50 protein-coding genes and 1 pseudogene (1 of these 51 running past the window's edge) are annotated in these 57,671 nt (G+C 44.6%); 49 read left to right on the top strand and 2 right to left on the bottom strand.

Features of this window, described 5'->3' with window-relative positions; genetic code table 11:
* The 7 genes from ACPW7N_RS09590 to ACPW7N_RS09560 all read left to right on the top strand — a co-directional run.
* A protein-coding gene (locus tag ACPW7N_RS09590; protein WP_425650841.1) for an efflux RND transporter permease subunit crosses the window boundary here: on the top strand, window positions 1–798 show its 3' portion. Its footprint begins 2,316 nt before the window's first position; the window shows 798 of its 3,114 coding nt (coding positions 2,317–3,114); its start codon lies beyond the left edge, outside the window; its stop codon occupies window positions 796–798.
* Between the two features lie 139 nt (window positions 799–937).
* Entirely contained in the window at window positions 938–2,230 is a 1,293-nt protein-coding gene (locus ACPW7N_RS09585) for an HD domain-containing protein (RefSeq protein ID WP_425650840.1), read from the top strand.
* On the top strand, window positions 2,223–2,726 hold the full coding sequence (locus ACPW7N_RS09580) for a YwgA family protein (RefSeq protein WP_425650839.1): 504 nt from the start codon (window positions 2,223–2,225) through the stop codon (window positions 2,724–2,726). The genes ACPW7N_RS09585 and ACPW7N_RS09580 overlap by 8 nt, the downstream gene beginning before the upstream one ends.
* A 205-nt stretch (window positions 2,727–2,931) precedes the next feature.
* The gene (locus ACPW7N_RS09575) at window positions 2,932–3,540 is read left to right on the top strand and encodes a hypothetical protein (protein ID WP_425650838.1); all 609 of its coding nucleotides are present in this window, start codon (window positions 2,932–2,934) and stop codon (window positions 3,538–3,540) included.
* The gene (locus tag ACPW7N_RS09570) at window positions 3,518–4,390 is read left to right on the top strand and encodes an S-layer homology domain-containing protein (RefSeq protein ID WP_425650837.1); all 873 of its coding nucleotides are present in this window, start codon (window positions 3,518–3,520) and stop codon (window positions 4,388–4,390) included. The genes ACPW7N_RS09575 and ACPW7N_RS09570 overlap by 23 nt, the downstream gene beginning before the upstream one ends.
* A 5-nt stretch (window positions 4,391–4,395) precedes the next feature.
* Window positions 4,396–8,970, top strand: coding sequence for a hypothetical protein (locus ACPW7N_RS09565; RefSeq protein WP_425650836.1), 4,575 nt, complete (start codon window positions 4,396–4,398; stop codon window positions 8,968–8,970).
* A gap of 75 nt (window positions 8,971–9,045) precedes the next feature.
* Entirely contained in the window at window positions 9,046–11,376 is a 2,331-nt protein-coding gene (locus ACPW7N_RS09560) for a lipase/acyltransferase domain-containing protein (protein ID WP_425650835.1), read from the top strand.
* Between the two features lie 66 nt (window positions 11,377–11,442).
* Here the strand turns inward: ACPW7N_RS09560 and ACPW7N_RS09555 are convergent, their stop codons facing one another.
* Window positions 11,443–11,706, bottom strand: coding sequence for a hypothetical protein (locus ACPW7N_RS09555; RefSeq protein ID WP_425650834.1), 264 nt, complete (start codon window positions 11,704–11,706; stop codon window positions 11,443–11,445).
* 143 nt (window positions 11,707–11,849) lie between these two features.
* On the opposite strand from ACPW7N_RS09555, the gene ACPW7N_RS09550 reads away from it, so the two are divergent.
* Both ACPW7N_RS09550 and ACPW7N_RS09545 read left to right on the top strand, forming a co-directional pair.
* Window positions 11,850–12,353, top strand: coding sequence for a YwhD family protein (locus tag ACPW7N_RS09550; protein ID WP_425650833.1), 504 nt, complete (start codon window positions 11,850–11,852; stop codon window positions 12,351–12,353).
* Between the two features lie 281 nt (window positions 12,354–12,634).
* Entirely contained in the window at window positions 12,635–12,859 is a 225-nt protein-coding gene (locus tag ACPW7N_RS09545) for a hypothetical protein (protein WP_425650832.1), read from the top strand.
* 60 nt (window positions 12,860–12,919) lie between these two features.
* Here ACPW7N_RS09545 and ACPW7N_RS09540 read toward each other — a convergent pair whose 3' ends face one another.
* Window positions 12,920–14,965 (bottom strand): transglycosylase domain-containing protein, encoded by a 2,046-nt coding sequence (locus ACPW7N_RS09540; RefSeq protein WP_425650831.1) that lies wholly within the window; start codon window positions 14,963–14,965, stop codon window positions 12,920–12,922.
* Between the two features lie 364 nt (window positions 14,966–15,329).
* Here ACPW7N_RS09540 and speE point away from each other — a divergent pair, with 364 nt between their 5' ends.
* The 40 genes and pseudogenes from speE to ACPW7N_RS09340 form a co-directional block, all read left to right on the top strand.
* Complete coding sequence (speE, locus tag ACPW7N_RS09535) at window positions 15,330–16,163, top strand: polyamine aminopropyltransferase (protein ID WP_425650919.1); 834 nt, start codon at window positions 15,330–15,332, stop codon at window positions 16,161–16,163.
* A 13-nt stretch (window positions 16,164–16,176) separates the two neighbouring features.
* Complete coding sequence (speB, locus tag ACPW7N_RS09530; RefSeq protein ID WP_425650830.1) at window positions 16,177–17,046, top strand: agmatinase; 870 nt, start codon at window positions 16,177–16,179, stop codon at window positions 17,044–17,046.
* Window positions 17,047–17,197: 151 nt separating this feature from the next.
* Window positions 17,198–18,436, top strand: coding sequence for an MFS transporter (locus ACPW7N_RS09525; protein WP_425650829.1), 1,239 nt, complete (start codon window positions 17,198–17,200; stop codon window positions 18,434–18,436).
* Complete coding sequence (locus tag ACPW7N_RS09520; protein ID WP_425650828.1) at window positions 18,408–18,869, top strand: YwiB family protein; 462 nt, start codon at window positions 18,408–18,410, stop codon at window positions 18,867–18,869. The genes ACPW7N_RS09525 and ACPW7N_RS09520 overlap by 29 nt, the downstream gene beginning before the upstream one ends.
* Window positions 18,870–18,912: 43 nt before the next feature.
* Window positions 18,913–19,302 carry a hypothetical protein gene (locus ACPW7N_RS09515; RefSeq protein WP_425650827.1) on the top strand — a complete coding sequence of 130 codons (390 nt, stop codon included), beginning with the start codon at window positions 18,913–18,915 and terminating at the stop codon, window positions 19,300–19,302.
* A gap of 91 nt (window positions 19,303–19,393) precedes the next feature.
* The gene (locus tag ACPW7N_RS09510; protein ID WP_425650826.1) at window positions 19,394–20,854 is read left to right on the top strand and encodes a sigma-54 interaction domain-containing protein; all 1,461 of its coding nucleotides are present in this window, start codon (window positions 19,394–19,396) and stop codon (window positions 20,852–20,854) included.
* A 142-nt stretch (window positions 20,855–20,996) separates the two neighbouring features.
* Window positions 20,997–22,373: a lysine 2,3-aminomutase gene (gene kamA, locus ACPW7N_RS09505; RefSeq protein ID WP_425650825.1), complete on the top strand. Its 1,377-nt coding sequence runs from the start codon at window positions 20,997–20,999 to the stop codon at window positions 22,371–22,373.
* A gap of 282 nt (window positions 22,374–22,655) precedes the next feature.
* A complete protein-coding gene (locus ACPW7N_RS09500) occupies window positions 22,656–24,734 on the top strand; it encodes a (Fe-S)-binding protein (RefSeq protein ID WP_425650824.1) in 2,079 nt (692 codons plus the stop codon).
* Window positions 24,735–24,909: 175 nt separating this feature from the next.
* Window positions 24,910–26,088 carry an acetyl-CoA C-acetyltransferase gene (locus ACPW7N_RS09495; RefSeq protein WP_425650823.1) on the top strand — a complete coding sequence of 393 codons (1,179 nt, stop codon included), beginning with the start codon at window positions 24,910–24,912 and terminating at the stop codon, window positions 26,086–26,088.
* A gap of 55 nt (window positions 26,089–26,143) precedes the next feature.
* Window positions 26,144–26,995, top strand: coding sequence for a 3-hydroxybutyryl-CoA dehydrogenase (locus ACPW7N_RS09490; protein WP_425650822.1), 852 nt, complete (start codon window positions 26,144–26,146; stop codon window positions 26,993–26,995).
* 54 nt (window positions 26,996–27,049) lie between these two features.
* Window positions 27,050–28,189, top strand: a complete 1,140-nt coding sequence (locus ACPW7N_RS09485; protein WP_425650821.1) for an acyl-CoA dehydrogenase — start codon at window positions 27,050–27,052, stop codon at window positions 28,187–28,189.
* 30 nt (window positions 28,190–28,219) lie between these two features.
* The gene (locus ACPW7N_RS09480; RefSeq protein WP_425650820.1) at window positions 28,220–29,362 is read left to right on the top strand and encodes an acyl-CoA dehydrogenase; all 1,143 of its coding nucleotides are present in this window, start codon (window positions 28,220–28,222) and stop codon (window positions 29,360–29,362) included.
* Between the two features lie 12 nt (window positions 29,363–29,374).
* On the top strand, window positions 29,375–30,316 hold the full coding sequence (meaB, locus tag ACPW7N_RS09475) for a methylmalonyl Co-A mutase-associated GTPase MeaB (RefSeq protein ID WP_425650819.1): 942 nt from the start codon (window positions 29,375–29,377) through the stop codon (window positions 30,314–30,316).
* Between the two features lie 178 nt (window positions 30,317–30,494).
* Complete coding sequence (locus ACPW7N_RS09470; protein WP_425650818.1) at window positions 30,495–31,124, top strand: TetR/AcrR family transcriptional regulator; 630 nt, start codon at window positions 30,495–30,497, stop codon at window positions 31,122–31,124.
* Window positions 31,125–31,157: 33 nt separating this feature from the next.
* Complete coding sequence (icmF, locus tag ACPW7N_RS09465; protein ID WP_425650817.1) at window positions 31,158–34,409, top strand: fused isobutyryl-CoA mutase/GTPase IcmF; 3,252 nt, start codon at window positions 31,158–31,160, stop codon at window positions 34,407–34,409.
* A gap of 221 nt (window positions 34,410–34,630) precedes the next feature.
* Window positions 34,631–35,164, top strand: a complete 534-nt coding sequence (gene rpoE, locus ACPW7N_RS09460; protein WP_425650816.1) for a DNA-directed RNA polymerase subunit delta — start codon at window positions 34,631–34,633, stop codon at window positions 35,162–35,164.
* Window positions 35,165–35,389: 225 nt separating this feature from the next.
* Complete coding sequence (locus ACPW7N_RS09455) at window positions 35,390–36,991, top strand: CTP synthase (RefSeq protein WP_425650815.1); 1,602 nt, start codon at window positions 35,390–35,392, stop codon at window positions 36,989–36,991.
* A 201-nt stretch (window positions 36,992–37,192) separates the two neighbouring features.
* Window positions 37,193–37,558, top strand: coding sequence for a response regulator (locus ACPW7N_RS09450; RefSeq protein ID WP_425650814.1), 366 nt, complete (start codon window positions 37,193–37,195; stop codon window positions 37,556–37,558).
* Window positions 37,559–37,639: 81 nt separating this feature from the next.
* Entirely contained in the window at window positions 37,640–38,494 is an 855-nt protein-coding gene (gene fba / locus ACPW7N_RS09445) for a class II fructose-1,6-bisphosphate aldolase (protein ID WP_425650813.1), read from the top strand.
* Between the two features lie 14 nt (window positions 38,495–38,508).
* Window positions 38,509–39,153, top strand: coding sequence for a fructose-6-phosphate aldolase (gene fsa / locus ACPW7N_RS09440; RefSeq protein ID WP_425650812.1), 645 nt, complete (start codon window positions 38,509–38,511; stop codon window positions 39,151–39,153).
* A gap of 108 nt (window positions 39,154–39,261) precedes the next feature.
* Complete coding sequence (locus ACPW7N_RS09435) at window positions 39,262–40,539, top strand: UDP-N-acetylglucosamine 1-carboxyvinyltransferase (RefSeq protein WP_425650811.1); 1,278 nt, start codon at window positions 39,262–39,264, stop codon at window positions 40,537–40,539.
* 30 nt (window positions 40,540–40,569) lie between these two features.
* Window positions 40,570–41,532: a class II fructose-bisphosphatase gene (glpX, locus tag ACPW7N_RS09430; RefSeq protein ID WP_425650810.1), complete on the top strand. Its 963-nt coding sequence runs from the start codon at window positions 40,570–40,572 to the stop codon at window positions 41,530–41,532.
* Window positions 41,533–41,584: 52 nt separating this feature from the next.
* On the top strand, window positions 41,585–42,937 hold the full coding sequence (rho, locus tag ACPW7N_RS09425; RefSeq protein WP_425650809.1) for a transcription termination factor Rho: 1,353 nt from the start codon (window positions 41,585–41,587) through the stop codon (window positions 42,935–42,937).
* A gap of 69 nt (window positions 42,938–43,006) precedes the next feature.
* Window positions 43,007–43,906 (top strand): LysM peptidoglycan-binding domain-containing M23 family metallopeptidase, encoded by a 900-nt coding sequence (locus tag ACPW7N_RS09420; protein ID WP_425650808.1) that lies wholly within the window; start codon window positions 43,007–43,009, stop codon window positions 43,904–43,906.
* 98 nt (window positions 43,907–44,004) lie between these two features.
* Window positions 44,005–45,270: a radical SAM family protein gene (locus ACPW7N_RS09415; protein WP_425650807.1), complete on the top strand. Its 1,266-nt coding sequence runs from the start codon at window positions 44,005–44,007 to the stop codon at window positions 45,268–45,270.
* Between the two features lie 120 nt (window positions 45,271–45,390).
* Window positions 45,391–45,591 (top strand): 50S ribosomal protein L31, encoded by a 201-nt coding sequence (gene rpmE / locus ACPW7N_RS09410; RefSeq protein WP_425650806.1) that lies wholly within the window; start codon window positions 45,391–45,393, stop codon window positions 45,589–45,591.
* A gap of 227 nt (window positions 45,592–45,818) precedes the next feature.
* Window positions 45,819–46,439 (top strand): thymidine kinase, encoded by a 621-nt coding sequence (locus ACPW7N_RS09405; protein ID WP_425650805.1) that lies wholly within the window; start codon window positions 45,819–45,821, stop codon window positions 46,437–46,439.
* A gap of 87 nt (window positions 46,440–46,526) precedes the next feature.
* Complete coding sequence (locus ACPW7N_RS09400; RefSeq protein WP_425650804.1) at window positions 46,527–47,030, top strand: sporulation protein; 504 nt, start codon at window positions 46,527–46,529, stop codon at window positions 47,028–47,030.
* Between the two features lie 107 nt (window positions 47,031–47,137).
* The gene (prfA, locus tag ACPW7N_RS09395) at window positions 47,138–48,211 is read left to right on the top strand and encodes a peptide chain release factor 1 (protein WP_425650803.1); all 1,074 of its coding nucleotides are present in this window, start codon (window positions 47,138–47,140) and stop codon (window positions 48,209–48,211) included.
* Window positions 48,212–48,215: 4 nt separating this feature from the next.
* Window positions 48,216–49,091 (top strand): peptide chain release factor N(5)-glutamine methyltransferase, encoded by an 876-nt coding sequence (gene prmC, locus ACPW7N_RS09390; protein ID WP_425650918.1) that lies wholly within the window; start codon window positions 48,216–48,218, stop codon window positions 49,089–49,091.
* A gap of 131 nt (window positions 49,092–49,222) precedes the next feature.
* Entirely contained in the window at window positions 49,223–49,966 is a 744-nt protein-coding gene (gene spoIIR / locus ACPW7N_RS09385) for a stage II sporulation protein R (protein WP_425650802.1), read from the top strand.
* A gap of 205 nt (window positions 49,967–50,171) precedes the next feature.
* Window positions 50,172–51,239 (top strand): L-threonylcarbamoyladenylate synthase, encoded by a 1,068-nt coding sequence (locus tag ACPW7N_RS09380; RefSeq protein WP_425650801.1) that lies wholly within the window; start codon window positions 50,172–50,174, stop codon window positions 51,237–51,239.
* Between the two features lie 57 nt (window positions 51,240–51,296).
* Window positions 51,297–51,857, top strand: coding sequence for a manganese efflux pump MntP (locus ACPW7N_RS09375; RefSeq protein WP_425650800.1), 561 nt, complete (start codon window positions 51,297–51,299; stop codon window positions 51,855–51,857).
* A 40-nt stretch (window positions 51,858–51,897) separates the two neighbouring features.
* Complete coding sequence (locus tag ACPW7N_RS09370) at window positions 51,898–52,362, top strand: low molecular weight protein arginine phosphatase (RefSeq protein ID WP_425650799.1); 465 nt, start codon at window positions 51,898–51,900, stop codon at window positions 52,360–52,362.
* Between the two features lie 177 nt (window positions 52,363–52,539).
* A complete protein-coding gene (gene rpiB / locus ACPW7N_RS09365; RefSeq protein WP_425650798.1) occupies window positions 52,540–52,995 on the top strand; it encodes a ribose 5-phosphate isomerase B in 456 nt (151 codons plus the stop codon).
* Between the two features lies 1 nt (window position 52,996).
* A complete protein-coding gene (locus ACPW7N_RS09360; protein ID WP_425650797.1) occupies window positions 52,997–53,566 on the top strand; it encodes a TIGR01440 family protein in 570 nt (189 codons plus the stop codon).
* A 29-nt stretch (window positions 53,567–53,595) separates the two neighbouring features.
* Window positions 53,596–54,846 carry a serine hydroxymethyltransferase gene (locus tag ACPW7N_RS09355; protein WP_425650796.1) on the top strand — a complete coding sequence of 417 codons (1,251 nt, stop codon included), beginning with the start codon at window positions 53,596–53,598 and terminating at the stop codon, window positions 54,844–54,846.
* A 209-nt stretch (window positions 54,847–55,055) separates the two neighbouring features.
* Entirely contained in the window at window positions 55,056–55,685 is a 630-nt protein-coding gene (upp, locus tag ACPW7N_RS09350) for a uracil phosphoribosyltransferase (RefSeq protein ID WP_425650795.1), read from the top strand.
* A gap of 8 nt (window positions 55,686–55,693) precedes the next feature.
* Window positions 55,694–56,848: a non-hydrolyzing UDP-N-acetylglucosamine 2-epimerase gene (wecB, locus tag ACPW7N_RS09345; RefSeq protein WP_425650794.1), complete on the top strand. Its 1,155-nt coding sequence runs from the start codon at window positions 55,694–55,696 to the stop codon at window positions 56,846–56,848.
* Window positions 56,849–57,015: 167 nt separating this feature from the next.
* Window positions 57,016–57,671 (top strand): annotated as a pseudogene (locus ACPW7N_RS09340) (phosphodiester glycosidase family protein); the annotation flags it as partial.

The raw sequence follows: 57,671 nt of genomic DNA, 5'->3' as shown, positions 1-57,671 counted from the left end.
CTGACGGTGCCGAATCTCCGTGGGGAACAAATTCCGCTGTCCCAGATTGCGGAGTTGAAGCCAACGTTTAGTATTCAACGAATTCCGCATCGTGATTTGTCCCGTGTCGTAACCGTTTCGTCCGATGTAGAGGGAAGAACGGCAACAGAAGTAATGAACGACGTGAAGCCGCTTGTTCAAGGCATCGAGTTCCCTGATGGCTATCGTTGGGAGGTAGCGGGTGAAACGTCCAAACAAACGGATATCTTCATCGATATGGGGAAATTGTCCATCATCGTAGTATTCCTGATTGTTATTTTGATCGCCATGCAGTTCTATTCACTGACAATACCAGTGCTGGTGATGAGTACGGTTTACCTTGCCTTTGCAGGCAGTTTGATTGGTTTGTTTATCACACAAACGCCACTAGGTTTTATGACGATGATGGGTGTCATTTCACTCTCGGGTATCGTTGTGCGTAACGGTATCGTGTTGATCGAGTTTATCGAGGAAGCACGTCATGCCGGAGTAGAACTGAAACAGGCGGTTATTCAAGCAGGGGAAGCTCGTCTTCGTCCGATTTTGTTAACCACAATGACTGCCGTTGCAGGGTTATCTCCACTCGCTATTACCGGAGATGTTCTGTTCAAACCGCTCGCCGTAACGATTATCTTTGGTCTGATTTTCTCGACGATGCTTACATTGATTGTTGTTCCGTCCTTCTATACGGTGCTGGCAATTCGTAAAGACAAGAAGCTAGCGAAAAAAGCAGCCAAACGTCCTGATCTCTACGGGCCTGGTGCGGATTTGTACTCATAGAAGGACAACCGAAAAATAGTAAAGAGGCTCCGGTGTTCGGAGTCTCTTTTTCATTAAGTTTGCCTTAATCTTTTGGTATAATGGTAGATAATGGTTTGTGAGATGCGCATCCTCCGTTGGAGAAGGGAGAGTCCAAGGTATGCAAGAGCCGCAGCTTTTACAAGAAGAAAAGGTGTTCAAGGACCCCGTTCATCGCTATGTACATGTAAGAGAAAAGCTTATTTGGGATTTGATTAATTCTCGAGAATTTCAGCGATTGCGCCGGATCAAGCAACTGGGAACCAGCTTTCTCACGTTTCACGGCGGAGAGCACAGCCGATTTAACCATTCTTTGGGCGTCTATGAAATCATGCGCCGTATCCTCGAAACCTTTGAAGGAAGGGCTAATCTTACCCGAGAAGAACGATTATTGTGCATGTGTTCGGCGCTGCTTCACGACGTGGGACACGGTCCGTTTTCTCACTCTTTTGAAAAGGTATTCCGTTTTCATCATGAAGACTGGACCAAAAAAATTCTGCTTGGCGATACAGAAATCAATCGGATTTTACGCACGATGGGTGACCATTTTCCCCAAAGCGTGGCAGAAGTAATTGATAAAACCTATGAAAACAAACTGATCATCAGCCTGATCTCGAGTCAAATCGATGCTGACCGGATGGACTATTTGTTGCGGGATGCCTACTATACAGGCGTAAACTACGGAAATTTTGATATTGAGCGAATTCTTCGCGTGATGCGCCCTCATGAAGATGGTGCGGTGATCAAATACAGCGGGATGCATGCAGTCGAGGACTATATCATGTCTCGCTACCAAATGTACTGGCAGGTATATTTCCATCCGGTTACACGCAGTGCAGAGGTGGTACTTTGCAAGATTTTCCTGAGGGCAAAACACCTCTATCAGCAGGGATATTTGTTTACCGTGGAGCCTAAGCATTTTTTGCCGTTTTTCCAGGATCGAATCACAATCAAGGATTACCTTGCATTGGATGAAGCGATCGCCTTCTACTATCTGCATCAATGGGGCGAAGAGGAAGATCCAATATTATCCGATTTATGTAATCGCTTTATTGACAGGAATTTGTTTAAATACGTCGAATTTAATCCGAGGCATTATCGCGAGCTGGAAGAAATCAAACAACTGATGCGGGAAGCAGGTATTGACCCTGCCTATTATGTGGAGGTAGACTCTACTTCTGACCTGCCTTACGATTTTTACCGTCCGGGAGAAGAGGAACGCATCCCGATTATGTTGTTAATGCCATCTGGTCAACTGCAGGAGCTTTCCACCAAATCAGAGATTGTAGAATCAATCAGCGGGAAGCGTAGATTTGATCATAAACTGTATATTCCTCTCGATAGAATCATGGCTTTGCCACAGAATCTATCATTGAAAATTCGAGAACGCCTGGGAGTGATGGAGGATGTTTAAGGGGCACGCCAAAATCATGAGCCTCGTGGAAGTGGTTGGCGAAGTAACAGGACGAAAGAAATTACACAAGATGGTTTATATCGCCAAGAAACTCCGTGTTGATTTTGATGAGCATTTTAGTTTCCACATGTACGGGCCGTACTCGGAAGAATTGACGGTGCGAGTGGACGAGCTATGTAATTTGGGTCTGTTGGATGAACAGAAAGAGACAAAAGGTGCAATTGACACCTATCGTTATACAGTGAATGAAGCGGGACGAGAGTTTTTACGGTATCAAAATGTTGAATTGGGACATGGTACATACCTGATTAAACGAATGAATGAAGAGAATTCGCGCTTTTTGGAACTCGTATCGACGGTATTATATTTTGATCAGCTTTCTTTCGAAGAGATGAAAAACAAAGTCTTTACGTTAAAGAGCAAACAGCGATATACCGATGAAGAGATCGATAAGGCGATTGAGTTTATTGCGGAGTTGCGCGAATTAACGAACTAGAAGAAGTAGATATGAATGAAATTTGGAGACAATCCCACAATGGGGTTGTCTTTTTTTGTCCTAATTTGATAAGGGATACTAGATAGGGCTCAAAACAAAATTTGGAAATAATACCTTGTACAGTAGTCGTTGCAACATACTATAATTTGGTAATATTACTAAAAATTATTTGTCGGCTTTTGGGTCAGAAAGGGAGGGGTACCTTTTGAGTGAACGGAAGAAGCATCAACTGACAACATGGATCGGGACGAAAATTTTCATTTTTGCATGTATCGGAATGGTTCTTTCCTTTGCCGGGGGAATTGTGGTTGCTAATGGGAGTTTCTCTACAACTCTCTCGCAAAAGATGCAGGGTAATGAAGAGTGGGCGAAATCAGCAGGTCTTATCTCAGCAAATACGACGGTTGAGCAGAAGCTAACGCAGGCGGAATTCCTCAAAATACTCATGACCATCTACAAGCCAAAGAAACAGGGAGTCATTGTTCCTAAAGGAGCGGAAAATCACTGGGCAGCTCCCCATTATGCCACGGCAAAGCAGGAAGGATTAATCGATTGTTCCTGCCAAATCGCACCTGACAAGGAGATTTCTTTTCAAGACACAACCAAATTCGTGATGAAAGCGATCAACAAGAAGACAGAAAAGGACACGGTTGCGCTTGAAGAGGTGCAAGCCTGGGTTAAACACACTGGGGGTGCGAATACACCTGTGAGTGTTGGAGAGGCCTTGGTGTTGTTGCGGAAGATGGATGAGTTGATGGTGGGAAATATCGGACAAGCGGGGGGAAAGGGTAATGATGAGAAGGATCGTAAGTAGTGTGTTGATTTCTACTATGTTGCTGGGAGGGATCGCCCCACAGGTCAATGCACAGACGTCAAAAGCGGTTTCTGTGCAGTCCGATTATGCAAACCACTGGGCAAAAGCTCAAATAGATTGGGCCATTCAAAATAAGCTGATGTGGAAGAATGCAGACGGTTCTTTTAAGCCAGACGTCCCCATTACACAGTCTCAATTTCTAGCTAGTCTAGTTGCCCAATTTCGAGTGACTGGTCAAACGCCGATTCCTGAGTTAAATGCTCATTGGGCGAAAGCGATCTATGAGAAAGCGAAATATGCAGGATTTTTGGATGGAATCACGATTGACCCGAATCATCCACTGACTAGGGGGGAAATGGCTAAAATCTTTTTGAATGCTTGGAAGCCTTTTTACAATGTAAAAAAAGAACCTAAAGGCTATACTCCTGGGATAAGTTTGATGGTAAGGAAGCTTATGTTTAAATACCCGGATGGGAAGTTGCATGAAGAATATCCTGCGAAAAGAGGGTATGTGGCGACATTTTTAAAGCTGGTGGATAGCGATTTGAAAATGTTCCAAGAAGGGGATCGGATCGCTCAGCAGTTCCATAACTCGTTGAAAATTTCCAATGGTATTCTATCAGGTAAAGTGCCGTCTTTCGGGAAGGACAAGAGAATCATAGTATCAGTATTTTTTAAAGATCCGAATAAAGAGTCTGTGTATATTGAAGAAGCAAAAGCGTTCTCCTTCAAAAGTAATGAAGTAAAAACAATCGAATTTGCTGCAATAAGCTTTACTTATAAAAAAGTAATGACAAGATACATATATCCTACTTTTCCTAACCTTAAAAGAGAGAGACGGTTGTTATAGGAGTGATGGGTAAAACTTTTTCTAAATTCTTAAAAATCTCCGTAGTCATTTCATTGATCGCATCTATGTTTGTGTATCGTCCTTCTCCCACAACTGCTGGCATTAACTATCCAAATACTCATGGTCTTAGGGTTGGGACAATTAACGAAAATAAAGATGTAATTGGCGGAACAAGCGGCATTTTTATAACTGGGAATGGAATGCCTAATGTTATGTATGGTTTATCTATTTCTGGCGTTAATATTAATGGTGGTTATGTAGGGAATGTTTCATCCTTTAGTGATTTGAGCGAAAAAGCAGATAGAGGATGGGGTTATGTAGATCCATCAGATGCCGCCTTATGGGTTGAAAAATTCGGTGGTAATCCGGGCTATGTGTTAGGTGGAAATGCAATCTACAGTGCCGAAATCTATCATGGTGACATTACAGACTCTGGCAATTCATATCGTGCATACAATATCGCCGAAATTGCAGCAGCTTCGGGTGGTCGTGGTAATACAAATGGTACATGGGAGAGGTTGGCTAACGGAGATTACTTCATGACGATGGATTACCAATCCAGCCCTCAACCCGAAGGATGGCTTTCCACGGATAAATCTATTTACAACGTCAAAGAAAAGGTGAAAATTACTGCTGGAGGGAAAGACTATTCCTTTTATGATAAGGGGTTTATTGTTAATACGATTCAAGTAATTAACAAAACAACCGGTACACAATGGCAAAAGCTTATTACGGATAATACCATCATAAACGGAACTGGAACCCCAGTAGACTTGCCGTATTTGTGGAGCCAAACCTTTGAATACACAGATACAACGATTCCCGGACATTATGAGGTTTCACTGGTGCTTCAAGATAAACACAGACGGGCTGTACAAGGATCAGCAAGTATTAGTAACTCCAAGACGATCATAGCTGAATTTGAAGTAGCCCCAAACGAAACCTGTGATAAGGATACGAGTTTCATCGTATCTGTTGCAGGAGAGTCGAATGTAACCTTACAGCATAATGGCAGCGGGACATATAATCTTCCAACAAACATAAATACAATAGATTCTCTTCAAGTGGTTGACTCCAATACGAACGAACTGATAGGAGGTACGTTAACTGTTGGGGGGCAAAAACTCACAAGTAATAATGGTAAGTTCACCAATATTTTGGTTACAGGTCCATCTACAACCATAAGCTTTGAGTCAACGGACAAGCATTACTGTATTTCCTACGAATTCAAATTGAGCACTTCTACAGGTGGTGGAGATGCTGAGTGTGATTCTTGGGATGTTGTGATGGATGTCCAAATCGACAAAGATACTGGTATTTCTACTATACAACTTGCTAGTGGTGGATCTCGGGACATCGACAAAAGTAAATTTAATGGAGCTGATGTTTTTTCACCAATAAAAGGAGATTTTTTCTATAAAATTGGTGGAGTTCCTTCTGAAAATGGAAGGTATGTAGGGTATACACCAGGAGAAAATGCATCCAACACAGACAAGTACCTTAATATTCCGTTCAGTGATTTTACTCCTGTTCACATTTTATTTGTTAGTCCTGACGGAAAGTGTTGGGTCTACACGTTTAGATTGGTTGATAGCAGTATTAAAATAGAACCTTGTCCAAAAGTATATCAAACCGTTGACTATGGAGATTATGACTACGTTGAAGTAGAAGACGGGGATATAATCGAGGTTGATCGAAATGGATCAATAGAAATGTTTGCTAATTATAATTCAACAAGTGGAGGCAAAAAACCAGCAGCAGTTTGGTGGGAACTAGAATATCCCGACGGAACGAAGAAATTTGTAGGTGGGGAATTTAATGAGAATAACAATTTCCATAACAAACCAATAGAAAAAATAAACATTCCTTATGGGTACGATGCTGGTACACAGTACAATGTATTCTTCGATCAGGTAGGGCAATATAAACTACGCCATATCTATACGGACACCATATGGGACGATCATGAACCGCCATGTAAATGGGAGATCACGATTACAGTCAAAAATGTAGATTGTGATGACCTAATACTCGAAGCTGAAAGTCAAACAGGATTTTTCCATTTTACAGGCAGTGGTACTTTGGAAGACCCGTACACTGGCTCATTAGCTGCTGGTGATCGAGTATGGGCCGGAGTAAGAGCGCGTTTCCAAGGAAATCTCATTGAAACAACACAGTATACGATAACTGGAGGACATCTGACCGAGCCAGAAACCCGAGGTGGGGGTGCTTTCGCAGACTACTTCTATAGCTTTGATCCGCCAAGAATGTACACCATTCATGCCAAGATCAACTATAAAGGTCAGATTTGCGAAAAGACGATCTACATACGATTAGCCCCTTACAATTGTGATCAAGCTTCTGTATCAGTAAAAGTGAACGAATCTTCGGAAGAATTGGATAATGGTACATTGCGGTTAGTGATGGGTCAGCAGCCATCCTATACAGTAGATTTCCAAGCCTTGTATAGCGGAAGTTCAAGTGGAGTAACGGGGGATTGGGTACTCAAGAAAAACGGTTCGACAAGTAGTTATACATCGAACGGCAGTAACCCGTTTAGTCACACATTCTCAGATATTTCACCGGGAACCTATACGCTAACGATCAAGGTGAAAAAGGATTCGCTGATATGTGAAAAGACGATTACCATAGAACTGGAAGGTATCCAATGTTCTGACTTGCGTATCCATCTATACGATTCAGAAAATAAAACGTGGAAAACACAAACAAATGGTTCGGTGATCAGAGAATCTATAAACAGTTCAAATCCTGTTGATTGGAAGCTTGTAGTAACAAATAGCGAAAAAAACCCGAGTGAGGGTGGAATTGCAGTCAAGGTAACATGGACAGCAGATTTACCTAACCAATCGTCTACTAAACCTACCGAGTATGCTAGAAATGGAACGGGTAGGGGAATCTATAAAGTCAAGGCAGTAGTAACCGACTCGGCTTATCCTCAACTTGCTAATTGTGAGTTTACTGTAGAGGTGGAAATACTTGACGAAGTAACGTGTGGAACAATGTATATTTGGGTGCATGATGAGACAAATCCGAATGGTAAGCTCTACCCGAATAACAGTGAAATCAAGTATATTGTTCCCGCCGGAGGAAAAGTTCCGATGGTTGGTCTAATTATCGGCACATCCCCAACAGATCCTGGTGCTGCTGCTGTTCGAAGTGATTGGACCGGAACAAGACCCAATGAATATGGAGGAGAAGAACTGTTTTATGTGACAAACAATGTAGGAAACGGAACGTACACCATTACTGCTGTGACAAACGATGTGCGTTTTCCAAAAGGCTGTCGCTACGAAATTACAGTGGTTGTTACTGAATCTGGAGGGCCTACTGATCCGGGTGGTGGAGGATGTACTACCTGTGAGCCAGGTGGAACAATAGACGGCGGCAAAATGAAAATTCTTGTGTATGATTCAGAAAATCGTTTGCTAACCGGCCAAAATGATGGTGTTTGGGAGAGAGAACCAGCCCGTATTGAAGTGGAAATTGATCAGAGTAAAATTATGGCAGCCCTTCATCAGGTTGATGCAGAAATTAATCAGGCGATTCAAAAGAAAATTGCAGAATTGGAGCAGAAATACGCTGATCTAAAATACGAAGGGGTTCTTGTCACGGCTACCCCAACAAATTGGAGTGCCCAAAACAACCCTCAGACGAAATGGCCAAGTCATGTCAGGCTAAATGTAGATGGCCCTGGAGGAAATTCAGAATTTCAGCTAAATCCAGCTACCCCACGACAGTCCAATACATTCACTTTAACAGGAATACCAACTCAAACCACGTGGAGAGCGGATCTGCATGCGCAAAACTATCATGCAAAAGTAGATGGATTTCAGATTGAGGCTGCTTATTCAGTACGATTTGATGTGACATTTCAGGAATGCGAGATGGAGAGTCCCGGAGAAGATGAAGAAGGGAACCCGTTACCGGAGGAAAAAGTCTGCAAACCCGGAAATGATTCTGATGAAATCGGGAACACGTACACCATCAATGTAGGTGGGGACGAAACTTGGTTCGAGGTGTTTGAACCAAACGCAACTAGTGTGCTTGCCCATACGTCAGAGTGGCTCGACTATCATAGCAGGGATCGATATAAACAAAGCCAGCCGGGTGACTTTTACGCTGGTGAGCGAATCTTGACAAGAGTACATCTGGAAGAACGGCATCGCCACCCGGTAAGCGGAAAATTCCCTCAAATTCAAGGAGCGAAAGCATGGATCTATGAAACGGGGAAAAATGGGGGAAATCTTCAGTCGACCCTGTCATTAACGCAGGAATCTCTCACCCTGTGGAAAGGGGCGTCACGGAATGTCCCCAAGCTAGGGTTACGGGAAGAGGGGGTAGATACCCCGCTTATGGGCGACAAGCAAAAAGGATTTGCGAAAGGCGGTCACTACGCAGTTTATTTCCAGGTAACTTTTCAATATGGAATAACCAAGGGTTTTATATTCCCGAATAAGAATACCTTAACAGGACATCAGGAATCTGACTACAAACGCCAATTTACGATCATTGCCAATGCATGGGAACGACAAGGAATTCGTAATCATACAAAGCAATAAAAGATGCGATAAAAAAAATTGCGGCCCCTTCTGTCTTTATTTACCGTTATTTGTAAAGAGATGGGAGGGGTTATTTTGTTACTCTATGTACGGCTGATTTGTTGTATTGCTCTCTTGCTTCCAGTCATCGTCCAACCTTTTTCCTCGGTTACTGCCCACAAGTCTGGTAAGGATGAAACGAAAATAACCAATGGATACGGATATGAACTGGAGCCCAATAATGTTTTTGATAAGGCAGATTGGACCTATTCGAACAAAGCTGCCTATGGAACCGTTTCGAGCAAAAGTGATATTGATTTTTGGAAGATCAAAGCTACAGGCAACGGAAAGCTACAAATCACGTTGAAAGTACCCCAAGCGGTTACGTATCGAACAACCATGTTTGATGAAACGAAGACTGAACTCGGTTCATTTGAACAAAATGATTCAGATGGAGAAGTAGTTCATTCCATATCAGTCCAAAAGGATAAATGGTTTTACCTTGCTGTTAGCAGTGGGGATGGGCGTTTTGACAAGAAGAAATATTACATGCTGAAGGCAGTATTTATTCCAGAAGGTTTGGAAATTAACCCAGATGAATACGAGCCGAATAACAGCAGTAAAGATGCAAAAGCAATCACAGGCAGTGAGAATCTGGAAGGAACCATTCACGAAAGTGCTGATGTAGATTTTTACAAGATCACCAATCCATTAAGTTCTACTGTTAAGTTAACACTTACTGGTATTCCAGAGGGTATGGATCTCGATTTATATTTACTGGATTCAGCACAAAAAGAACTGGCGAAATCGACAAAAGCAAAGAATTTGGATGAACAAATTACGTACAACGGCAATGCCGGTGTTTACTTTGTTAAAGTACAATTTAACTCTCGGTCTAAGCTTGTCCCTAGTACTTACCGATTAAGAGTGACTGTAAATACAATTCCCGTCATTCTAATACCTGGGGTAGGCGGTTCCAGACTTATCAAGCTTCAAGGTACAACGAGAGCAGAAGCATGGATTAATATGTTTGGAATGGCTGCAGATGAAGATGCTCATCTGGAAAGTCTTTCGCTTATTCCAAAGAAAACTGGTAGTGAGCAGGTTGTACCAAAAAATTCGCAAATTGCAATTGTCCCTGAAGAAGGAGACGAGGGACTTTACGCGATTGCCTATCTTACGTATGGAAAATTAAAGGAGCGGGCAGAACAGTATGATCGTATGGCCAAGCATCTTCAATCATTGGGATATAAAACGGGTGTCAGTTTATTCGGGTTTCCCTATGACTGGAGATTAAGCAATTCAGAAAACGCCAAACAATTAAAAGTCAGGATCGATGATGTGCTGAAGAAATCTGGTGCAAACCAGGTTCAATTAGTTGCCCATAGCATGGGTGGCCTCCTCACCAAAGAAACACTGCTATCAAATATCAGTTATCAGAGCAAGGTTCAAAAGATCATTTATATGGGCACCCCTTTTTTGGGCTCTCCAAGAGCATACCAAGCGCTAAAAGAAGGCTACAATTTCGGAATTCCTTTTTTTAGTGAGGGTACGTCCAAGCAAGTATGTCAATTTGCTCCAGCCGTTTTTGACTTGATGCCTTCTCGTCAATATGTCCAACGCCAGAAGTACTTATATAAGAAAAATGGGGAATCACTGACAGCCTATAACTACGATGATGTATATAAAAATCCTGTCTTAAATACGATTTATTTGCCTTTGCTGCGATTGAGCGATCGATTGCATGCCAAGTGGGATACACGGTTACTCCCCATACCGCAGTATGTCATTATTGGAGATTCACAATTAACGTTTCTTGGATACCGCATCGTAGAAGCTTTGAAATCGTTTGTTCCTTTTTATGATTCTGGAGAGGGAGATGGCACGGTACCGATTGTCAGCAGTAATTATTCCATGAAGGATACCAGGAAAAAGTATTATGTTAGTGATGAGCATGCCAAGCTTCCTACAAACCTCGCTGTCATTCATCAAGTCGCCAATCTGCTACATGGATATGAACAGGTACAAGAAGGTATAAGAGAAACACCTGCAACTGCTCCAGTAGACCAGATTGCTTACCTTATTATTTATCGCCAGGACGGTCAGTTCCCAGAAGTGACGATCGGGGTAGAAAACAAAACCTATGCCATTACAAAAGAATCGAAGCAGGCTACCAACAGCCTTGAGCAGCAGCTCAATGCTGCACAATCAAAAGCTGAACCCAAAATTGAGTACCATGGCAATGTTGTTGTCTTCATCCTGCCATCCAAAGATGCGTTGGCTTCATTACAAATAAAATCGGTTTCCAAACTGGATGCTAAAAGTTCCATCATTATCGAGCGACATGTGGTCAATCCAGCATCCAAGAATGATCAAGTAACGAATTACACGATCAAGCAAGGTCAACAACAAGTAAATCTTGAATAAAATAAAATATACCCAAACGGTTACATTATCAGCCAGATCTTCCGTTTGGGTACCCTATATTTGTAGTTAAAGTCTCCCGGGAGGACGCTTTACTTCAAAGGAGGTTAGGTGCCTCGGCTCCCCACCCAAGCTATTTTCATAGTTACTGGGAACGCCTGTTTTAAGGCCTAGGACTTCTCCAGAAGGGATTGTAGGGTCTTGCGGCTGAGGGTCAGCTTCTCCCTTTTTAGATGCTGAAATACGGTCTACCACCTCTCTCGCACCCAAGTGAGGCTCGCCGAAAATCTGCTGTATTAATGCAATATCCTGTTCATTTGGCTTGTCTACCATATATGGATCTCTCCTTTCGTGCGAGACTAGTTTTCCCAGTTGCGATGAAAATCATCAAACTGTACTGTGACAAATTGCACAATTTGGTTGTTTCAAGGTACAATACATAATAAGCTAGAATGTTTCGTAAGGAGGTGACGAGATTGGATTTATTAAACAATGGCAAAAAGAGCACAGGATTTACAATCATCTCGGGAAAAACGGACGTTCACGGCGGTTATGGACAGGGAGTACTTGATCTGGGTGCGGTCTCTTCCGTTATAATAGACGAAGATGAAGCCTATATTGATATGGGTGCATTGCATGCCAAGAGTGCAGTGGAAAAGGGAATCAAATGGACTGCTAATAAAGACGAGGTTCCAAACGGGAAACCATATTGGCTGGTTTGGGTGACTGTTGACCGTAAAGAAGAAGGACCTTATTACGCTGGAGTAACCGCTTGTTACATGGAAATTGACCGTGAAGCAAGAAGGGGATACAAAATTCTGGCGGATCATGTTAACAAAATGGATTACTCCATGAAACGCAGGATTATGGTTAGTGAGCTGGATGAGAAAAGCAAAAAAGCATTGCAAAAGCTGCTTGTGGAGAACAATCCAGCGATGTGGGAAAACTCCAGTGAAGAACTCAAGCAAGCACTTACGTAACAATTAATATAGTCACCGTATGTGTGAACATATTGTGAAAATAATTGTAGAGAAGTTTTAACTCAGGTAAACTAAATTACGTACATTTGCATACAGATGTAACACTAGGTCAACAAACAGCGAAGGATCCGTCAATCTTTCGCTGTTTGTGTTTTTTTTGGTCCGAGGAAACTTATGGACCGGGTGGGTTATTGAGGAAAAGGTGGTTTACAATAGTTGTAAATGAGAAACACTATGCTTGTACATGGAAATGAAACTTTTTTCAAAGGAGTGTAAACCAAGTGCAAGCAAACAACGAGCATTATGCACGCCACGGTGGAGTGCATTTTCGCAACAATGCCTCACCTGAAGAGATTAATAATTACGTGCGGAAATTACCAGCAGGAAAACGGGACAGTTTGTTTGAAGTTTTGGAGCAGCTAGACAATGCTGGATTGATTACAGTCTTAAACGATCATGTCTTCGCAGACGGCAATGGAGTAGTTGGAGGCGGAGATCAACAATAAGAAGTAGAAAAAACAGGACGGGCATTCCGTCCTGTTTTTAAGTTGGGGGCACGTGTTTTTTTATCCTCCTGGTTGCCACAGGCGTTGCCAGAGAGATTGTTTGTTGGGTGGCAGAATCGGTTTTGGTTTTGCTTTGGGATTCGGTAAGTGATCGGTGCAATAATCCGTTGGTTCCGTCCCAGCCATAAAATACATGAAACGCGGATTCGGGCAGTTTTCCGTAGCCAACTTGCCGTTTGCAGGGTTGATATAGGCTGACACGATTCCTTGTGGCACGTCGAACAATGTGGGGGGCTGTTGCTGTAACGAGCTTTCCATAAATTTTGCCCAGATCGGTGCAGCCAATCTTGCATCGGAAGCAGAATCTACTTTTTTTCCTTCGTCATACCCTACCCAAACCGTTGTAACCAGTTGCGGAGTGAATCCACAGAGCCAGGCATCATAATCAGTTGAACCTGTTTTACCTGCGATCGGACGATTGATGTATTGCGCCACTCGGTAGGCTGTGCCGCCTGGTTCGAAAACACTCTGCATCAAATGAGTGAGCAAAAACGTATACTTCGAATCAATGACTTGCACAGATTCAGGTTTTTCTTCTACGAGAATACTTCCTTCGCTGTCTTCGATTTTGGTAATGGCTATTGGTGTGACACGGGTTCCGTGATTGGCGATTGCCCCGTACGCAACCGTCATTTCATACGGAGAGGTAGGGGAAGTCCCGAGTGCAAGCGAGGGGACTGCTTGCAGTTGGCTTGCTATTCCCAAGTTTTGTGCCTGTGTAATTACTTTTTCAGGTGTCAGTTGCTCAATTGTTTTGACCGCATAGATGTTGTCCGATGTGGAGATGGCATGCTGCAGGTTAATGTAGTCGTAAGCATAATGATCACCGAAGTTGCTGGGAATGTATTGCTTCCCGTTGTCATAGGTAAAGACGGTAGGTTCGCTCTTCATTAATGTTAAAGGAGTGAAACCTTGCTGCAAGGCTGCCAAATACAAGAATGGCTTAAACGAAGACCCGGGTTGCCGCTTGGCGAATACCCGGTTGTACTGGCTTTTTTTATAATCACGGCCGCCAACTAGTGCCTTGATATGACCTGTAGTCGGATCCATTGCAATTAACGCAGCTTGCAAGTCAGGTTTATCTTTAGGCATCTCTTTCGCGATCACTTCTTCGGCTTTTTTTTGCATATCATAGTCAAGCGTTGTATAAATTTTGAGACCACCTTGAACAAACAACTCTTCCTCGATGCCGTACTTATCCTTGATCAGGGTTGAGATGTAATCTCGAAAATACGGTGCAAAATCAGCGGATTTCCGTTGTTCCTTGCTTTGGAAGACAAGCTTTTCCGCAAAGGCTTTATCTGCCTGCTCTTCCGAGATATATCCTACCTTTTGCATGGAATCAAGGACGATCTTTTGCCGAGCTTTCGCATTTTCATAATAATCGAAAGGATTGTAATACGTAGGACCTTTGGGGATAGAGGCGAGCAGAGTGCTTTCCGCAAGCGTAAGATCCTTGGCGCTTTTGCCAAAATACGTACGAGCGGCAGCTTCCGCTCCGTAAGCAGAATAGCCGTAATAAATTTGGTTCAGGTACATCTCCAGAATTTCTTCTTTGGAGTAGTTGAGTTCAATTTGTACGGTTAGCAATGCTTCCTTGATTTTGCGTTCCCATGTTTTGTCGTGACTCAAATACAAATTACGAGCTAATTGTTGCGTAATGGTACTTGCCCCTTGTGCTTTGTTCATATTGATCACGTCTACATAAACTGCCCTGGCAAGGCGTTTCCAGTCAAATCCCAGATGGCTCCAAAAAGACCGATCTTCAACGGCAATCGTTGCCTGAACCAGGGAAGGAGAGATCTCCTTGATGGGAATGACTGTCCGGTTAATTCCTTGATGAATCGTATCGAGTGCTTGTCCGTTACTGGCAAAGATCGTTGTCGTCTGATGAATCGATGCAGTCGGCAATGGTTGTGAGCGCAAGTACAAAATAAAGAGCAAGGTAAAGAATGCTCCTAATAAAACGGACATCATACAAAATTTAAGCAACTTTTTTACAAAACGCAGACAGCGAATAATCGATGGTTCCCGAACAACTTCCATTCCCAATTTCACATCCTTTGTTTCCCGCATCTAACTAGGTATGGCGTAAGAATTCTTTCCAATTCGGGCATAATGGAAGAGACTGATGATAGTAGTCAGTATGGGAAAATCTACTATTCCGTATACTCCAACTAGTAGAATTTACTTTGTGAGAGAAAATTTACTTGCATTTTGTATGGTAGCCACTATAATTCAATTTGGTATGTAAAAATGAATGTACCTAATTGCAGTAGTACAAAGCTTCGATTGGGAAGCTTTCTTTAATTTAGTAAGGCTCCGCTTTCACCCAAAGGCTTGCTTTGCCAAGGTCCCTAAATGACAGCAGCCTAGTTTTTAAACATAAGAGGAGGTTTTACGAATGGAAATGGAATTGTGGTACACCGAAAAACAAACCCAAAATCACGGAATTACAACAAAGGTTACAGATACTTTATATACAGAGCAGACTGATTTTCAAAAAATCGATATCTTCACTACCAAACAATTCGGACGCATGCTGGTTCTTGACGGAATGGTCATGACTACTGATGTGGATGAGTTCGTTTACCACGAAATGATTACTCACGTTGCCCTCAATACACACCCTAATCCAAAGAAAGTATTGGTAGTCGGTGGTGGCGATGGCGGAGCAATCCGTGAAATCGTGAAGCATGCTTCTGTTGAAAAAGCAGTTTTGGCTGAAATCGACGGCGGTGTAATTGAATCTTGTAAAAAATACTTCCCGGATATTGCTAGCGCATTGACAGGCAATCCTCGTGTCGATGTACAAGTAATTGACGGAATCAAACACATCCACGATCACAAAGGCGAATACGATGTCATCATGGTTGACTCTACTGAGCCTGTTGGACCAGCAGTTGGTTTGTTCGAAAAAGGCTTCTATCAAGGGATCCACGATGCACTGAAACCAGATGGCATCATGGTTGCTCAAACGGAATCTCCTTGGTTTAACCGTGACCTGATCAAACGTGTTTACAAAGATTTAAGCTCCATCTTCCCAGTAACTCGTTTGTATACTGTTAGCATTCCAACCTATCCATCTGGACTGTGGAGCTTCACCATCGCTTCCAAGCAACATGATCCATTGGAAGTGGACGCTACCAAAATCAAAGATCTTGATACCAAATACTATTCACCTGAAATTCATCACTCCGTGTTCAAACTGCCTAAATTCGTGGCTGAATTGACTCGCGACTAGGAGGATCGATACCATGCGTTTTGATGAAGCATATTCCGGTAACGTGTTTATTCGCAGTCACCAGAACTACGAAGAAAGTCAGGCAGTTATTTACGGTATGCCAATGGACTGGACAGTTAGCTTTCGTCCAGGCTCCCGTTTCGGTCCTGCCCGTATTCGTGAGGTTTCTGTTGGTTTAGAAGAGTACAGCCCATATCTTGATCGTCTATTAGAAGAAGTGAAATACTTCGATGCTGGCGACATTCCTCTCCCGTTCGGAAACGTGGAAGGAAGTATTGATGCGATCCGTTCTTTCGTAAGCAAAGTGCTTGCTGACAACAAAATGCCGATTGGCTTGGGTGGAGAGCACCTCGTTACATGGCCGGTTATTCAAGCAATGTACGAGAAGTACCAGGATCTTGTAATCTTCCACTTCGATGCACATACTGACTTGCGTGACAGCTACGAAGGATATCCTTATTCTCACTCCACTCCAATCAAAAAAGCGTGTGACTTGATGGGTGGCAAAAACGTTTACTCCTTCGGGATCCGCAGTGGTTTGAAGGAAGAGTTCGAGTGGGCGAAAGAAAACATGCACCTGTACAAATTCGATGTATTGGAGCCAGTGAAAAAAGTGCTTCCTACCATCGGAAATCGTCCGATCTACCTGACTATTGATATTGATGTGCTTGATCCATCTGCTGCTCCTGGTACGGGAACAACTGAAGCGGGCGGCATCACTTCCCGTGAACTGCTTGATACCATTCACTTCATGGCTCAAAACGGTGCAAATGTGGTAGGGTGTGACCTTGTAGAGGTTGCTCCGATTTATGACAACAGCGAGATGACCCAAATCGTTGCTTCCAAGATGGTTCGTGAATTGATCTTGGGCTTCGTTAAATAACTTACTGAAATAACAAACAAGAAGAGTGCCCCGATTCAGGAGCACTCTTTTTTGAGTACATGAGCTACAGAATATTTTAATTATTTTTGTTTGCAAAAATATTGTTTGTTGTTTACCATCTATGAACGGAAGTATTTAGGGGGTAAGTGCTATGAAAGAAGTATTCCGACAGCCTGATTTTCAAAAGTTGTTCTACTCCAATTTGTTTTCAGGATTTGGTGTAGGAATGAGTATGATTGGAATCTCATGGCATCTCGTGAAAGAATCTGGATCGGCTCAAGTGTTGGGTTCCACCATGTTCATCTCCGCCGTTCTCAGTTTTTTCATCGTTCCTTACATTGGTACGCTGATTGATCGCTACTCCCGTAAAAATATATTACTGCAAATTAATGCCGCTGGATTCATTGTGATTGGCCTGTGCGCATTATGGGGCTACACAGCAGACTACAATCAGTGGATGCTGATCGGTGTCTTTCTGGTTACCAATCTAATCATGCAAGTTCATTACCCTACTCAATCTGCGCTTGTTCAGGAGAGTTTTGCCGACCGGCATTATAACTCCATCAATAGTCTCCTTGAAATTGAATCGCAAACAGCAAGTGTTTTAGCAGGAGGGATTTCCGGGATCATCTTGGAATCCATGGGCTTGCCATTTGTCTTGTTGTTTGACGCCTTGACGTATTTGTTTGCTTTCTTTCTCTTGTCACGGATGAACTACACGTTTACGTTGAACAAACGAAATCAGGCAAACGGAAGAAAAAACTGGTTGCACCAACTGGGTGACAGTTGGATTTTTGTACGTGAGAAAAAAGGGTTTGTCCTCTTTGGAATTACTGCATTTTTGCCGTTTGTCGCTGTAATGGTTGGGAATTTGCTTGCACCTGTGTTTGTTAGTCAGACTCTCAAAGCGGATGTCATCATCTTTTCTGCCCATGAAATGACTTATGCGATTGGTGCGGTTGCTGCAGGCTTTTTGATCATTCGATTAAGCGAAAAAGTGGGTAATATGCGGGCCATGATTGCGAATATGATGCTTTTTGCACTTACGCTGGTATGTATTGTAGCGCTCCCGTATGGTTGGATGTTCGTATTCTTGACTACATTCTTAGGTTGGGGAAATGCCTCCGTCCGTTTAGTCAGGCAGAATCTGTACATGAGGATGGTTCCGAAAGAGCATATGGGACGAGTATTAAGTTTTTTTCAGTCCATTGGGATGTTGATGAGGCTTCTATTGTTAGGACTTTTTACCGTTTTGGTTGATTGGACGGGAGCGGGAACGGGGTATCTGATTTTAGCCGTTCTGGTTTTTGCCGGAGCGATCGGATGTTACTATTCGATGCGTATTCTTCTGGTGGGCGAACGTGGTACAATTAGGACAACAGAACAATGAACAAATGGAGACGAGGCATCACATGGATAAAGCGATCATTCAGTTGAAAAGCAAACAAACACTAGACGGTCAGACGGAAGAAACGGTTCATACTTATCAGGCAAAAGCAACGAAAAAACAGGAATCCTGGTACTTTGCGTTTAAAGAAAATAGCGAAGAAGATGTTTCCACCGTGCTGAAAGTGAACGCACAAGAGATTACTTTACTGCGACAAGGGTCTGTTCAAATGAAACAGGTTTTCCACAAAGGGCAGAGCCATACAACACGTTATGTGACACCTTACTTGGCGTACATCATGGAGATTCATACCAACAAGTTGAAAATTCAAGAGAATGGCAACGGCCCCACACAAATACAGATCGGGTATCAGCTATGGTTAAATGAACAATACGCAGGGGAGATACAGTTGCAATACGACATCGCATATCAATAAGCAGTTGTTTCATTAAAGCGGTTTTGCAGAAAGGGGAAGGAAGATGGCTTTTTCGTTCACAAACGGGTTGTTGGCAGGGCTATTGCTTGCTGCTTTTCTGGCATTATGTGACGGATTGTTTCAGACCACAACGTTTCAGGTCCTGATTGATGTAGGTTACGTACCAGCGCTTGCCAATCTTCCTTCCATTTTGGAACTGGGAATTCATTTGCTGCTATCCATTGTGGTAACGGCCATTTTTGCCTATTTTTATCCGGTTCGCCGCAATGTGTTGCGATACGTCACCTTATGGGTACTCTTTTTCTTTTTGATCTTTTTCCCGTTTTCATGGGCAAGCGGTCAGCCTGTTTCAATCGCTGCATGTATCATCTGGCTGCTAGGCCACCTGCTCTACACATTGTTTCTAGCGTTTCAAGTAGAGCGATATAGCTAAATGCCAGAAATTTGGCACAGTTGACAATTTTTCGGCAGCATGTCCAGCACCAGTGAATCCAGGTTTGTTACTTTTTTGTTGGGAGGGCCTGATGGATAGACTACCTATGTCTGATACAGTTGAGATGCTGAAAGCGATACTTGGCACGATTGATGAAGGAATTCACGTGGTAGATGCTAGAGGAATCTCCATTTTTTATAATCACGTAGCAGCGGAACTAGATGGCTTAACGGCTGAGGAAGTGCTGGGAAAGCCTCTGCTGGAAGTTTTTCCGTCTCTGTCCGAAGAGTCCAGTACACTTCATCAGGTGATCGTCAATGGCAAGCCCATTTACAACCAAACGCAAACATACACCAACTGGCGAGGGGTTCATGTGGAGACAGTCAATACGACGCTGCCTGTCTATGTAGAAAACCGCTTGGTGGGTGCGGTTGAAGTAGCGAAGGACATTCGCAAGCTTCGTGAGCTGTCAGACCGTGTTCTTGATTTGCAAGCACAAGTAGGCAAGTCGAAGAAAAAGAAAAAAACTGAAATGGACGGGGTAAACTACCGTTTTGAAGATATTCTCACGAGCAGCAATACCCTTAAACAGGTAATCGATAGGGCAAGAAGAGCGGCACGGACCCATTCTCCCGTGCTTATTTACGGAGAGACAGGGACGGGAAAAGAGCTGCTGGTTCAGTCTATTCATCAAGCTTCCAACCGACATGTCCACGCATTTATTGCCCAGAATTGCGCGGCACTGCCTGCTTCCCTACTGGAGGGGATCCTGTTTGGAACGACCAAAGGCAGCTTTACAGGAGCGGAAGACAGACCAGGACTATTTGAACTGGCAAATGGCGGAACACTGTTTCTCGATGAACTAAACAGCATGCCGCTTGATCTGCAGGCAAAACTGCTTCGAGTGCTGCAAGACGGACAAATCAGGCGAATCGGCAGCATGAAGTCTGTTCAGGTTGATGTACGTGTCATTGCGGCGATGAACGAAGAGCCCACTGCTGTAGTCAAACGGGGGTTGCTGCGTCCTGATTTGTACTATCGCTTGAATGTCGTTTCTTTTGAGATTCCACCCCTGCGCAAACGAAAGGAAGACATCCCGCTATTAACCAGGCATTTTATCGAAAAATACAACCAATTGTTTCACATGCAGATTATAAAAGTGGAGCAGGTGGTGGAGCAGTATTTCCGTCAATACGACTGGCCGGGAAATGTCAGGGAGTTGGAGCATACCATAGAGGCTGCGATGAATCTGGTTGAAGGAGATAGCATCAAAGCAGAGCATCTACCTTATCACTTCGTGGAGCGGATGCAAGGAAAGCACGAGACTGTTCATCTGCATCAGGAGGGGGAAACGGATCTCCCAAATCTTCGCGAAGCACTGCGAGAGACCGAAGAGAGGTTGATCAAACGGGCCCTTTACCTGACAAACGGAAATATCAAGCAAGCAGCGGAACGATTGGGAATCCCCCGACAAACACTTCAATACAAGCTGACACAGCTTCATGAAGCAATAGGAGAAGAAAGCGGTGCCGAAAATTCGGCAGAATTGTAACCGTTTCCAAATGGATACAAAATAGAAAAACCCTATTGGACAGCATATTCTGAATCTTTCGATAGGTTGGCATGAGGATTGCAACTTCCTTTTATCATAAAAGTTTCCAGAAAAACTTTACCTGATAGAAGGGGGATTTCCCATGACAATAGCGCAAACAAGAGATTGGCGACAAATTGAGTTGTGGAAAGATGTGACCGATGAACAGTGGAATGACTGGATGTGGCAGTTAACGCATACCATCCGCACGGTAGATGAGCTCAAGCAGGTAATTAATCTGACCCCGGAAGAAGAAGAGGGCGTTCGGATTTCCAATATGACAATTCCGCTGAATATTACGCCGTACTATGCGTTGTTGATGGACCCGGATGATCCAACTGACCCTGTGCGTAAGCAATCCGTTCCATTATCCAGTGAAATGGTACGAACCAAATATGACATGGAAGATCCATTGCATGAGGACCAGGATTCTCCGGTGCCAGGGCTTACCCACCGTTACCCGGACCGTGTTTTGTTCCTTGTGACCAATCAATGCTCGATGTATTGCCGTTACTGTACTCGCCGTCGCTTCTCCGGTCAGGTAGGCATGGGCGTTCCCAAAAAGCAACTGGATGCCTGTATCGAATATGTTCGCAGTCACCCAGAGGTTCGTGATGTCCTGTTGTCAGGCGGAGACGGTCTGTTAATTAACGACCGAATTCTGGAGTATATCATCAGTAGCTTGCGTGCGATTCCGCATGTAGAGATTATTCGGATTGGTACGCGTGCACCTGTTGTATTCCCACAACGTATCACTGAAAATCTTTGCAATATGCTCAAAAAGTATCATCCAATCTGGCTCAATACTCACTTTAATCACCCTCGTGAAATTACGCCAGAAGCCAAAAAAGCCTGTGAAATGCTGGCTAACGTAGGTGTACCGTTGGGGAACCAATCCGTTATCCTCTCTGGCATTAACGATTGCCCGCACACCATGAAGAAGTTAGTGCAAGACCTGGTTAAAATTCGTGTGCGTCCGTACTACATTTATCAGTGCGACCTTTCCGAGGGAATTGGCCACTTCCGGGCACCTGTCACCAAAGGGATTGAAATAATCGAACATCTCCGTGGTCATACATCCGGTTATGCGGTGCCAACCTTCGTAGTCGATGCTCCGCATGGTGGCGGTAAGATCCCGGTGATGCCGAACTACATCATCTCTCAATCTTCTGAAAAAGTAGTTCTGCGCAATTTCGAAGGTGTCATCACTGCCTATCCGGAGCCAAAGAACTACCACGCACATGATGCCGACAACTGTGAATACTGTCAGACAGCACAAGGCAAAAACGTAGGAATTGCAGCATTGATGAAGGATGAAGCAAACAACCTGGAACCAACTGGCCTTAAGCGCAACGAACGTATCAACGAAACCAAAGTAAAATCGTTAGCTGACGTTCGAAAAGAGCAAAAGGATAAGAAACCAGATAAGAAAGTGTCAGAAAAGCAAGAGTCCGAACATCTGGACGTCTCAGGTAAATAGATCCGCTTGAAGCGAAGGCCTGGCTCAAAAGCCAGGTCTTTTAGCGTTTCATTCTTCGGAATTCAGAAACTTCCATAGCGCAATTGCTCGGAGTATGTTATATTTTTGTTATCTGAGCGATCGCTCAGTCAAAGTTAGTGTAAAGCTATGAATGTTCGGATGAAAAGCAAATTTTGCAAAGATGCGAAAATTTGAATGAATAGTCATTCATTTTTTGAACTAGTTCTGTTAATATAAAAAACAAGATAATAAAGATAAATTTCCAAAGGGGAGCTGAGAGCCTTGCTGCCATTATTGAATCTAATCGCCTTTTTCCTGATCTTGGCGTATGGATTGTATTTATTTGCTCACGTTGTCTACAGCCGCTACCTTTTCATCAAATTGGGTAAAAAGGGCGATGTCAAAGACGACTTTAAAACAAGATTTAATCTTGTCCTGGAGAATGTGATTTTCCAGAAGAAACTGCTCAAGGACAAGAAGAGCGGGTTCATGCACGTCGTCATGTTCTATGGTTTTATCATTCTTCAATTCGGAGCAATCGAACTGGTTATCAAAGGATTGGTTAAAGGTTTTGAGTTGCCTTTCGGAAGCGCTCACAAGTATTTCAGTTTAATGCAGGAAATTACCACCTTGCTGATTCTTTTGGCGGTAGCCTATGCGTTTTACCGTCGCTATGTAGAGAAACTGAAACGTTTGAAGCGTGGATTTAAATCAGGTCTGGTACTGATCTTTATCTCAACATTGATGGCTTCAGTACTCTTGTCTCTAGGTTTCGAACAAATCTGGCTAGGTCATGAACAGTCTGGTTATGCACCAATCTCATCCTTGGTTGCAACCTTGTTCGCTGGGATGAGCCCGACAGTAGCGGCTGGATTGTTCTATGTTTTCTGGTGGATGCACTTGTTGATCTTGCTTACGTTCATGGTGTATGTGCCACAATCCAAGCACGCACACTTGGTATTTGCTCCATTCAATGTTTGGTTCAAAAAGCTGGACCCGCCAGGCAAGCTGTCTACAATTAACTTCGAAGATGAAACGCAAGAAGTATTCGGTGTAGGCAAAATTGAAGACTTCACACAAACACAATTGATTGACCTGTATGCCTGTGTAGAGTGTGGACGCTGTACCAACATGTGTCCGGCAGCAGGTACAGGCAAAATGTTATCTCCAATGGATTTGATCGTGAAGATGCGTGATCACTTGACGGAAAAGGGTGCAGCCGTAACGTCCCGTACACCTTGGATGCCTAGCTTTGCTTTTGCTGATACACAAGCCAACAAAATTGCTGTGCAAGCAAGCGAAGTAGCTGCGGCGGCTGAAGGATCAACTGCAACAGCTCCTGAATTCTCTGTAAATCTGATTGGCGATGTCATTACAGAGCAAGAGCTCTGGGCATGTACAACCTGCCGCAACTGTGAAGACCAATGTCCTGTAATGAACGAGCACGTTGATAAAATCATTGATATGCGCCGCTACCTGGTTATGACAGAAGGAAGCATGCCTGCGGAAGCACAAAGAGCGTTGAACAACATTGAACGCCAAGGCAATCCATGGGGGATCAACCGTAAAGACCGCATGAAATGGATAGAAGGCTTGAATGGTGAGCTTGAAGTTCCTACTGTGAAAGATACAGATGAGTTTGAATACCTCTTCTGGGTTGGTTCCATGGGATCGTACGATAACCGCAGCATGAAAATCACCCACGCATTCGTCAAATTGATGCATGAAGCTGGTGTGAAATTCGCGATCCTGGGTAATGAAGAGAAAAACTCCGGGGATACCGCTCGTCGCATCGGTAATGAATTCTTGTTCCAACAACTGGCACAAGAGAACGTGGCATTGTTCGAAGCGTATGATGTGAAGAAGATTGTTACTTGTGACCCGCATGCATTCAACACGTTCAAGAACGAATATCCTGAATTCGGTTTACAGGCTGAAGTGTATCACCATTCCGAATTGCTTTCTCAATGGGTAAAAGAAGGGCGCCTCAAACCAACGAAAGAAGTAAAAGAGCGCATCACGTACCATGATTCTTGCTATCTCGGGCGTTATAACGATATTTACGACATGCCTCGTCAAATTCTCGAAGCGATTCCTGGTGTGGAAATCGTGGAAATCAAACGCAGTGGCTGTGACAGCATGTGCTGTGGAGCCGGTGGCGGCTTGATGTGGATGGAAGAGCACGAAGGTACTCGTGTCAACGTTGCACGTACCGAACAGGCTCTGGAAGTGAATCCGACACAAATCGCAAGCGCTTGTCCATACTGCCTGACCATGATGAGCGACGGTGTCAAAATGAAAGAAAAAGATGAAGATGTGAAAACAAGAGATATTGCTGAAATTCTTGCTGACGCAATCTAATGGGAAGGGGGCCGTACTGCTTTTGAGTGGTACGGCTTCCTCTTTACTGACAAGAAAGATTTTTATTTCCCCTTCTAGTCTCCATACAGATTTGCTATGATGAAAGTATAGAAATTGAGCGACCGCTCAATCGGCAGTCGATGGATCTCCATATTAACAAAGGAGTGATTAAAGAATGGGTTCAGTTATTGTTGGCGCAGCACGTACACCGTTTGGCAAATTCGGTGGAGCTTTGAAAGATGTAGCAGCCGTTGATCTAGGTGCGATTGCGATAAAGGAAGCACTTGCTCGTGCAGGTGTAAGTGGTGATCAGGTAGATGAAGTGATCATGGGAATGGTGTTGCAAGCAGGCGCAGGTCAGGTTCCATCCAGGCAGGCTGCCCGTAAAGCAGGACTCCCTTGGGAAGTGGCGAGTGAAACGATTAACAAAGTATGTGCTTCTGGTATGCGGGCAGTAACGATGGCTGATCAAATCATTCGAACCGGAGATGCACAATTAATCGTTGCAGGTGGAATGGAGAGCATGAGCAATGTGCCATACGCTCTGCCAAAAGCTCGTTACGGTCTCAGAATGGGCGACGGAGAAATCAAGGATTTGATGATGTACGACGGGCTGACTTGTCCGTTTGATTTCGTGCCAATGGCGGTGCACGGAAGCAATGTTTCCGAAGAGTATGACATCAGCCGTGAACTTCAGGATCAATGGGCACATCGCAGTCAGATTCGAGCATCCCATGCAGTGGAGAACGGTATTTTTGATGAAGAAATTGCTCCTGTTTCCATCCCACAAAGAAAAGGCGAACCTCTTGTAATCAAACGAGATGAATCGCCTAGACCGGACACAACCCTGGAAGTGTTGGCAAAGCTTGCCCCTGTTTATAAAAAGGACGGAACCATAACAGCGGGCAACGCACCGGGAATCAATGACGGAGCGGCAGCGATGGTTGTCATGTCAGAGGGCAAGGCACAAGAGCTGGGCGTGAAACCGTTGGCCAAGATTTTGGGTCATGCCACAGTAGGAGCAGAAGCTCCTTATATTGCAACCACTCCTGGTCTTGCTATTAATAAATTGCTGCAAAAAACAGGTGTTAAATTAGAAGACATCGATTTGTTTGAAGTAAACGAGGCATTTGCTGCGGTTACGCTGACAAGCGGTAAGCTGGTTGGATGGGACGAAGAAAAAGTAAACGTGAACGGAGGAGCAATTGCTCTTGGGCATCCTATTGGTGCAAGTGGTGCACGTATTATTATGAGTCTCATCTATGAACTGCGTCGTCGTGGCGGCGGCCTTGGTATTGCAGCCATTTGCAGTGGTGCTGCACAAGGAGATGCGGTTCTTTTGCAAGTTGATTAAACTCATCACGAATATAGCATTCGTTACTCATAACTAGTTGTTGGAGGTAGGGAAGATGAACGTTCAGAAATTTATGGTCGTGGGAGCAGGTCAAATGGGCAGCGGGATTGCTCAGGTGGCTGCACAAGCTGGATTACAAGTTGTTTTGTGCGACATTAAGCAAGAATTCGTGGAAAAAGGGCTTGCTACCATCACCAAAAACCTTAGCCGTAATGTGGAAAAAGGCAAAATGACAGAGGAAGAAAAGCAGGCAATTCTCGCTCGTGTTTCGCTGTCTACTGATCTGGCAGACGGAAAAGACGTTGATTTTGTAGTAGAAGCTGTCACTGAAAATATGACGGTGAAAGCAGATATCTTCAAGAAGCTGGATGAAGTATGCCCGGCACATACGGTTTTGGCAAGCAACACATCTTCCCTGCCGATTACAGAAATTGCTGCAGTAACAAAGCGCCCTGAGAAAGTAATTGGCATGCACTTCATGAATCCGGTGCCTGTGATGAAGCTTGTGGAAGTGATCCGGGGCTTGCAGACATCTGATGAAGTGTACCAGTTGGTGGAAGACCTTTCCAAACAAATGGGCAAGGTACCTGTCAGTGTAAATGATTTCCCAGGGTTCGTTTCCAACCGTGTCCTGATGCCGATGATTAACGAGGCGATCTACTGTGTATACGAGGGAGTAGCAACTCCAGAAGCGATTGATGAAGTAATGAAGCTTGGCATGAACCACCCGATGGGCCCTCTTACTTTAGCAGACTTTATTGGTCTGGATACATGCCTTTATATCATGGAAGTTCTTTATGAAGGATTTGGAGATTCCAAATACCGTCCGTGCCCATTGCTTCGCAAGTATGTAAAGGCAGGCTGGCTCGGCAAGAAATCAGGCAGAGGCTTCTACTCTTATCAGTAAAATGCAGCACTTACCGTAAAACGGGATGAGCGATCAGAGAAAGGTTGGACTATCATGGATCTTCGTTGGACCGAAGAACAGCAAATGATGATTAAAATGGTTCGTGATTTTGCACAAAAGGAGATTGCTCCTTTTGTACCGGTGATGGAGGAGACAGAAGAATTTCCTCGTCATATTGTGAAGAAGATGGGAGAAATGGGCTTGATGGGTATTCCGATCCCGGAGGAATGGGGCGGAGTTGGAGCTGATTTCACTTCTTATATATTGGCGATTAATGAAATTTCCCGGGTAAGTGCAACGGTAGGGGTTATCCTCTCTGTGCATACCTCTGTGGGAACCAATCCGATTCTTTATTTCGGAAACGATGAGCAGAAGAACAAATACGTTCGCAAGCTGGCAGCAGGGGAATTTCTCGGTGCGTTCGCATTGACAGAGCCGAGCGCGGGTTCGGACGCCAGCAGCATTCGTACGCAAGCCGTGCGTCAGGGAGACGAGTACATTCTCAACGGCTCCAAAGTATTCATCACAAATGGTGGAGAGGCGGATGTGTATATCACATTTGCGATTACAGATCCATCCAAAGGAACAAGAGGAATCTCCGCTTTTATCGTCGAAAAGGATACACCAGGTTTTACAGTTGGAAAAAAAGAGAAAAAGATGGGGCTTCACGGCTCCAATACGACTGAACTGATTTTTGATAATGCCCGAGTCCCAGCAGAGAATCTGCTTGGAAATGAAGGCGACGGTTTTACCATTGCGATGGCAAACCTCGATTCAGGTCGTATTGGGATTGCTTCACAAGCACTTGGCATTGCAGAAGCAGCACTTGAATATGCAACCCAGTATGCCAAGGAACGCAAACAATTCGGAGAACCAATCGCTAACAAGCAAGCCATCGGATTCAAGTTGGCTGATATGGCAACCTTGGTGGAAGCAGCGCGCCTGTTGGTTTACCAGGCGGCCTCTCTACGAACACAAGGAAAACCGTGCGGAAAAGAAGCATCCATGGCTAAACGCTTTGCCTCTGATGCAGCAATGAAAATTGCCACCGAAGCAGTACAAGTATTTGGTGGGTACGGCTACAGCCGTGAATATCCGGTTGAGCGCCTGTTCCGCGACGCTAAAATTACGCAAATCTATGAAGGTACCAACCAGATCCAACGAGTGGTTATCGCTAAGCATTTATTTTCATAATAAAAAATGATTAGTCAGGAGTGTGGAGAAATGGATTTCCGTTTGACCGAAGAACAAGAAATGCTGCGCAAAATGATCAGAGATTTTGCTGAAGAACATGTTGCTCCTACAGCAGCAGAACGTGACGAGGAAGAAGTGTTCGACCGTTCGATTTTTGAAAAAATGGCTGAACTGGGACTCACAGGTATTCCATGGTCGGAGAAATACGGCGGAGCAGGAGCTGATTATGTTAGTTATGTGCTAGCAGTAGAAGAGCTTTCCCGTGTGGATGCGTCCATTGGGGTAACATTATCTGCACACGTTTCCCTGGCAAGCTGGCCGCTATACAAATTTGGCACAGAAGAACAAAAGCAAAAATTCCTTCGTCCTTTGGCAGAAGGTAAGAAAATGGGTGCCTACTGCTTGACGGAAGCAGGCTCTGGCTCTGACTCTGCGGGTATGCGTACAACTGCAGTGAAGGATGGAGACGATTATATTCTTAATGGCAGCAAAATCTTCATCACAAATGCTGGCGAGGCAGAAATCTATATCGTGTTCGCTGTTACGGATGCAGCATTGAAGCATAAAGGGGTAACTGCCTTTATCGTTGAAAAGGGAATGCCTGGCTTCTCTATGGGTAAAAAAGAGAAAAAATTAGGGATTCGTTCCTCACCAACCATGGAAGTCATCTTTGAAGATGTTCGTGTTCCAAAAGAAAACATGCTGGGTGAAGAAGGACAAGGGTTTAAAATTGCGATGATGACACTTGATGGCGGACGTAACGGGATTGCCGCTCAAGCGTTGGGAATTGCTCAAGGTGCTTATGAGCATGCGCTTAATTATGCGAAAGAGCGCAACCAGTTCGGTAAACCAATCGCAGCTTTGCAAGCGATTCAATTCAAGCTGGCAGATATGGCTACCAAAATTGAAGCTTCCCGTCTTTTGACGTATCAGGCTGCCTGGTTGGAGGATCAAGGTTTGCCTTATGGAAAAGCTTCTGCTATGTCTAAGGTATTTGCTGGAGACACAGCTATGGAGGTAACAACAGAAGCAGTTCAAGTATTTGGTGGATACGGCTATACTCGTGAATACCCGGTAGAACGAATGATGCGTGATGCGAAAATCACTCAAATCTATGAAGGAACGAATGAAATTCAACGTGTCGTGATCAGCAACTACCTCATCAAAGAATAGAGGGAAAGAAGCATGCACGAAATTACTCGTCGGATTCTTGCAGGTGATGTGCGCGGGGCAGCTCGCGCCATTACTTGTGTAGAAAATGATTATCCGGAGCGAACGCAAATATTGCGAGAGCTATTTCCGCATACGGGACGTGCCAAGTTAATCGGAATTACAGGTACCCCAGGGGCAGGAAAAAGCTCCATGGTCGATGTCCTCATCAGTTTTTTGCGCAGGAATGGACTGACCATTGGCGTTGTTGCTGTTGACCCAACCAGTCCCTTCACAGGAGGGGCATTGCTTGGGGACCGTGTTCGCATGCAGAATCATGCAACTGATCCCGGGGTATTTATTCGCAGCATGGGCACCAGAGGAAGCTTGGGCGGACTTTCCCGCAATACAAAGGATGCTGTACGAATTCTTGACGCTTACGGCTGTGATGTCATCCTGATTGAAACAGTAGGTGTAGGACAGTCTGAGCTGGATATCATGAACATTGCCGACTCGACGATTGTTGTCCTGAATCCGGGTGGCGGAGATTCCGTACAGGCGTTTAAAGCGGGAATTATGGAAATCGCTGATTTGTTTGTGATCAACAAGGCTGATCTGCCTGGCACAGACAAGTTGGAGATTGAAGTAGAGCAGATGCTTGATCTGGTCAAACATGATGCCCCGTGGCGACCTCCGGTAATCAAAACCATTTCTACTCAGAATGCAGGCATTGATCAGGTATGGAAGGAAACACTTCGTCATCACGAATATCTCTTAGCTAGTGGAGAGTGGGAAGAGAGAAGGTCCCGACATTTGCGAGAAGAAGTGATTGAAATCGTAAACCACCAGATCTATCAAAAAATGATTCGTGGCATCGAAGCGGGAGCATTTGCAGAGCAACTGACCAGTGTGGCGTCAAGGCAGGCTGACCCGTATGGGGTAGCCGATCAAATCGTCAAAGCATGGTTCCACGACTAATAAGGAAGTTCGTCCTCCTTTTTGAACAAGAGCTGATAGAACTGGGAGAAAATAAAGCATTGCGTCCACTTTCCTCTTGTACAGTAAGTGCGTATAATAGGAAGAAAGAGAGGACTGAGCTTTATTTTCTAAGGATTAACCGATCAAACGCTCAGTCAGGGTAGGAGGGGATTCTGACGTGTCAGAGAAAAAGAAACTGATACCTTCCTTGGTGAAGGATCCGAAATTGATTGAAAAAAGGCGTGACCAGATCATCGAGGCAGCAGTTGATCTGTTCATTCATAAAGGCTTCCATAAAACAACGACAAGAGAAATTGCGAGAGCATCCGGTTTCAGTATCGGAACTCTCTATGAATATATCGAGTCCAAAGAAGACGTGTTGTATCTCGTTTGTGACGCCATCCATGCAGAAGTGGAATCTCGCTTGCGGGAAGCCATTACCTTCAAGGGAACAGGACTCACAATTCTGAAAATGGCCCTTCGGAGCTTCTTCCGGGTGATGGATCAGATGAGTGACCGAGTCATGCTCATCTACCAGGAAACCAAGTCCTTGCCTTCTGAAACACTGCGCTATGTGTTGGGAAGAGAGGAAGCGATCACCGTCATCTTTGAGGAAATTTTGCAGAAGGGTATCGCAGACGGCTCCATTTCGATTGATGAAAAGAACGTGAAGCTGATGGCTCACAACATTATGGTCTTAGGTGAAATGTGGGTATTCCGCAGATGGACACTGAAGAAGATCTACACGCTGGATGAATATATCAACATGCAAACAACACTGCTTCTTCGTGAAGTAAGTGCTGAATAGATTCGAGAGACAAATGATAGGGAGGTACAAATAATGGAAACAGAAGTGTATCGTCCGTCCAACAAAATCCGCTTTGTTACGGCTGCAAGTCTATATGATGGTCATGATGCGTCGATCAATATCATGAGACGTATTTTGCAATCTTCTGGTGCAGAAGTGATTCATCTGGGTCACAACCGCTCCGTAGACGATGTAGTTACTGCAGCGATTCAGGAAGATGTACAAGGGATCGCTATCAGTTCTTACCAAGGTGGTCATGTAGAGTACTTTAAATACATGGTCGATCTGTTGAAAGAGCGGGGGGCTGGTCACATTCGCATTTATGGCGGAGGTGGCGGGGTAATTGTTCCTCGTGAAATTCGCGAGCTTGAAGAGTACGGGGTAGCCAAAATCTTCTCGCCTGATGATGGACGCCACCAAGGGTTGCAAGGCATGATCAACCACATGCTGCGGGAAACTGACTTCCCGACAGTGAAGCAGGTTGAGCTTGAAATCGAAGAACTCCGAGAACAGAATCATAAGGCAGTTGCCCGTCTTATTTCCGTTGCAGAATATGCGGTACAAGATAAAACTGTCTTTACTTCAGTAGAAGCAGCACTTCCACAACCCGGTCATGTTATTCCTGTTCTCGGAATTACTGGTACAGGTGGAGCAGGTAAAAGTTCTCTAACAGACGAATTGGTTCGTCGCTTCATCAATAATTTCCCGGATAAAACGGTAGCAATCCTGTCGATCGATCCATCCAAACAAAAAACGGGTGGAGCCTTGCTTGGTGACCGGATTCGCATGAACGCCAACAACACGCCTCGAGTTTACATGCGCAGTTTGGCAACCCGTAAATCAGGTTCCGAGCTGTCGGCAGCCGTGGAAGATTCATTAAAAGTGCTCAAAGCAGCCAATTTTGACCTTGTAATTGTAGAAACAAGCGGAATTGGTCAGGGTGATGCACAGGTAAAAGACGTCTGTGATGTTGCCATGTACGTTATGACAAGTGAATTCGGGGCGCCTTCCCAGCTTGAAAAAATCGATATGCTGGATTTTGCCGACTTGATTGCGATCAATAAATTTGAGCGGAAAGGTTCTGAAGACGCTCTGCGTGAAGTGCGCAAACAGTATCGCCGCAACCACAATCAGTTTGATTTGACGGATGAGCAGATTCCTGTTTACGGAACCATTGCCAGCCAGTTTAACGACAAGGGAACCAACGTGCTTTTTGCTGCATTGATGAAAACGATTGTGCAGAAAACCAGTGTAGATTGGCAAGTAGCTCATCTGGATTCGACACCGGTATCGGTTCTGAAAAAGTCATTAATTCCGAATGATCGCATTACTTACCTGCAAGAGATCGCCAATACCGTTCGTGGCTATCGGAAGTTCTCTGACGAGCAAGCAGGCATTGCCCGCAAGCTGTTCCAACTTCACGGAACGAAGGAAACACTAGTATCTGCAAATGTTGAGAACCTGTCAGAGCTGGTGAAAGTAATCGATGCGCAAATCGCTTTCTTTGAAGAGAAGCTTCACCCAGAGTGTCGTCGCATCCTTGATAATTGGTCTTGCCTGAAAGATGCATACGAACAAGACCAGTTAGTTACGAAAATTCGTGATAAGGAAATTATTACAAAGCTCTTTAGCGAATCCTTATCGGGTACTCGTATTCCGAAAGTCAGCTTGCCGCAGTTCGAGGATTGGGGCGAGATTTTAAAGTGGTCCATGAAGGAAAATGTACCGGGTGAATTCCCTTATACTGCTGGCGTATTCCCGTTCAAGCGTGAAGGTGAGGATCCAAGACGCCAGTTTGCGGGCGAAGGAACTCCGGAGCGTACGAATAGACGATTCCACTTCTTGTCCAAAAACGATGATGCCAAGCGCTTAAGTACGGCTTTTGATAGCGTGACTCTCTACGGGGAAGACCCGGATTACCGCCCGGACATCTACGGTAAAATCGGAACGAGTGGCGTTAGCATTTGCACACTAGATGATATGAAGAAGCTGTATGCAGGTTTTGACCTGTGTGCTCCTTCAACGTCTGTTTCCATGACCATTAATGGCCCTGCACCAATGATCCTGGCGATGTATATGAATACAGCGATTGATCAACAAGTGGAGTTATTCACTGAGCGGGAAGGTCGCAAGCCAACGGCAGAAGAATTCGAAAAAATCAAAGCCTATACCCTTTCAACCGTACGTGGAACGGTTCAAGCCGACATCCTGAAAGAGGATCAAGGTCAGAACACGTGCATCTTCTCTACAGAGTTTGCACTCCGTATGATGGGGGATATTCAACAGTACTTCATCGATCACAAAGTACGCAATTACTACTCTGTATCCATTTCCGGCTATCATATTGCCGAGGCAGGAGCGAATCCGATTTCCCAATTGGCGTTTACTTTGGCTAACGGGTTTACCTATATCGAGTACTATCTGAGCCGTGGTATGAATATTGATGATTTTGCACCAAACCTTTCCTTCTTCTTCTCGAATGGTCTTGACCCTGAATATACGGTAATCGGACGTGTGGCTCGCCGTATCTGGTCAACTACATTGAAGAACAAGTACAGTGCAAACGATCGCAGTCAGAAGCTTAAATACCACATCCAGACGTCTGGCCGCTCGCTGCATGCACAAGAGATGGACTTTAATGATATCCGTACCACTCTGCAAGCATTAATCGCTATCTATGACAATTGCAACTCTTTACACACCAATGCATATGATGAGGCAATTACGACACCTACAGAGAATTCTGTACGCCGTGCTATGGCTATTCAGATGATTATCAATAAAGAGCTGGGTCTCGCCAAGAACGAAAACCCACTACAGGGAGCATTCATCATCGAAGAACTGACAGACCTGGTAGAGGAAGCTGTGCTTCAGGAGTTCGAGCGAATCAGCACTCGTGGCGGCGTGTTGGGAGCGATGGAAACCCAGTATCAGCGTGGCAAAATCCAGGATGAGTCTATGTACTACGAGATGAAGAAGCATACAGGAGAATTGCCAATCATCGGAGTAAATACCTTCCTGAACCCGAATGCTACAGAAGATGATTATGAGATTGAGCTTGCCCGTGCAACAGAAGAGGAAAAGGAGCAGCAAATCCATAACCTTCGTGCCTTCCAGGAAGCTCATCAGGATGAGATGGGGCCAGCATTGAAACGCCTCCAAGAGGTGGCGACGTCAGGCGGCAACATCTTTGCGGAGCTGATGGAAACAGTTAAGGTGGCATCACTAGGTCAAATTACGGCAGCATTGTATGAAGTTGGCGGACAATACCGTCGAAATATGTAAAAGAACCCACCCGACACAAGCTATCGCTGGCATCGGGCGGGGCCCCAAACTTATAAAATATCCCTCGGTGCAAAATTGCCGAGGGATACTTGTCGTTTTTCCGTGAAAGTGCGTGTCCTTTGAACGAATGGAAGAGTCTGGTTTGAAACTCTTGCATTTTAGGTTAAAATGAGGAATACTGTATGATAGCCAAGTTATTGTTGTGAAAGGACGTGCACGTCTTGAGTCAAACACTTCAAAGTATCGATAAAGAAAAACTGTATGAGATGGCGCTGGTTGACATCGCATTTGAACTTCTTAAAGAGCAGAATCGCCCGTATAATTTTCGTGAACTGATGGGGGCAATTGCTTCACTGCGCAATATGTCCGATGAACAAATGATGAGCATGATCGCTCAGATTTACACGGAAGTAAACATCGATGGCCGTTTCGTTTGCCTTGGTGACAATATGTGGGGTCTCAAACGCTGGTATCCTACCGAGACAGTGGAAGAGAGCCAAGAGGGCGGCGGCAAGAAGAAGAAAATTATTACTGACGACTTTGATGACGATTATGAGATGGAAGATGAAATTGAAGAAGTATTTGAAGAAGAGGATGACCTCGTTGTATTTGATGATGACGAGGAATTTATCGACGACGAATTAGCTGATGAAGAAGATATCGACGAAGAAATTGACGAAGAAGACGAAGATATAATGGATGAGGAAGAAGAAATGCTCGACGATGATGTCGACGAAGAAAATGATGAAGATTAGTTTTTTGTAGCCTTGACTTTCCCTTCCGAGACATTATAAAATACTGCTTGGGCTTCACATGAAGAAATGCCAAATATGGAAAGCTAATAAACAAAAGTGACCCCTACCCGTTATCATGGGCTAGGTAGCGCTTTTGTTTTTTTCTTTTTTTTGGAAGCTATCCTGACTAATATACGCATTTTTTTCTACGATCGTAGCGGAACAGGGAAAGAGGGGACAAGATTGATGGCGAAGTATATTTTTGTAACAGGTGGGGTTGTTTCTTCACTTGGAAAAGGGATTACAGCAGCTTCATTGGGGCGTCTGTTGAAGAACAGAGGATTGAAAGTGACTATCCAAAAGTTCGACCCATACATCAACGTAGACCCGGGTACGATGAGCCCATACCAACACGGTGAGGTTTTCGTAACGGATGATGGGGCAGAGACAGACTTGGACTTGGGACACTATGAGCGTTTTATTGACATTAACCTGAGTGCCAACTCCAACGTGACTACCGGTAAAATCTATTCCTCTGTAATTGCCAAAGAGCGCCGTGGTGATTATTTGGGTGGAACCGTACAGGTAATTCCACACATCACGAACGAAATCAAAGAGCGAGTTTTCCGTGCCGGACGTGAAACAGGTGCTGATGTCGTGATTACCGAGATCGGTGGTACTGTTGGTGATATTGAGAGCTTGCCGTTCCTCGAGGCAATTCGTCAGATCAAAAGCGACATCGGTCGTGAAAACGTCATGTATATCCACGTGACACTGATCCCTTACATCAAGGCAGCCGGAGAAATGAAAACCAAACCAACCCAGCACAGTGTAAAAGAATTGCGTAGCTTGGGTATTCAACCAAATGTCATTGTTACACGTACAGAACAACCTCTTTCACAAGATATGAAGGACAAGCTGGCACTTTTCTGTGACATTGATAAAAATGCAGTAATTGAAGGTATAGATGCAGAAACGTTGTATGAAGTGCCGTTGTTCTACCAAGAGCAAGGCTTGGACGATTATGTCTGCAATCACTTGGGATTGAGCTGTCAAGAAGCGGATATGACTGAGTGGAAGGCTCTGGTAGAAAAAATCAAGAACCTCAAGGAAACCACTCGAATTGCTATCGTAGGTAAGTACGTACAGTTGCACGATGCCTACCTTTCTGTTGCAGAAGCGCTTTACCATGCAGGTTTTGCCAACGATTCTGATGTAGATATCAAGTGGGTGAACGCAGAAGACGTTACAAGTGACAATGTAGCGGAATTACTGGGAGACGTTGACGGAATTCTCGTACCAGGCGGATTTGGTGATCGAGGAATCGAAGGGAAAATTACAGCCACTCGTTATGCTCGTGAAAACAATGTTCCATTCTTGGGAATCTGTCTTGGTATGCAAATCGCAGTAATTGAATATGCTCGCCATGTTCTTGGAATGGCAGATGCAAACAGTTCCGAAATCAATCCAAACACCAACTATCCAGTTATTGACTTGCTTCCAGAGCAAAAAGAGATCGAGGACATGGGCGGAACCATGCGTCTTGGACTCGGGCCAACGAAAGCAATTGCTGGCAGCTTGGCAGAGCGTGCATACAACAACACCTTAATCTATGAGCGTCATCGTCATCGTTACGAAGTGAATAACGAATACCGTGATCAAATGGCGCAAGCAGGACTCTCTTTCTCAGGAACATCGCCTGATGGAAGACTGGTTGAGATTATTGAAGTACCAGCTCATCCATGGTTCCTGGCAACGCAATTCCATCCAGAGTTCACTTCTCGCCCGAACAGACCACAACCATTATTCCGTGAGTTCGTGAAGGCATCCTTGCAACATAAAAAATAATTGAAAAGAGTAAAGGGGAATGCGTTAAAGCATTTCCCTTTTGTTTACAGATATTCCATCGTTTAGTTTCTGCAAACTATCTTTTCTTGATAGAACAGGGAGGAATTTCCTGTTAACTAGAGAATTTTACTAAGGAGCTACAAAACTGTTAAAACTGTTAAGCAGAATGGACCTAATCATCTTCTCTAGGGGGAAATAAGCATGCAAAAGAAAAAGGTTTTAGTAGTGGATGATCAGTATGGAATCCGAATTCTCTTGTATGAGGTATTAGGTAAAGAAGGATATTCAACATTTCAAGCTGCAAACGGAAAGCAGGCTTTGGAAATCGTTCAAAAAGAACAGCCGCATCTCGTCATTCTTGATATGAAAATTCCCGGAATGGACGGAATCGAGATACTCAAGCACATCAAAAAAATTGATCAGGATATAAAAGTCATCATGATGACTGCCTATGGTGAGCTGGATATGATCAAGGAAGCTACCCAACTGGGGGCCCTTACCCACTTCACAAAACCGTTCGATATCGATGAGCTCCGTCATGTGGTCAATCAGCAATTGGCAGGCTAAAAGCATTCTGTTAAGAAAAGACTGCTTGTGGTATAATAAGCCAAGTTGTTACCAGACCACTTGAGGAGGAATTGGATTATTATGCCACTCGTACCTATGACCGCGTTTTTAGAAGATGCGAAAAAAAATAAATATGCGGTAGGCCAATTTAACATTAACAATCTTGAGTTCGTACAGGCGATCACAGAAGCGGCAAAGGAAGAAAAGTCTCCTGTTATCTTTGGTGTATCTGAAGGTGCTATGCGTTACATGGGAATTGATTATACAGTTGCTATGTCAAAAGTAGCTGCAGAACTCGCAGGTGTACCTGTAGCACTTCACTTGGACCATGGTAGCAGCTTTGATGTTGTAATGAAGTGCATCCGTGCTGGATTCTCATCTGTTATGTTTGATGGCTCTCACTACTCATTTGAGGAAAACATCCGTTTGACCAAACAAGTGGTAGAAGCTGCTCATGCGGTTGGTGTTTCTGTTGAGGGCGAATTGGGCACAATCGGTGGTACGGAAGACGACGTTTCTGTAGATGAAGCAGATGCAGCTTTGGCAAAACCAGAAGAAGCGATTCGTTTCTGGGAAGAAACCAAAGTTGATTATTTGGCGATTGCCGTTGGTACTGCGCACGGTATGTATAAAGGCGTACCAAAAATTCACTACGATATCATTGAAAAAGTGGCAACGAACATTGGAGCACCTATCGTGTTGCACGGTGGATCAGGTGTTCCGGATGAAGCGATTGTTGAGTCAATCAAACTTGGTGTTGGTAAGATCAACGTAAATACTGAAAATCAGGTAGCATGCACAGAGGTTGTTCGCAAAGTATTAGCTGAAAAACCAAACGAGATTGACCCACGCAAATACCTTTCACCAGCTCGTGCAGCGATTAAAGAGGTTGTTAAAGGCAAAATGCGTTTATTTGGTAGCAGCAACCGTGCCTAATTAGGAGGGTGCCCATGCGATTTTTTATAGATACAGCCAATGTTGAAGAGATACGTGAGATTCATGATTGGGGTGTTGTTGCAGGTGTAACAACGAATCCATCCCTTGTAGCAAAAGAGGGTCGAGACTTTATCGAGACGCTCAAGGAAATATTTGATATTGTGGATGGTCCGATCAGTGCTGAGGTAATCAGTACAGATGCCAAAGGAATGATTGAAGAGGGTGAAAAACTCGCTTCATTATCCAAAAACATCGTCGTGAAAATTCCAATGACTGAAGATGGCTTGAAAGCAGTCAAAGCATTGGCGAAGCGGAAAATTAAAACAAACGTAACCTTAATTTTCAATGCGAACCAGGCACTTTTGGCAGCACGAGCTGGAGCTACATATGTCTCTCCGTTTTTAGGACGTTTGGATGATATCGGACACGATGGGCTTAAATTGATTTCAGAGATCGCTGATATTTTTGCTATTCACGATATCGAAACAGAAATCATTGCAGCAAGCATCCGCCACCCGCTTCATGTGACGGAAGCAGCACGTCGTGGATCTCATATTGCGACTATTCCTTATAAAGTGTTCAAGCAACTTTTACAGCATCCTTTGACGGACAGCGGTATTGAAAAATTCCTTGCCGATTGGGGAACGATGCAAAAGTAGCACTTGATCAGTTGTTGAATGGTGGAGCACCTTTTCCCGGAGGAGAAGGTGCTCCTTTCGAGAATGTCAACTATCAAAGAATGAGAGAATACCTGGGGAGAGCTAACAATGGAGAAACTGATCGTACGGGGAGGCAAGCCACTTACAGGAAAAGTGGCTATCAGTGGAGCGAAGAACAGCGCTGTTGCATTAATACCAGCAGCACTAATCGCAGACGGGCCAGTAGTTATTGAGAATCTGCCGCATATTCAAGATGTGGAGATCTACGTTGAACTCCTGCGTGAGATGGGGGCAGATGTACTATTTGAAGACGATTGGATGGAAATTGACTCTCGTTCCATGCAAAAGGTTGTCATGCCAAACGGTCGAATTAAAAAACTGCGTGCATCATATTATTTATGGGGTGCATTGCTTGCCAAGTTTGGTGAAGCACAAATCGGTTTGCCTGGTGGCTGTGATTTGGGCCCTCGCCCAGTGGACCAGCATATCAAAGGGTTTGAGGCATTAGGCGCACGAGTTGAGAATCGGAATGGTGTCATGACCGTTAAGGCCAACAAGCTGAAAGGCGCTAGAATTTATCTCGACATGGTTAGTGTGGGAGCAACCATCAATATTATGTTGGCTGCTACACGTGCAGAAGGTTTGACGATTATTGAGAATGCAGCACGGGAGCCGGAAATTGTCGATGTGGCGACTCTCTTGACGAACATGGGTGCCAACATCAAGGGTGCCGGGACAGACGTCATTCGCATCCAGGGTGTTACCCAGATGAAAGGCTGTAGACATACAATTATTCCCGATCGGATTGAAGCAGGGACGTACATGATTGCGGCTGCTGCTACTCGTGGGGATGTCGTTGTCGAAAATGTCATTCCAAAGCACTTGGAACCGGTCATAGCTAAGCTGCGTGAAATGGGTGTCACAGTAGAAATAGAAGATGATAGTGTGCGCGTGATTGGGCAGGAGAAATACCGTGCGATTGATCTGAAGACCAATCCGTATCCAGGATTTCCGACGGATTTACAGCAGCCAATGACTACGCTGTTGACGCAAGCCAAAGGGTCTAGCATCGTCACGGATAATATATATGGATCAAGGTTCCGACATGTCGATGAACTTCGCAGAATGGGAGCCACGATTAAGATTGAAGGAAGATCTGCAGTGATTGAAGGCGGCAAGAAAATGATGGGTGCCAAAGTCATCGCATCCGATCTGAGAGCAGGAGCTGCTTTGGTCATCGCAGGACTGGTGTCAGAAGGGATTACAGAAATCGAAGGGTTGTCTCATATTGACCGGGGTTACGAAAACCTAGTGGGCAAGCTGCGTAATCTGGGAGCGGACACTCTGCGATCGAATCATAAGCATACTGAATGTAAAGAGAAATAATTCTGGCTCGCCTAAAAGGAGAGATTGAAGATGGAGCGTAGTTTAACGCTTGAATTGGTACGTGTAACCGAAGCTGCAGCATTGGCTTCAGCCCGTTGGATGGGGTTAGGAAAAAAAGACGAGGCAGATGGAGCGGCTACTTCGGCAATGCGTAAAGAATTTGAGAACGTTCCGATGGATGGGATTGTCGTAATTGGAGAAGGGGAAATGGACGAAGCTCCAATGCTTTACATTGGAGAAAAACTCGGTCAAGGGACTGCCCCGTTGGTTGATGTTGCGGTTGATCCACTCGAAGGTACGAACATTGTAGCAAAGGGAACCTGGAATGCCATTTCGGTTATTGCGATTGCAGACCGTGGCAATCTGCTGCATGCTCCTGATATGTACATGGAGAAAATTGCAGTAGGACCGCAAGCAGTAGGCAAAGTGGATATCAATGCCCCTGTGATCGATAATCTCAAGGCGGTTGCAAAAGCACAAGGCAAGGATGTAAGTGATCTTGTTGCTATCGTACTTGACCGTGATCGTCATGAAAGAGTAATCAACGAGATTCGCCAGGCGGGTGCTCGCATCAAATTGATCCCGGACGGGGACGTAGCTGCTGCGATTGCAACTGCTTTTCCTGATACCGGAGTGGATATTTTATTTGGATCAGGTGGAGCTCCTGAAGGTGTTCTTGCCGCAGTGGCACTTAAATGTCTCGGCGGAGAAATCCAAGGAAGACTGCTGCCGCAAAGCAAAGAGGAAGAAGAACGCTGTATCAAGATGGGCCTCTTAAATCCACATCAGGTTCTTTTCATGGATGACCTGGTCAAAGGTGACGACGCCATTTTTGCAGCAACTGGTGTTACGGATGGAGAACTGCTGCGTGGTGTGCGTTTTCAAGGTACACGTGCAACAACCCACTCTGTCGTTATGCGTGCCAAAACTGGAACCGTACGTTTCATTGAAGGAAACCACCGGTTAGAGCGGAAACCAAGACTTGTATTGTAATTTCTAGGCTAGAATAAGTGAAGAGAAGACGTAAAGAGTGGTGGAATAATCAGTGTTATTATCAGAGTTAGAAGAATTAAAGCTAACCGAGTTGTATAAACTCGCTAAAGATTTTCAGATCACGTCTTACTCCCAATTAAAGAAAAAGGAATTAATCTTTGCGATTTTACGTGCAAGAGCAGAGCGTGACGGATTGATGTTTATGGAAGGCGTTCTCGATATATTGCCAGAAGGCTACGGATTCTTGCGCCCCATCAACTATTTGCCAAGTTCAGAGGACATTTATATTTCTCAGTCACAAATTCGTAGATTTGATTTGCGAATCGGTGATCTTGTCTCGGGGAAAGTCCGACCTCCTAAAGAAAATGAACGTTATTTCGGCTTGCTGCAAGTAGAAGCTGTAAACGGAGAAGACCCCGAATTGGCTTCTGAGCGCCTTCACTTTCCCGCCCTTACACCGCTTTATCCTCAAAAAAAGCTCGTTCTAGAGACTTCACCCACGAAGATATCTGCCCGTATCATGGATTTGCTGGCACCGGTTGGTTTGGGTCAACGTGGTCTGATAGTCGCACCTCCGAAAGCTGGAAAAACCATCCTACTCAAAGAGATAGCAAACAGTATTTCCGAAAATCACCCCGATATTTCCCTGTTTGTTCTTTTGATTGATGAACGTCCGGAAGAGGTTACCGATATGCAGCGCTCAGTAAAGGGAGAAGTCATTGCTTCTACCTTTGACGAGTTGCCAGAGAATCATATCAAAGTAGCTGAATTGGTATTGGAACGAGCAAAGCGTCTGGTCGAACATAAAAAAGACGTTGTTATTTTGTTGGATTCCATTACTCGCTTGGCTCGTGCCTATAATCTCGTAATTCCTCCAAGTGGCCGTACGCTTTCTGGCGGTATTGATCCGGCAGCTTTCCATCGTCCCAAGCGCTTTTTTGGCTCAGCACGCAACATTGAAGAAGGAGGCAGCTTGACTATCCTGGCAACCGCCCTTGTTGAAACAGGTTCGAGAATGGACGATGTCATTTATGAAGAATTCAAGGGTACCGGGAACATGGAGCTTCACCTGGATCGTAAACTGGCAGAGCGCCGCATTTTCCCTGCAATCGATATCCGACGCTCAGGAACGCGCAGAGAAGAGCTGCTGCTGTCTAAGGATGAGCTGGACAAGTTGTGGGCGATTCGCAAAAATATGACAGAAAGCCAGGAGTTTGTTGAATCCTTCCTGAAAAAATTACAGGATACCAAAACGAATGCTGCTTTCCTTGATTCAATCAAAGAGACCAAGCCAGATACAAAATCAGAAGCGAAACCTGTTGCGAAAACAGAGGCTCCTAAGTCTGGTACATCAACAGCTACTAGAACGAGAACGTCAAAACCTTCTACCACAACGGCCAAATAGAGGCCGTTCTTTTTTTGGGCACTTTTGCATACCAATAGAAAGGATATGATGTGAAGGAGGAATGCGGTGATGGGATACTCGGAAGTACCAATGACGTTTTCCAATGCAGATGAGGCAAAACAAACCGTTATTGAGAAAACCATATTTCAAGCATTTAATCCATTTGCCTCTTTATCATCTACGTCTCTCACAACCAACCAAAGTTCTGCTATATCGTATACGGTTCAACAAGGAGATACTCTTTCAGAAATTGCCCAAAAGTATGGAATTACCTTACGAGAATTAATAGAAGAGAACAAAATCTTGAATCCCCATATGGTTGGTATTGGGATGAAGCTGGTTATTGGTCAAAACCATGTTACACATACCGTAAGTAGGGGAGAAACGATTGACCAGATTGCCAGGAGATATGATATCCCTTTGGAAAAGCTCATTGCGAGAAACCCGTTGCTCCAGGTGTTGCCTGATAGTCTGTACGTTGGACAGGTTTTGCAAATTCCGATAGCAGCAGCAAAGCCGACACTCTCGGGGAACCTTGCCGTTCGAAAGCAAATGGCACAAGCAGCGAGTAGAAGTGCAGTACGAAGCAGACAAATGGACTGGCCAGTAGAGAGAGCGACGATTACAAGCAATTTTGGTATGAGATGGGGAAGGCTGCATAAAGGCATGGATTTATGGAACGAAGCCAAGGGCAAGACAGAGATTCTCGCAGCCAAAGAAGGTGTCGTAGTAGATGCAGGAGCCAATCACGACGGATACGGCTACATGGTCATTATTGATCACGGGAACGGACTGCAGACTTATTACGCTCATCTGCGCAAAATTATAGTACAGATTGGTGAAATGGTAGAGCGGGGTCAGCGAATCGGATACATGGGACGGACGGGAGACTCTACGGGGTACCATTTGCATTTTGAAGTGCGTCAGGACGATGTTCCAATCAATCCGCTTCGATATCTAAAGAGATAAATGAAGTCGAATCGAACACTTCCAAATCGAGGGTGGCGTTTACATTGTCCGATGAATACGTTACAATTTCCTCAGCTAAAATGAAGGGATTGTATACGATGAATTTGGTATACGCAGACGCATGCGGCCAAGTCTATGATCATCCGGAGCTTTGGGCAGTTGCTCGAAACGGTGACATGTTGACCGAGATATTGGAAGAAGAATTGATACCATTACCGGAAGGAGCTACTCTAGTAATCCTTCCTGATACAGAACCGATTGGCATGGATCCTGAGACAGGTGAAATGACAAAATTGGCAGGTTATACAGCAGTGGGTGCGTTACTGCCACAAGGATTTACCCGCCTGCTTTTACCGGGTTATCTAAAGAGCGATAAACAAAAGAAATTCCCGTTATTCGGTTACACCGCAGTCGTCTGGAAAGATGACCAGTTTTGGGTAGCGGGCCGCAAAAGTGATGAACCGCTGAAATGGAATCCGCTGAACTATCCGATGGATGAGCTGAGAGGATTAGTGAAGAAGACAGTAGAGCAATTCCCCGAGAATCGCATCTATCAGCACTTGTCCCATTGTGCTCTTGAATATGAGTGCTTGACTGCATCCAACAACTTTTTCCACCGTTGGGAAGCAGCATTGCCTGTTTCATACACCTGTAATGCAGGCTGTTTCGGCTGTATCTCTGAACAGCCAGATGACAGTGGATTCATTGCTCCACAGACTCGGATGAATTTTAAACCGACAGAGGACGAACTGGTTGAAGTCATGGTGCGTCACCTACAAAGTCCTGAGAGCATTATCAGTTTTGGGCAGGGCTGTGAAGGTGAGCCTTCAACTATGGCATCCATTATAATTCCTGCCATGCGCCGTGTTCGCGAGCAAACCGATTTGGGGTTCATTAACATTAACACGAATGCCGGTTTAACCGACCATATTAAAGGAATTGTCGACGCAGGCCTTGATTTGATGCGGATCAGTTCGATCAGTGCCATTGAAGAGCATTACAATGCCTACTATCGCCCTCGTGGCTATACGTTGGAAAATGTAGCAAGGTCCGCCGAGTATGCTTCCAGCAGGGGAGTATATACTTCGATCAATTATCTCTGCTTCCCGGGGGTGTTTGACCGCGAAGAAGAGATGGAAGCGATGATTGAATTCATTCGCCGGACGGGAATCAAATTGATCCAGCTTCGCAATCTGAATATTGACCCGGACAGCTATTTGGAGATGATCCCGAAAGCACAGGGGGAAATATTCGGAATGAAGCAGGCCATTGAAATTTACCAGCAGGAACTGCCTGATGTTGTCATCGGATCATTTACCCATATTCCGCCTGAGGCCATGCGCCGAGAAAAAAATCAGTTATAACTGTATTTTGCTGTAAGATATAGCTATTGCATTCAAATTATGAACATGATAATATCTTTTCATGTGCGTTTATATAACTCTGTTTCGGGTAACGATTCAGGGCGGAAAGAGGTGTAATTGATGAAACAAGGTATTCATCCTAAGTACAACACAGTAACTGTTACATGTGCATGCGGTAACGAGTTTGAATCCGGTTCCGTGAAACAAGCTCTGCGTGTAGAGATTTGCTCTAACTGCCATCCTTTCTACACTGGTAAACAGAAGTTTATCGATGTTGGTGGTCGTGTAGATAAATTCAAACGCAAATACAATCTTTCTTAATTTAAACAAAGAACCAGGTAGTTTAACTGCCTGGTTTTCTTTTTTTCTTGTTCCTCATTGGCTTCAAATTACAGAGATGATATGATGATATTTGGCTGTTGAAACCGGGTAAGGATTAATAACAAAACGGTCATGGCCGTTTTGTTGCCCACAAGCGGTCTCATCCACTTTTATGAAAAACGTCGAGACGTTTTTCACAAGAAATAGCAGCCTGGGGGGAAAAACAAGTGGCACAATTGTACTTTCGATACGGGGCAATGAATGCGTCCAAATCAATTCAACTACTAACCGTAGCCCATAATTACGAACAATCAGGGAAAAAAGTGATTGTCTTAACTCCAGCGATTGATGACCGGTATGGCGTTGGAAAGGTAGCTTCCCGGGTAGGTGTCAGCCGTGAAGCCACACCCATTCAAAACGATACGGATATCTATCAAATTGTGCAGGAACAAGACATTAAACCTGATTGCGTTTTAATTGATGAAGGGCAGTTCTTACATCCACAGCATGTGTCACAACTGGTAAGCATTGTTGATCTCCTGAATATTCCTGTTATTGTTTATGGACTATTAAAGAATTTTAAAAATGAGCTGTTTGAAGGCAGCCAGCATTTACTGTGTGAAGCAGACAAAATTGAAGAAATTAAAACGGTATGTGTCTACTGCAACAAAAAAGCGACACATATCTTGAAGTTCAAGGACAAAGAGCCTGTTTATTCTGGACAAACCATCGAAATTGGTGGAGAAGAAACGTATAGCAGTGTCTGTCGCCGCCATTATTACAATCCTCCAATCATAAGCTCATCGGCTCAAACAGAAGAAGTGCTTGCCGAAGAAATTGAATGTTAAGTTTCCCGGATTTTTTGAACATCATCTAAAAGGATAATAAGCCACTTCCTGCACAAACTATGGTGTATACAGGAGGTGGCTTTTATTATGCGAAAAATTAAAGCCTCAAAGAATAGAGTTCTTTCGGTCGGTCTAGCGGTGTGCCTTTTGACTGTAGTGACAGGTTGTAATTCTACTTCCACACCAGACGCACGGAGTTCAGGGGTGCGCAGCCTGGACCAGACTCAAACGCTCCCATTGTTACCTGATGGCAACAATGATGTGATTGATCGTGAAAGACATCGGATGGAAGATCGGGATAAATTGATGGGACGCAACGATAATCCAAACCTGGTTATCGGTCATCAAGATGTCCAGAATATCGGAAATGACACTCGCAATATGCAAATGATGGCAAAGAGCGTGCCAGGAGTAGAGAATGCCCGGATTTCAATCGACGGGGGTAATGCCTTTGTTACGCTTGATCTGGTTCCGAATGTTACAGCAGGACAAGCAAGAAATATAGAACAACAGGTAATACGAGCATTAAGCCAAAAATCACCCAGATATGATTTTCACATTACATCAAACGATGGCTATCACAGAAGATAAAACCGATGGAGTATCGAACATATCCACGCCATACTCTTTGACTTATTGACGGATTTCCCCTATAATTATGCTGTTATGAGCATTTTTTTAAGATGGGGTGAATTACGGTGTTAAATCGCTTATCTGCTGTTGAAGAACGGTATGAGGAAGTTACAAACCTCTTGTGTGACCCCGATGTCATCAGTGACAATAAAAAATTACGGGATTTATCCAAGGAGCAGTCCTCTCTCGAAGAAACGGTTACCGTCTATCGTGAATATAAATCAGTTGTTCAGCAATTCGAAGATGCAAAAGCTATGTTTGATGAGAAGCTCGATGATGAAATGCGTGAAATGGTCAAGATGGAAATTGCAGAATTGACGGAGCGCAAGGAAGAGCTTGAACAAAAGCTGAAAATATTATTGCTTCCAAAAGACCCAAATGATGATAAGAACGTAATCGTTGAGATTCGTGGAGCTGCTGGTGGAGATGAGGCAGCGTTGTTTGCTTCTGATTTATTCCGTATGTATACACGTTTTGCTGAGCGTCATGGGTTTAAGGTAGAGGTTATGGAAGCTAATGCAACAGATATCGGTGGTTACAAAGAGATTATTTTCTCGGTAAATGGCCGTGGTGCGTATAGCAAATTGAAGTTTGAATCTGGTGCCCATCGTGTGCAACGTATTCCTTCAACGGAGTCAGGTGGTCGTATCCATACATCTACTTCCACTGTGATCGTGTTACCTGAAATTGAAGATTTGGAAATTGAAGTGAACGAGAAGGATATTCGTGTGGATACTTTCTGTTCCAGCGGAGCCGGTGGACAGAGCGTTAATACCACCAAATCTGCTGTGCGTTTAACACATATTCCAACGGGAATCGTGGTTTCCTGTCAGGACGAGAAATCACAGCATTCCAACAAGGATAAAGCAATGCGGGTTCTGCGTGCACGTTTGTTTGACTTCCATCAGCAACAGGCAATGGCAGAACAAGATGCAACAAGAAAGAGCTTGGTGGGTACTGGTGACCGAAGTGAACGCATTCGCACGTACAACTTCCCACAAAGTCGTGTAACCGATCATCGTATTGGACTTACTTTGCACCGTCTCGACTCGATTTTGGCAGGTGACCTTGATGAGGTTATCGACACATTGATCTTGCATGAACAGACGGAGTTAATGCAAAGTAGTGCTTCCGCATAATTCGATGAACATCACTACGATTCGTGAAGCCCTCGTGTGGGCTTCTTCTTTTTTAGCTGAAGCAGGGAGTCGAGACCCTCGGTTTGAAGCAGAATTGATTATTCGGCATATACTTGATCTGGATCGAACGTCATTTTTGATTTCCTTGCCCGAGCCGATCACAAATGACAAAGTCCAGGAGTTGGTAGCATTATGCCAGCGCCGTGCACAACATGAGCCCATTCAATACATGTTAGGCAAGCAGGAGTTCTATGGTCGGGAATTTATGGTTGCTCCTGGTGTACTAATCCCTCGCCCAGAGACGGAAATTTTGATTGAAGAGGTTTTGAAGAGCGCTCAGCAGATTTGGTCTGCAGACGATCAACTTGAAGTTGTGGATATTGGAACGGGGAGTGGGGCTATTTCGCTCACAATTGCCAGCGAATGTCCACAATGGAAGGTGACTACTGTCGATTTATCCACAGATGCAATCTCCATCGCCAAGCAAAATGCCCATGGATTGGGTGTAACGGACCGGGTTTCGTTTTTACAGGGAGATTTGACTGAACCGTTACTTGCTGCGAATCAGCGTGTGGATATTCTCGTTTCCAATCCTCCCTATATTCCTTCCACTGATGTAGATGTTCTTGATCTTGAAGTGCGAGAGCATGAACCGAGGCTTGCGTTGGATGGTGGAGAGGATGGGCTTGACTGCTATCGGAGGATTTGCAGGGATTTGCCCCTTATCTTAAAATCAGTCAACCTGGTTGGATTTGAGGTAGGTATCCATCAGGCTCAGGATGTGGAGAAGTTGCTGCTTGCATCGGGAGTCATTCAAGAGACCCGAATCATACCTGATTTGGCAGGAATTGAACGAGTTGTCCTCGGATGGAGCAAGTAAATCAGCGATTCTAGTAATCTGAAAAAGAAAAATTCTGAACCGTGAATAAATGATAGTTTCCCTGTCCATACTGACGGCTAGAGAGATAGTATCAACACACCGTTAGTGAATTTTGAGGGGAGACGGTCATTATGAAACGGTTCTTTTTTATCCTGTTTGCGTTCATTCTTGCGATCATGAGTTGGGAAAATCAACGGTTAGCTGCAGCCGATATCCAAGGTAACGGGCCAATTCCGCAAGAATCCATTCGCCTGCGAATTATTGCGAATAGTGATTCATTTCAGGATCAATGGCTGAAGCGAAAAGTGCGTGATTCCATCGTTGAGCAGATGAACCAATGGGCAAAAGAGCTGGATTCTTATGACGAAGCTCACTCATTTGTGTCAGGTAAATTACCTGAACTGCAACAAGTAGTTGATGAGACCATTAAGCAACATGGTTTTACCTATAAAGCAGTAGTAGACTTTGGCAGTGTACCTTTTCCGACCAAATTATATGGCTCCTATGTTTATCCGGCGGGTAACTATGAAGCAGTACGTGTCCGAATCGGCGAAGCCAAAGGCCAAAACTGGTGGTGTGTGCTATTTCCGCCACTCTGCTTCATCGATATGTCCAATGGCGATGCTGTTCAAATGAAAGAAGAACAGTCAGAGCTACCTGTACAACTCTCAGACGAAAAAGAGGAAACTGTGGAATCTGTGGATAAACAACCGGAACCTGTTTTAGATGAGGAACGTACACAGGATGAAGAGATGCAAGCTGAGGATCAGAATGATACTCAAATGGAGGCGGATTCCCAAGCAACAGCTTCGGTAGAAAAGCCAGAAATCGAGGTTCGATTCTACCTGTGGGATAAACTTGTGGCATTCTTTTAATTGATACCTATCTTATGTCCCCCCTTTGCCTGCCCATAATGGGTGGGCTTTTTTTATAAGTTTGGGGCCATTGACGGGTGGGTTTTGATCGTAGTTATTCCAAAGTTATTCACAAGTTATTCACAGGCTGTTGAAAACTAGGGAGGGAGATTCTATACTAGGGTGACGAAGCGTTGTATATCAACGGAATGAAAGGGTTTATTTAATGGATACGAAAGTTTGGAATGTGGATAAAAATGTGGAGAAAAATCCAGCTTGTGCACAAATTGTGGATGCAGCCCACCTGTTGCGTGAGGGAGAGGTTGTCGCTTTTCCAACCGAAACCGTATATGGACTGGGAGCGAACGCATTGAGTGATGAAGCAGTAGAGAAAATATTTATCGCAAAAGGCAGACCGAGTGATAACCCGTTGATTGTTCATATTGGTGACGAATCGCAGCTTCCGCTGATTGTGAGAGAAGTCCCTGAAAAGGCACGACTGATCATGCAAGCATTTTGGCCTGGGCCACTTACGATCATTTTGCCAAAAACAGAAGCTGTTGCATCGAAGGTTACGGCAAATCTGGATACTGTCGGTGTACGAATGCCAGATCACCCTATTGCTCTAGCATTGATAAAAGAAGCGGGTGTACCTATCGCTGCGCCTAGTGCCAACCGCTCTGGACGACCTAGCCCTACCTCGGCGGCGCATGTATGGGAAGACTTGAAGGGAAAAATCGCCGGAATAGTCGATGGAGGCAACACTGGAGTAGGGGTTGAATCGACCGTTCTCGATGTGACAGTAGAACCGCCGATGATTTTGCGACCAGGCGGCGTTACCAGAGAGCAACTGGCAGAAGTGGTCGGAGAAGTTCAGCTTGATCCTGCTTTCCTTGTAACGAGTGAAGAGAAGCCTCGTTCCCCAGGAATGAAATATACGCATTATGCTCCAGAGGGTGAGTTGTGGATCGTTTCTGGTGACGATCAGGCAGCTTATGAGCAAATGGAGCTCATGCTGGATGAAGCGAAAAAAGCGGGGAGAAAAACCGGTGTGCTGACCGTAAGCGAAATGGTTGAACATTGGGAGCAAGTCGAGGTGGCTGATGTCGTGCTTGCCTGTGGGTCACAGTCGGATCTCTCCAGCATGGCCCAGGAGTTGTATGCGACACTCCGCAAGTTTGATGAAATGCATGTTCAATTTATGGTGGCTAAGGCAGTATCCAAAGATGGTCTAGGGTTAGCGATCATGAATCGATTGGAAAAAGCCGCTGGACATAAGATAATCAAGGTTTGATACGAATCTTTCCCTCCTTGTCCGCATAATGTGAAATGACGGGGAGGGTGGCTATTAGTGGATATTACGTTATTCCAATGGGGGCAGTTTTTAACGCTTTTAATGGTTGCTGGTGCACTTGGAATGGATGCGTTCTCCTTGGGTATTGGGGTAGGCATGGTAGGAATGCGCCTGAAAGAGATCCTCAAGGTGAGTATTACAATTGGTCTTTTTCACGTCGGTATGCCACTTCTTGGAATTGGCATAGGTATTTATCTGTCAGATAAGATTGGAGATATCGCTGTCATCATTGGCGGCGGTGTATTAATGATATTGGGTTTGCATATGCTGTGGAATGGGTTTTTCCGTTCAGAAGAAACGAGTGTCATGCAAACCAAGGGACTCGGGCTGTTTTTATTTGCCTTTAGCGTAAGTCTGGATGCCCTGTCGGTAGGCTTTTCATTTGGGCTTGTGGAGGTCAATACGTTTCTGGCCGTCAGTCTGTTCGGAGTTATGGGAGGCATGATGGCAGGCTGTGGTCTTTTGTTAGGTCGCAGTTTCGGGGGATGGCTGGGCGAGTATAGCGAGGTATTGGGTGGAATTATATTATTAGTCTTCGGAATTCGGTTTATGCTATAAAGGACTAAGGACTCATTTTTGATTGCTAGAGGTGATACGTATGAATATTTTATTTGTTTGCACGGGTAATACCTGTAGAAGCCCGATGGCAGAGGCGTTATTTCGTGCCAAACTGGAGCAGAATTCGATAAACTCCATTTTGGTGCAATCGGCAGGCATAGCAGCAATGGATGGGGCGCAGGCTTCCAGACATGCACAAACTGTACTTGTCACGAGTGGAATCGATCATCAACATCAATCAAAAAGGCTCAATGATGATTTGATTTCTTGGGCAGATATTATTTTAACCATGACAGTATCCCACAAGACAACCATCCGTGATTGGTTTCCGCAATCCACACGGAAAATATATACGCTCAAAGAGTACGTCGAACTTGCGGGCGATCAGGACATAGCGGATCCATACGGGGGAAGCTTGAGCATTTATGAGAAGTGTGCAGAAGAAATTAAGGAAGCAGTTGAATTGCTGCTTAAGAAAGTAACACCCACCAAAGTATCTGAATAATGGAAAGGAGCTTCGGTTGAGAAGCTTTTCTTTTTGTGTGCTAAATACGAACGTTTTATGTAAGGTACCAATAGAATGTACACGTTTTGCTTAATTTTTGAGAAATAATGTCGCTGTAGCTATTTCATTTTCAACAATTAAGGTATAATATATAAAACTATAAGCGGAGGTTACATCATGAAAATTGCGTTAGCTGCTGACCACGGTGGCTTTAAACTAAAAGCAGAAATTAAAAAGCTTCTCGATACCCTAGGAATCGCCTATGAAGATTTCGGGTGTGATTGCGAAGCTTCAGTTGACTATCCTGATTTCGCCTTGCCTGTTGCCGAGAAAGTTGCAGCAGGAGAATTTGATCGAGGAATTCTGGTCTGTGGGACAGGCATAGGAATGTCAATTGCGGCAAATAAAGTACAAGGTATTCGCTGTGCTCTTGCTCACGATACGTTTTCTGCAAAGGCTACTCGCCAACACAACGATACCAATGTCCTTGCTCTGGGTGAACGAGTAATCGGACCAGGCCTTGCATTGGACATTGTGAAAATCTGGCTGGAAACCGAATTTGAAGGCGGACGCCATTTGAAGAGAGTAGAAAAAATCAAGGAGATTGAACAAAAACACACGGGAGTGAAATAGAGTGGACCTCTCAACTATTCTGCAACAAGTGAAAACCGTAGTATCTGATGTTGTAGAAATGGCCTCCCTTTCCTCTGGCAAGGTGCTCGTTATTGGATGCAGTACCAGTGAAGTCGTGGGTAAACTGATTGGTAAGGCAGGCAGTGAAGAGGTTGCTTCTGTTCTTTTTCAAGGAATAAAGGAAGTTGCAGACACGCATGGGCTTGATCTTGCCTTCCAATGCTGTGAACACCTGAACCGTGCGCTCGTTGTGGAGAGATCGACGATGAATCAACTCCGCCTCGATGAAGTGACTGTCATTCCTGTACCATCTGCAGGTGGATCTATGGCAGCGCATGCATTCAGACACCTGTCCGACTCCGTTGTAGTCGAAAGCATTCAAGCCGATGCAGGAATCGACATCGGAGATACATTTATCGGGATGCACTTGAAGCGGGTAGCAGTACCTGTTCGTCCCAGTCTGCGTTTGATTGGAGAAGCACATGTAACGGCAGCCTACACTCGTCCCAAACTAATCGGTGGGGCCAGAGCAGTCTATGAAATAACGCAAGCCAATACTAGTTGCTCTTAAATGAATACATATTTCAGGAGGAGATAAGTATGTTTGAGTTTCTTAAAAAGCAGGACCCGCAAGTAGCGGAAGCAGTACGCTTGGAACTTGGCAGACAGCGTGACAAAATTGAATTGATTGCATCTGAAAACTTCGTTAGCCGTGCAGTTATGGAAGCAGCCGGAACCGTTTTGACCAACAAATATGCAGAAGGATATCCAGGACGCAGATACTACGGTGGCTGTGAATATGTCGATATCGCTGAAAATATTGCTCGTGATCGCGTGAAAGAACTCTTCGGAGCGGAACACGCCAATGTTCAGCCTCACTCAGGTGCACAGGCGAATATGGCTGTTTATTTCACCATTTTGAAACCAGGGGATACGGTACTCGGTATGAATCTTTCCCATGGTGGTCACTTGACTCATGGTAGCCCGGTTAACTTCTCTGGTTCTCTTTATAATTTCGTTGATTATGGTGTAGACGAAAATACGCATCAAATCGATTATGATGTTGTCCGTGCCAAAGCTCTTGAGCATAAGCCAAAATTGATCGTAGCGGGAGCGAGTGCTTACCCACGTGCCATCGATTTTGCGAAGCTTCGTGAAATTGCCGATGAAGTGGAAGCTTACTTCATGGTCGATATGGCTCATATTGCTGGTCTGGTTGCTGCTGGACTTCACCAAAATCCGGTTCCACATGCTCACTTTGTAACGTCAACTACGCATAAAACTCTTCGTGGGCCTCGTGGCGGTTTGATTCTTTGCAAGGAAGAGTTTGCCAAAGCAATTGACAAATCAGTGTTTCCAGGTGTGCAAGGTGGTCCATTGATGCACATCATCGCAGCAAAAGCGGTTGCTTTTGGTGAAGCATTGCAGCCGGAATTCAAAGCGTATGCGAATCGAATCGTTGCCAATGCGAAGGCATTTGCTGATGCTTTGATCGCAAACGGATTGACGCTCGTTTCTGGTGGCACAGACAACCATCTGGTTCTGGTTGATGTTCGCAATCTCGAATTAACCGGTAAAGTAGCCGAGCATATTCTTGACGAAGTAAACATCACCACCAACAAAAACACGATTCCTTACGATCCGCAAAGCCCATTTGTCACTAGCGGTGTTCGCATGGGTACACCTGCAGTAACTTCTCGTGGATTTGATGAAGAAGCGATGAAAGAAGTTGCGGCAATTATCGCTTTAGCATTGAAGAACCCAGAAGATGCGGCGAAACACGAGGAAGCTCGTCAGCGCGTTGCTGCACTGTGCGCTCGTTTCCCTATGTACGAAGGACTCGAAGTATAAGGTTTTAAACCTAACAAGGTCAGTAGCCTCCTGTGTGAAAGCAGGAGGTTTTTTGCCGTGATGGCATTCTTCTTATCCAATTTTCCAAAAAATTGACGTTCCCTCTTTGCTCCATTATGATAAGAAGGATATGTCCAGCCAAGGACTTCGGTTGGACAAAACTGTGTAAAAAATCCTGTTGTGAGGACAACGGAAACGGGGGAAATGAAATGAGTCGAGTCTACGTTTTTGACCATCCACTAATTCAGCATAAGCTTACTTTTATCCGTGACAAGCACACTGGTACAAAGGAATTCCGTGAACTGGTCGATGAGGTAGCTACATTGATGGCGTATGAGATTACTCGTGATATGCCATTGGAGGACACTGTAATCGAAACACCGGTTGGACCTTGCAATGCCAAAGTGATTTCTGGCAAAAAAGTAGGGCTGATTCCGATTTTGCGTGCAGGTCTTGGTATGGTTGATGGAATTCTGAAATTAATTCCTGCTGCGAAGGTTGGTCATATCGGACTTTATCGTGACCCTGAAACATTGACACCAGTTGAATACTATGCAAAATTGCCGACTGATATCGAAGAGCGTGATTTAATCGTAATCGATCCGATGCTGGCAACAGGTGGATCTGCTTCTGTCGCACTGACTGCATTGAAAAAACGTGGTGCGAAAAACCTCAAGCTCATGTGCCTCATTGCTGCTCCAGAGGGCGTGCAATTGGTGCAGGAAGATCATCCTGACGTAGACATTTTTGTAGCAGCCGTGGATGAAAAACTGAATGACCACGGATATATTGTTCCAGGACTGGGCGATGCTGGGGATCGCTTGTACGGAACGAAGTAGGTGCAATCATGGATAAAGTGAAAGTAATGACTGTATTTGGTACCCGTCCTGAAGCGATCAAGATGGCTCCATTAGTTCATGAACTGAAAAAACACCCGGATTCCATTGAACCGATTGTCTGTGTGACAGCACAACATCGTCAAATGCTTGATCAAGTTCTGGAGATCTTCGAGATTGAACCGGATATTGACTTAAATATTATGAAAGACCGACAAACCCTTGTCGATGTTACCGTTCGAGCATTGGAAAGCCTTGACCAGGTCATGAAAGAGACAAAGCCTGACATTGTTCTGGTGCATGGTGATACAACGACGACTTTTGTTGCGAGCCTGGCTGCTTTTTATAATCAGATTGCCGTAGGACATGTGGAAGCAGGCCTGCGTACTTGGGATAAATACTCGCCATTCCCGGAAGAGATGAATCGTCAATTGACAGGAGTCATGGCTGATTTACACTTCTCTCCTACAGATGGTTCAGCCGACAACCTCCGCAGGGAGAATAAACCGGAAGAGGCTATTTACATTACGGGGAATACGGCAATTGATGCCCTGCATACGACGGTTCGTGACGACTATCAACACCCTGTCCTTGAACAAGTTCAGGGGAAAAAGATGGTATTGATGACAGCCCACCGCAGAGAAAATCTGGGTGAGCCGATGCGACGCATTTTCCGTGCGGTGCGCCGATTGATCGATGAGCATGAGGATATTGTTGTTGTTTATCCTGTGCATTTGAACCCGGCCGTTCAGGAAGTTGCCCAGGAAATTCTTGCTGGTCATGACCGTGTTCATTTGATTCAACCGCTTGATGCCTTTGATTTCCACAACTTTGCTCGCCGTGCGCATCTGATCTTGACAGATTCAGGTGGAGTACAGGAAGAAGCACCGTCTCTCGGTGTTCCCGTACTCGTGCTTCGCGACACGACAGAGCGACCAGAAGGCATAGAGGCGGGCACATTGAAACTGGCTGGCACGGATGAGGATCAGGTGTATCACCTGGCAAATGAACTCCTGACAGATTCAGTGGCATATGAAACGATGGCGCAAGCAGCCAATCCGTATGGAGATGGTTTTGCATCTGAACGTATCGTGCAAGCAATCCTTCATCATTTTGGCAAGCGGTCAGAACGACCTGAGCCTTTCCGTCCGGGAAAGACCAAATAAATTTAGTTCCCAAAAAAGGGCGTCCCCATGGCGTCCCTTTCTTTTTACTTTAAATTTACTGAAACTTCCGTGCGTTTAAAAACGTCTATACCATTATAATCATTATAGAATTATAAATTGGATCGAGTGTCCATAGAGAAATAGATTGGCTGGAGAGGAGTTACATAATGAAGAAGAATGTCCAGAAGCTGACGAAAAAGGCTCTGTCCTTTTTTGCTGCGACGGTTTTGGCGTGGGGAGCAATTTTCCCGGCAGTCTCTGACATGGCTTATGCGGCTAATGCTACAGGTTCACTTGCTGTAGGATGGCAGACAACGATAGGTGAAGGAACGACCTTGACGAAATATTCCAAAGCATATGGCGACAAGACTGCTTCTATCTACGTAACCAAAGTAGATTTAAATAACCCCTATGTTGAAGTAAAGCCTGTATACGGCACGAAGCAACAGTTGACGAGTAAACAAACGGTTTCTCAAATGGCGAATGAAACAGGAGCAATTGCTGCAGTAAATGCGGACTTTTTTAATACAGCCAAGCGTGGCGCTCCTTTTGGAATAGTAATGAAAGACAAGGAAATTGTCTCATCTATGGGACATATTCCTTATTGGTACAGTCTGGGGATCACGAGTGATCGAACCGCAGCAATCACCAAGTTCGGGTTCCAAGGGAAAGTTACGGCAGAAAATGGTGCTGTATACTCTCTTCGAGGTGTGAACAAGGAAGAGTACAATCCTGCTGACGGACTGAAGAGTCACGTCAACCAGTTGAATTTGTATACCCCGAAATTCGGTAAGACAAGCCTTGGAACCATCCCGAACTACAA

The sequence above is a fragment of the Brevibacillus nigriterrae genome (assembly GCF_049846925.1).
Classification (GTDB): Bacteria; Bacillota; Bacilli; order Brevibacillales; family Brevibacillaceae; genus Brevibacillus_H.
The sequence above is the reverse complement of the archived record's forward strand: the minus strand, read 5'-3'. Positions and strand labels throughout refer to the sequence as shown.

Coding starts and splice junctions, on each gene's coding strand:
- ACPW7N_RS09565 (WP_425650836.1), top strand. CDS start 4,396: ATGGGTAAAACTTTTTCTAAATTCTTAAAAATCTCCGTAGTCATTTCA.
- ACPW7N_RS09380 (WP_425650801.1), top strand. CDS start 50,172: ATGGATACGAAAGTTTGGAATGTGGATAAAAATGTGGAGAAAAATCCA.
- ACPW7N_RS09420 (WP_425650808.1), top strand. CDS start 43,007: ATGGGATACTCGGAAGTACCAATGACGTTTTCCAATGCAGATGAGGCA.
- ACPW7N_RS09355 (WP_425650796.1), top strand. CDS start 53,596: ATGTTTGAGTTTCTTAAAAAGCAGGACCCGCAAGTAGCGGAAGCAGTA.
- kamA (WP_425650825.1), top strand. CDS start 20,997: ATGACAATAGCGCAAACAAGAGATTGGCGACAAATTGAGTTGTGGAAA.
- ACPW7N_RS09540 (WP_425650831.1), bottom strand. CDS start 14,965: ATGGAAGTTGTTCGGGAACCATCGATTATTCGCTGTCTGCGTTTTGTA.
- ACPW7N_RS09490 (WP_425650822.1), top strand. CDS start 26,144: ATGAACGTTCAGAAATTTATGGTCGTGGGAGCAGGTCAAATGGGCAGC.
- ACPW7N_RS09455 (WP_425650815.1), top strand. CDS start 35,390: ATGGCGAAGTATATTTTTGTAACAGGTGGGGTTGTTTCTTCACTTGGA.
- ACPW7N_RS09515 (WP_425650827.1), top strand. CDS start 18,913: ATGGCTTTTTCGTTCACAAACGGGTTGTTGGCAGGGCTATTGCTTGCT.
- ACPW7N_RS09525 (WP_425650829.1), top strand. CDS start 17,198: ATGAAAGAAGTATTCCGACAGCCTGATTTTCAAAAGTTGTTCTACTCC.
- fsa (WP_425650812.1), top strand. CDS start 38,509: ATGCGATTTTTTATAGATACAGCCAATGTTGAAGAGATACGTGAGATT.
- ACPW7N_RS09495 (WP_425650823.1), top strand. CDS start 24,910: ATGGGTTCAGTTATTGTTGGCGCAGCACGTACACCGTTTGGCAAATTC.
- ACPW7N_RS09450 (WP_425650814.1), top strand. CDS start 37,193: ATGCAAAAGAAAAAGGTTTTAGTAGTGGATGATCAGTATGGAATCCGA.
- ACPW7N_RS09580 (WP_425650839.1), top strand. CDS start 2,223: ATGTTTAAGGGGCACGCCAAAATCATGAGCCTCGTGGAAGTGGTTGGC.
- prmC (WP_425650918.1), top strand. CDS start 48,216: ATGAACATCACTACGATTCGTGAAGCCCTCGTGTGGGCTTCTTCTTTT.
- icmF (WP_425650817.1), top strand. CDS start 31,158: ATGGAAACAGAAGTGTATCGTCCGTCCAACAAAATCCGCTTTGTTACG.
- ACPW7N_RS09400 (WP_425650804.1), top strand. CDS start 46,527: ATGCGAAAAATTAAAGCCTCAAAGAATAGAGTTCTTTCGGTCGGTCTA.
- ACPW7N_RS09435 (WP_425650811.1), top strand. CDS start 39,262: ATGGAGAAACTGATCGTACGGGGAGGCAAGCCACTTACAGGAAAAGTG.
- rpmE (WP_425650806.1), top strand. CDS start 45,391: ATGAAACAAGGTATTCATCCTAAGTACAACACAGTAACTGTTACATGT.
- ACPW7N_RS09480 (WP_425650820.1), top strand. CDS start 28,220: ATGGATTTCCGTTTGACCGAAGAACAAGAAATGCTGCGCAAAATGATC.
- meaB (WP_425650819.1), top strand. CDS start 29,375: ATGCACGAAATTACTCGTCGGATTCTTGCAGGTGATGTGCGCGGGGCA.
- glpX (WP_425650810.1), top strand. CDS start 40,570: ATGGAGCGTAGTTTAACGCTTGAATTGGTACGTGTAACCGAAGCTGCA.
- ACPW7N_RS09415 (WP_425650807.1), top strand. CDS start 44,005: ATGAATTTGGTATACGCAGACGCATGCGGCCAAGTCTATGATCATCCG.
- rpiB (WP_425650798.1), top strand. CDS start 52,540: ATGAAAATTGCGTTAGCTGCTGACCACGGTGGCTTTAAACTAAAAGCA.
- speE (WP_425650919.1), top strand. CDS start 15,330: ATGGAATTGTGGTACACCGAAAAACAAACCCAAAATCACGGAATTACA.
- ACPW7N_RS09570 (WP_425650837.1), top strand. CDS start 3,518: ATGATGAGAAGGATCGTAAGTAGTGTGTTGATTTCTACTATGTTGCTG.
- ACPW7N_RS09555 (WP_425650834.1), bottom strand. CDS start 11,706: ATGGTAGACAAGCCAAATGAACAGGATATTGCATTAATACAGCAGATT.
- ACPW7N_RS09585 (WP_425650840.1), top strand. CDS start 938: ATGCAAGAGCCGCAGCTTTTACAAGAAGAAAAGGTGTTCAAGGACCCC.
- speB (WP_425650830.1), top strand. CDS start 16,177: ATGCGTTTTGATGAAGCATATTCCGGTAACGTGTTTATTCGCAGTCAC.
- spoIIR (WP_425650802.1), top strand. CDS start 49,223: ATGAAACGGTTCTTTTTTATCCTGTTTGCGTTCATTCTTGCGATCATG.
- wecB (WP_425650794.1), top strand. CDS start 55,694: ATGGATAAAGTGAAAGTAATGACTGTATTTGGTACCCGTCCTGAAGCG.
- ACPW7N_RS09370 (WP_425650799.1), top strand. CDS start 51,898: ATGAATATTTTATTTGTTTGCACGGGTAATACCTGTAGAAGCCCGATG.
- ACPW7N_RS09510 (WP_425650826.1), top strand. CDS start 19,394: ATGGATAGACTACCTATGTCTGATACAGTTGAGATGCTGAAAGCGATA.
- upp (WP_425650795.1), top strand. CDS start 55,056: ATGAGTCGAGTCTACGTTTTTGACCATCCACTAATTCAGCATAAGCTT.
- fba (WP_425650813.1), top strand. CDS start 37,640: ATGCCACTCGTACCTATGACCGCGTTTTTAGAAGATGCGAAAAAAAAT.
- ACPW7N_RS09485 (WP_425650821.1), top strand. CDS start 27,050: ATGGATCTTCGTTGGACCGAAGAACAGCAAATGATGATTAAAATGGTT.